Consider the following 57,415-nt stretch of genomic DNA (forward strand, 5'->3'; position numbering starts at 1 on the left):
AGACAAGTTTCTGTCCCCTTCGTCTAGAGGCCTAGGACATCACCCTTTCACGGTGAGTACAGGGGTTCGAATCCCCTAGGGGACGCCAAAACAGCCGGGCGTAATCAGACGTCCAGCATGTCGTCTCAAGCAGTAGCTTGAGTCGGCAGCCGACTAAGGAGTGGTAGTTCAGTCGGTTAGAATACCGGCCTGTCACGCCGGGGGTCGCGGGTTCGAGTCCCGTCCACTCCGCCAAAACTAAACCCGCATGGTGTAATCGCCATGCGGGTTTTTCTTTTGGGTGAGGGATTATGTTTTGAATCGCGGTAAATGCAATAAAATATGTTGCATTCGTTGCCGAAATCGCTATATAATCCTGTCTTCGCTGCAAACGCTGCGCAAGCAGTGGCGGTGGAAGGATCCAGCAGTAACCGTCCAGAGTACCGGATACGGGGCTATAGCTCAGCTGGGAGAGCGCTTGCATGGCATGCAAGAGGTCAGCGGTTCGATCCCGCTTAGCTCCACCAGAATCCGGGAAGCGTCTGAAAAGAAGCTTCCCAAGCGCGAAAAAGGCTGCTATGATGGCGGACTTTCCAGCGCAAGACAGAAAACGCGTTGAATAACAAGTTTCTGTCCCCTTCGTCTAGAGGCCTAGGACATCACCCTTTCACGGTGAGTACAGGGGTTCGAATCCCCTAGGGGACGCCAAAACAGCCGGGCGTAATCAGACGTCCAGCATGTCGTCTCAAGCAGTAGCTTGAGTCGGCAGCCGACTAAGGAGTGGTAGTTCAGTCGGTTAGAATACCGGCCTGTCACGCCGGGGGTCGCGGGTTCGAGTCCCGTCCACTCCGCCAACTTTGAAAAGCCCGCGCAAGCGGGCTTTTTCTTTTTGCGCGATTCAGCTTACCGAGTCCCTGCTGACCCGGCTGAAATACCGCACCAGCAGCACGCCTGCAATGGCCAGGCTGATGCTGTTGGCCAGCCAGAAGCCGCTCGCACCTCGCGTGAAGGCGGGCATGCCGTCGATCAGGCTAAAGCCCAGCACGTAACCGCCGCCGAGCCCGATGCCCCACAGCGAGCCGGCGTAGATCACGGTCGGGATCAGCGCGATCTTGTACGCGCGCAGGATAAAGGCCGTCATCACCTGCACCGCGTCGAAGGCCTGATAGAACGCCACGAACAGCACCAGCGGCAGCGCCGCGGCGACCACCGAGGGATCGCTGGCATAGGCGTCGAGCACGGGCTTGCGCAGCAGCCACAGCAGCGCGCCGGTCAGTACTGCCAGCACCACCGCCATGCGGATGCCGCGCCAGGCGAGGCGGCTGGCGCCGCCCCGGTCGCGCGCGCCGAGATGCTGCGCCACCAGTGTCGAGGTCGCAATGCCCAGCGACAGCGGCAGCATGTACGCCACGGCGCCAAGGTTGGCAATGATCTGGTGGCCGGCCAGCGTCACCGTGCCCAGGCGCGTGATGAAGATCGACATCAGCGTGAACGACGTGATCTCGATCAGGTAGGTCAGCCCCATCGGCACGCCCAGGCGCAGCAGCGCGCGCAGCGGCGCGGCGGCGGGCCAGCTCCAGGTGTCGAAGATGCGCAGCGGGTGATAGGTGCTGCCATGGCGCAGGATCAGCAGTCCGGCGATGCACCAGGCCCAGCTGATCAGCGTCGAGGCCAGGCCGCAGCCGGGACCGCCCATCGCCGGCACCCCCAGGCCGCCGTGGATGAACCAGGCGTTGAGCGGCACCTTCAGCGCCAGCCCCCCGACCTGCAGCACCGTCACCATGATCGGCCGGGACAGGGCATTGTTCAGCGCCGAGTAAATGCGGAAGGCCAGTGCCGCCGGCAAGCCGAAGGCGCCGAAATGCAGGTAGGCGGTGGCTTTCTCGACCAGTTCCGGCGGCGCCTTGGCGAAGGCCAGCAGCGGGCCGGGAAACGCCAGCAGCAGCACGCCGGGCAGCGCCAGCGCCGCGCCCAGCCAGGCGGCCTGCCGCACTTCCGCGCCGATGGCCTCGAGGCGGCCGGCACCATAAAGCTGGCCGGCGATGGGCGACAGTGCCTGCAGCACGCCCATCAGGCTGATATAGATGGTCACGTAGATCGACCCGCCCAGGCCCACGGCAGCGAGGTCGGTGGCGGACGCGCGTCCGGCCATCACGGTATCGATCACGCCGAAGGCGATCACGGCGAGTTGCCCGGCCAGCACGGGGGCGGCCAGGCTGGCAATGCGGCGAAGGTCTTGGAACAGTGTCATTCAGGGCTCGGCAGGGGGCGGGCTGGAAGTCCAGCCCCGCAGCCGCCTGCGGCCGGAATGGTTCGTGGGCGCGTCAGGCGCTGCGGTATGTGTCAGGTGCTGCGGCCAGAGATGGCTACCGGCGAATAGCCGCTCAGGGCTGGCGCGGCAGCCGGCGTCGCGGCAGGTCGGGGCGCGGGTGGACCGCGCGTGCGGTATCGACCAGGCGGTACATGCGGAAGCGCTCGTCGCGGTCGGCCGGGCGCCGGCCTTCCCAGATCAGCCGCCACTCGAAATGCGAGATATTGCCCGGCTCGCCGTAGTCGACCGAATCGTGGCGCAGCAGCACGTCGCAGCCGTCGTTGGGCCCGCCGAAGCGGATATGGCCGAAGTAGGCGAACGACGCCAGCTGCGCGTCGCCCATGCGGATCGGCTGCACGCACTGGTAGGCCGGCGGCAGCGCCATCGACGCCGCCTGGGCCACGTCGCGATAGGTCTTGCCGTAGTTGATCGATGGCAGCCACAGCGTCATCGCCATCACCCACATCAGCGTGGTGCCGGCCGCGGAAATCACCACCGGGCGCCAGATCTGCTTGGGCGCGCGCGACAGGCGCCAGCGCACGATCAGCACCCAGGCCAGCGTCGCCGCCAGTGCAAACACCACCGCGGCGATGGTGAATTCATGCTGGTAGCCAGGCAGCTGGCGGAACACGTTGCGCGCAATGCGCGGCGGCCAGCCGGTGGTCTTGGCGATCCACATGAACCAGACCGTGCCGCCGAAGATGGTGAAGAACAGCAGCGCGAACCAGTCGATGGCGTTGATCACGCCGCGCGCCAGCGTCGGCAGCGCAAAGGCGGCCAGCACGGCCATCGGCGGCAGCAGCAGGATGAACTGCACGTCGCCGGCACTGCGCTGCAAAAACAGCAGCACCAGCACCGGCAACAGCAGCGCCAGCGGCGCCGCGACATGGGGTGCCCTGCGCATGCCAGTCCAGGCGATCCAGGCCCAGCCCGCGATCGGCCACACCGGCCACGTGTACAGGAACAGGTTGCGCATGTTGAAGCCGAACGTCGCCATATTGGGCGAGCCGTAGCTGCGGCGGTCATAGCGCGACCATTCGCGGATAAAGGTCACGGCCTCGTTGCGGTCGGCCGCGCCGAAATAGGCGGCCGCCAGCCACGCCGCCACGATCAGCAGCGCCAGCGGAATCGCGACCGCGGCAAGGCGCCGCCATGGCAGCGGCTTGCACACCAGCGCGCACACCGCCGTGCCGAACAGCAGCGCCAGCGCCAGCAGCGGCCCGCTGGCCAGCGTCAGGCCGCCCAGCGCGGCACCATAGATCAGGCTGCCCTGGGTGGGCTTGTCGAGGCTGCGCACCATGCCGTACAGCGCCAGCGCGATGAACGCGACCTGGCCGACCTGCGGCGTAGTCTCGTGCCCGCGCATGGCCAGGCCCACGCAGGCGAGGAAGATCAGCAGCGCGCCGTCGGCCAGCGTGCGGCCGTAGTCGCGCGCATTGGGCTGGCCGCCGAAGGCATAGGCAAAGGGCTGGACCTCATCGCGCCGGCCCAGCAGGTAGGTGGTGTACCAGATGCAGGCGCAGGTGGCGAAGAAGAACAGCGCCGTCGCCAGCCGCGCCGCGTCGGTCGCGCCCAGCCAGCCGCCAAAGCCGCGGATCATCAGCGCGCCGATCCAGAACACCAGCGGGCCGTCCTCGCTGTACGGGCGGCCGACGATGTTGGGCATCAGCCAGTCGTGCGTGCTGCCGGTGGCGAGTTGCCACATCACGCCGAAGCCGGCGGCGTCCTCGTTCTTCCACGGGTCGCGCCCGAACAGGCCGACCAGGCCGTAGATGATGCAGATGGCCAGCAGCAGCGCGCGCGGCAGGGCGCCGGTGGCGGCTGCGGTCAACTGGACGGGTGAGGTGTTGGCTTGACGCATCGATGCTCAGGTCGGGCCGTGGCGCCATGGCGCGAAGGCCACAGTATCGCGCATGCGGCGGCCGCGTGGCCGTGGCATGGCGTGGAAGCCTCACGGAATGTGGGGGTAAATCCGAATGGCGGGCAGTGCCGGCTGGGCTGCCAGGGCCGACAGGGCTTGCCTGTGCGGCGCTACGGCACAAATGCAAAGAGGCAGCCGATGCTGCCTCTTTGCTGGTTCGCGCCCGCCCGGAACTTGTCCGCGGCTGGCGCGAAGCGGGGTCGCTGAACGCGATTACTTCGCAGCCTTGCCCAGCTTGTTGCCGAACTTCTGGCGGAACTTTTCCACGCGGCCGGCGGTGTCCATGATCTTCTGGGTGCCGGTGTAGAACGGGTGCGATTCCGACGAGACTTCGATCTTGGCCAGCGGGTATTCCTTGCCGTCCTTCACGATCGTGTCCTTGGTCTGGATGGTCGAGCGGGTGATGAAGCTGAAGTCGCTGGACATGTCCTGGAACACGACTTCGCGGTAATTCGGGTGAATGCCTTCTTTCATGATGAGTCCTTTCTGGTTGGGTAGCCAGTCCGTTGCAGTCCGCGGTTCTCCGCCGGGGGAGAAGGCATGGCGCGGCCACGAACGAACCACTTGCCGATTACGGGCAAACCGGGATTATGGCAGAAAAACAAATACTTGGGGAAGGGCGTAGGGCCCCGCTCCAACAAAGTGTTGCGGCCCCAAAGCGACGTGTATCTCACATTGCGGCAGGATCCTGCCGATAGAACGCCGCCAAGGACTGGTAAACCGCCGGCCAATGCCGCGCCAGCCCGACTGGCTCGACAAAAAATGCCTCCGACGTCACCGCAAAGAACTCGCTGGGGGCCTCGCTGCCGTACGGATCGATGATGCGCAGCGCCGCCGGCAAGCGCTCCGGGTGCTCCCAGTCGGCCTCGTCGCGCGCGTCCCAGGCCTCGGCGAAGCGGTCGTACTCGCTCAGGAAGGTTTCGGCCCAGGCCTCGGCGTCGACCTCGGGATGCAGCACGCGCGAGAACGCCGGCACGCCGTCGGGCTCGCCGTCGAGCATGTCGAGCTTGTGGGCGAATTCGTGGATGACCACGTTGTAGGTGTCCGCCGGCAGTTCATGGTCGCTGTCGATGCCCGCGCCGGGGCTGTGCACGTCGGGCCAGGACAGGATCACCGGTCCGTGCTCCCACGCTTCGCCGCTGGCTTCCTCGACCACGCCGTGGACCAGGCCGATCTCGTCCTGCACGGTCCGGCGGATGATGAACTCGCCCGGGTAGAGCACGATGCCATGCCAGCCGCGATACCACGGCAACCCCAGCTTCAGGATCGGCACGCAGGCCTGCACCGCGACGCTGACCACCATGTCGTCGTCCAGCGGCAGGTCGTGCGCGGTGGAGTATTCCTTCTCGGCGATGAACAGCGTCGCCAGCTCGCGCAGCGCCGCCAGGTCGGCGCTGCCGTAGCGCTGCACGAACGGCAGCCTGGCCACGGTGCGCGCCCAGAGCGTGTCGGGGATGGCGTAGTGCTCGAGCTTGCGGGCGCGCGAGCGCGAGCGCAGGAATGTGGTCAGTTTGCCCAGCATGACATCGTCGGAAAAACAAAAAAGGCGTGCCGCGGCACGCCTTCCTGTCTGCGTTGCGGCATGGCCGCAGCGAGGCTCAGCCGCCTCGGCGCATCATATCGAAAAACTCCGCGTTGTTCTTGGTGGCCTTCATCTTGTCCATGATGAATTCCATCGCCTGCACTTCGTCCATGTCGGAGATGAACTTGCGCAGCACCCAGATCTTCTGCAGGATGTCCGGCTTGATCAGCAGCTCTTCGCGGCGCGTGCCGGACTTGTTCAGGTTGATCGACGGATAGACGCGCTTTTCGGCCAGGCGACGTTCCAGGTGCACTTCCATGTTGCCGGTGCCCTTGAACTCTTCGTAGATCACGTCATCCATGCGGCTGCCGGTCTCGATCAGCGCGGTGGCGATGATGGTCAGCGAACCACCTTCCTCCAGGTTGCGCGCGGCGCCGAAGAAGCGCTTGGGGCGCTGCAGCGCGTTGGCGTCGACACCGCCGGTCAGTACCTTGCCCGAGGCCGGCACCACCGTGTTGTAGGCGCGCGCCAGGCGGGTGATGGAGTCCAGCAGGATCACCACGTCGCGCTTCAGTTCGACCAGGCGCTTGGCTTTCTCGATCACCATTTCGGCGACCTGTACGTGGCGGATGGCGGGTTCGTCGAAGGTGGAGGCCACCACTTCGCCGCGCACCGAGCGCTGCATCTCGGTCACTTCTTCCGGACGCTCGTCGATCAGCAGCACGAACAGGTCGGCTTCGGGATGATTGTTGGCGATCGCATGTGCAATGTGTTGCAGCATCACGGTCTTGCCCGACTTGGGCGACGCCACCAGCAGCGCGCGCTGGCCGCGGCCGATCGGCGCGATCATGTCGATGATGCGGCCGGTGATGTTTTCTTCCGCCTTGATGTCGCGTTCAAGCGTGAGCGGCCGGTTCGGATGCAGCGGCGTCAGGTTCTCGAACATGATGCGGTTCTTGACCGCTTCGGGCGCCTGCCCGTTGACCTTGTCCACCTTCACCAGCGCGAAATAGCGTTCGCCGTCCTTGGGCGTGCGCACCTCGCCCTCGATCGAATCGCCGGTGTGCAGGTTGAAGCGGCGGATCTGCGACGGGCTGATGTAGATGTCGTCGGTGCTGGCCAGGTACGAGGTCTCGGGCGAGCGCAGGAAACCGAAGCCGTCAGGCAGAACTTCCAGGGTGCCGTCTCCGTAGATGGTTTCGCCCATCTTGGCGCGCTTCTTCAGGATCGCAAACATCAGTTCTTGTTTGCGCATCCGCTGTGCGTTGTCGATCTCGAGCGTAGCCGCCATTTCGAGAAGCGCAGACACGTGAAGCGATTTGAGTTCTGTCAGGTGCATAGACGAGGGGTACAGATGGGCCCGGACGGGCGAGACGTAAAGGAAGGGGGAGAAAATGAGCGAACGCTCGGGGAGTTGTTGGTGGCATCTTAGCACAATCCGACCGGCGCGCCAGGGTGTGGCGCACGCACGTCGGATCGTGACGAAACCGGGACCGCGGGTCGGGTCCCGGCGCGCAGCTTACAGGTTGCCGTCGAGGAAGGCAGTCAGTTGCGACTTGGACAGCGCGCCGACCTTCTGGGCCGCGACCGCGCCGTTCTTGAACAGGATCAGCGTCGGGATGCCGCGGATGCCGAACTTGGCCGGCACCTGCTGGTTTTCATCGACATTGATCTTGGCGACCTGCAGCTTGTCGCCGTAGTCCTTGGCGACTTCGTCCAGAATCGGCGCGATCATCTTGCAGGGGCCGCACCACTCCGCCCAGAAATCGAGCAGGACGGGCTTGTCGGACTGGAGGACGTCAGCGTCGAACGAGGCGTCGCTCACATACTTGATTTGTTCGCTCATGGCGGAAAACCTCTGGTTTCGCTCTGTTTATGTTGAAGGCGGGACGGCCGAACCGTTACCTTACACGAGATTGCGCGGACCCGTCGGGCCGCCTCCTTACGCCTGAAGCAGGCGGTGGAGGCCGCTACCGCGCCCGGTGCTGCCGATATGTTACCAGTTTGCCGATTTTCAAGACCGGCCCGCCGGCACTTCCGGCAAACTGCGGCAGCGGGGCATAAGGGCCCGCAAACAATGCCGTCATTCTGGTGCAAAGGCTTAATTCATTGAAATGCTTATTTTCAATGGCGGCGAGAGATTTGCCCAATCGGCGTGCCGGCCAGGGGTGGGTGTCATGGAATGCACTTGCGTGCGCCGGGGTGCCGGATGCGTGCGGCGTGCGCGTAGAATAGAAGCGGTCCGCACGACGCCCGCCGGGCGACCCGCGGCGCACCATCCATGCCCCTGCGCCCCCTGACTAGGTCACCGACATGAACACCGATCCCCGCAAGCCTTCGCAGTCCGAGCCCGGCCAGGCGCCGGACGTCGACCACCTGAGCGATGCGCTGGACCATCTCAGCAGCGCCGTGGAGACCAACAGCATCGCCAGCGGCGCAGCGCGCGGGCTGGTCTACAGCATCATCGAAACGCTCGGCACGCTGGTGGGCGACCCCGACCTGCCCGAGCATGCGCGCTCGGGCTACGAAGGCCTGCTCGAAACCGCGCGCGAGATCCGCGCCCGCCTGGAAGGCGGATCTGACTGAAGCGGCGCGGCTGTCCCCGTTCCGCGGTGCCTGCGCCGCCGGACGTGCCGGCCGGCGCCGCCGCGCCATGGTTGCCATTCGTTGCTTCCTGATTCGTTCCAACCCGACGCCGTTCCCGCATCCTTGCGGCCGACGACCCAATGACGGTCCATGACGTCGCTGAGCTTTCACCCCGGTCCTGATTTTCTCGAGCAGGCAGCCACCGCTGCCTGGTATTTCCTCGACCGCTGCGGCGCGCCCGAGGCGGACGCGCACGTGGTGGTGCCGACTGCCGCGCAGATTCCGGGCGTGCGCCAGGCGCTGGACGCCGCGGCGCGTGCGTCCGGACGGCCGCGGCTGTTGCCGCGCGTGCTGACGCTGGGCCACTGGCTGCTCGACCTGCCGCCCGAGGGCGCGCCGGTACGCAGCCCGGCCGCGCGCCTGCTCGCCGTGCAGCAGGCGGTGCGCGGTCAGGACTGGCTGCGCCGGGCCTTCGGCGCGCAGAACGAAACCGCGGCCTGGGGCCTGTCGCAGACGCTGCTGGCGATCTGCGACGAGCTCAGCGCGCGCTGGCTCGAAGACGCCGCCATCCGCGACGACGACGAGGTCGACGGCGACGATCGCGCGGGCCTGCTGCAGGGCGCGCTGGCGCGGACCTATGCGCATCTGTCGGAGCGGTTCCTGGGCGAGGAAGCCCGCATCGTGCTGGCGTTCTGGCAGGCGCTGTCCGGGCCCGACGATCCGCTGCCGGCGAAGCGCCGCGCGCTGCGCGAACTGTCGCAGCAGCTGCGCGGCCCGGTGGTCTGGATTGCGCCGACCCCGCCCACGCCGCTCGAGGCCGCGTTCCTGCGCGATGCCGCCGAACTGGTGCCGGTGCTGCAGGTGGGCTACGACTGGAGCGGGCAGGAGCAAGGCGAGGCCGGCTGGTACCACGCGCTGCTGGCATTGTGGCCGGAAGCCAGGATCGCCGGCGACGATGAGGCCGCGCTCCACGCGGCCCCGCCGGCGATGCCCGCGCTGCCGCCGCAGCGCCCGTCGGTGCGCGTCATCGGCTGTGCCCGCTTCGAGGATGAAGCTGCCGCCGCGGCGGCGCAGCTGGTGCAGTGGCTCAATGCGGGACGACGCCAGGTGGCACTGGTCGCGCACGACCGCGTGGTGGCACGCCGCGCACGCGCGCTGCTGGCCCGCGCCGGCGCGCCGGTGCGCGACGAGACCGGCTGGAAGCTGTCGACCACGCGCGCCGCCGCCGCGCTGATGCGCTGGTTCGACCTGCTGGTGCGCGATGGCGATACCGCCGCGCTGCTGGACCTGCTCAAGAGCCCGTTCTGCCTGCCCGATGTCGCCGCGCGCGGCGCGGCCATCGCGCTGCTCGAGCGCCAGGTGCGGCGCGAGGGCATTACCGGCGGCTGGGCGCGGCTGCGCCAGATGTTCGCGCACGCGCCGGCCAACGCGCAGGAGGCCGCCGGGGACGACGAGGATGCCGGGCAGGCGCCGCGCCGCGCGGCCCATGCGCTGATCGCCGTGCTGGCCGACGAGGCCGCGCGCTGGCCGCGCGGTTTCGCCCAGCATCCGCTGGCGACCTGGCTGGAACGGCTCGACGGCATGCTCGATGGCCTGGGCATGCGCGCCGCGCTGGCCGCGGACGATGCCGGCAGCCAGCTGCTCGATGCGCTGGCGCGGCTGCAGGAGCTGCCGCGCGACGAGACCGGCGGCCATGCCACGCTGTCGCAGGGCGAGTTCCGCGCGATGCTGTCGGCGCTGCTGGAATCGGTCGCCTACAAGGAGCCGTCGGCCAGCGGGGCCGCGCGCATCACCATCCTGCCGCTGAACGGCGCGCGCATGCGACGCTTCGAGGGCGTGGTGATCGTCGGCTGCGACGACGCGCAGCTGCCGTCGAGCGCCGCCGAGCTGATGTTCTTCTCCAACCAGATGCGGCGCGAGCTGGACCTGGAAGACCGCGAGGCACGCTTTGCGCAACAGGCGCGCGACCTGGCCGAGGTGCTGCTGAACAACGACGACGTGGTGCTGACCTGGCAGCGCTATGGCAGCCGCGGCGAGCCGCACCACGTGTCGGGCTGGATCGAGCGGCTGGCGGCGTGCTGCGCGCGCGCCAGGGTCAGCATCGAAGGCACCGCCGCGCCGCAGGCGCACGAGACCTTCGCCGATGTGCGCGGCATGCCGGCCCCCGCCGCCGAGCCCGCGCTGGTGCCGGTGCGCTGGAGCGCGCAGGCGTACAACGCGCTGCGGCGCTGCCCCTACCAATTCTTCGCCGGCCGCATGCTGGGCCTGGCGGGGCTGGAAGTGGTCAGCGACGAGCTGGAAAAGCGCGAGATCGGCGAGACCCTGCACCGCGTGCTGCTGACCTACCACAAGGAGCTGCAGGCGCGGCGCGAGCGCGGCGAGACGCTGTCCGACGACCAGCGCCTGGCGCGCCTGGGCGAGATCTCCGACGACGTCTTCGGCGCGCTGATGGCCGAGGACGGCAACGCCATTGCCTACTACCGGCGTTGGCGCGAGGTGCTGCCGTCGTATGTCGCGTGGCAGTCCACGCGCGAGGCCGAGGGCTGGTTCTGGCGCGGCGGCGAGCTCGATGCCGGCATCGACCTGCCGATGCCCGACGGCCAGCCGCTGCGCCTGACCGGGCGCATCGACCGGCTCGACCAGGGGCCCGGCGGCGCGCACGCCGTGCTCGACTACAAGACCCAGAGCGCCACGCGCCTGAAGCGCAAGCTGGCCGAGGTCGAGGAAGACTGCCAGCTGCCGTTCTACGGCCTGCTGCGCGCCGATGCCGCGGCGGGCAGCTGGGTTTCACTAGAAGGTGCGCGCGACGGCGCGCCGGCGGCGCAGCGCGAGGTCGGCCTGCCCGACTTCGAAGCCGCCGTCACCTGGCTCGAACGCCAGATGCGCGACGACGTGATGCGCCTGCGCCAGGGCGCCAGGCTGCCGGCCTTCGGCGATGCGTCGGCGTGCGTCTATTGCACTGCCCGCGGCCTGTGCCGCAAGGGTTTCTGGGACTCCACCGCCGTGCCGGCGCTGACATCATGACGCCTCACGATCTGCACGAGGTCCAGCCTTACCAGCGCGATGGCGCGCCTGTTTCCGAAGCCGAATTCACGCGCGCGGCCTGCGATCCGGCGCGTTCGGTGGTGGTCGAGGCCTGCGCCGGCAGCGGCAAGACCTGGCTGCTGGTGGCGCGGCTGGTGCGCCTGCTTCTGGCTGGCGCCGCGCCGCACGAGATCCTGGCGATCACCTTCACGCGCAAGGCGGCCGAAGAAATGCGCGACCGCCTGCTCGAGGTGCTGGCGCAACTGTCGCGCGACAGCGACGACGACGTGATCGCTGCGCTGGTGCAGCGCGGCCTTTCCGCCGAAGCCGCGCGCGAGGCGCTGCCGCGCGCGCGCCGGCTGCATGCGCAGGTGCTGGCGGCACCGGGGCGCATGGCGATCGACACCTTCCACGGCTGGTTCGGCACGCTGCTGCGCGGCGCGCCGCTGGCGTCGGGCATCGTGCCGGGCGCGGCGCTGCGCGAGGATGCGCTGCGCATGAAGCGCGAGGCCTGGGCCCCCGTGTGGCGCGCGCTGGCCACGCCGCCCTACGCCGAGCTGCGCGCCGCGTGGGAAACGCTGGTCGATACCGTCGGCGACTTCCAGGCGCGCGCGCTGCTCGACGCGATGTTCCACGCCCGCAGCGAATGGTGGGCGATGCAGGAGGGCGGCGACCCGCTGCAGGCGCTGTCCGACTGCCTGGGCGAGGACGCGCAGGGCGACGTGCTGCTGCAGGCGCTGGCCGACGAAGGCTGGCGCGATGCCTGCGAAGCGCTGGCGGCGCGCCTGGGCGCGGCCGGCAAGAGCGAGCAGGCCCACGCCGGCCGCATCACCGAGGCGCTGATGGCGATCGCCGCCTGGCGCGAGGCCGGCGCCGCGCCCGGCAAGCCCGCCGAACGCGTGTTCGCGCAGCTGCGCGCGGCGTTCTTCACCGCCACGGGCGGGCCGCGCTCGCTGCGGCGCACCGCGGCGCTGGCCAAGGCCGCGGGCGGTGAGGGCATGGTCGATGCGCTGCTGGACGAGCATGCCGCGATCTGCGCGATGCTCGACGACATCAGCGCGCGCTGCTGTGAAGCCGCGGTGCTGGCGATCAACCAGGCCCTGTTCCGCATCGGCGATGCACTGCTGAGGCGCTACCAGCAGCACAAGGACGAGCAGCGCGCGATGGATTTCGCCGACCTCGAATGGCAGGCCGCGCGGCTGATGTCGGACGAGGAGACCGCGACCTACCTGCAGGTGCGGCTCGATGCGCGCTACCGCCACCTGCTGCTCGACGAGTTCCAGGACACCAACCCGCTGCAATGGCGCATCCTGCAGGGCTGGCTGGCCGGGTATGCGGGGTTGGGCGAGCGCCCGACGGTGTTCCTGGTGGGCGATCCCAAGCAATCGATCTACCGTTTCCGCCGCGCCGATGCCAGGCTCTTCGGCGCCGCCGGCGAGATGCTGCGCGACGCGTTCGGCGCCACCGTGCTGCGCACCAACCGGACCCGGCGCAACCGCGCCGAAGTGCTGGACTGGGTCAACGCCGTGTTCGACAGCGCGCGCGCCGAGGGCCGCTATCCGCTGTACTCGACCCAGACCACGGCGCTGGGCGGCTGCGGCGGGCCGGTCTGGCTGTTGCCGCTGGTGGAGCCCGATGAAGCCAGTGAAAGCGCGGCGGAAGATGCGGACGATGGATCGGCCGCATCTGCATCCGCGCATCGCGACACGCTGCTGCAGCCGCGCCGGCAGGCCGGCGATTCGCTGCGGCTGGAAGAAGGGCGACGCGTGGCGGCGTGGCTGCGGCTGGTGCGCGATACCGTGCCGGTGCACGAAGGCAACACGCAGCGGCCCGCGCGCTGGAGCGACATGCACCTGCTGGTGCGCCGCAAGACCCATCTGGCCGACTATGAGCGCGCCCTGCGCGAGGCCGGCATCCCGTGCCTGAGCCCGCGCCGCGGCGGCCTGCTGGCCACGCTCGAGGCGCTCGACCTGTCGGCGCTGCTGGCCTTCCTGATGACGCCCGAGTCGGACCTGGACCTGGCGCACGTCTTGAAAAGCCCGCTGGTGGGCGCCACTGACGACGACTTGCTGGCCCTTGCGCAAATGGAGGGCGAGGGCGGCTGGTGGGCACGCCTCGAGGCCGGAGGATTGCCGGCGCAGGTTTCCGACGCGCTGCGCGAAGGCGTGCCGCGGTTGCGGCAGTGGCTGCGCATCGCGCCGCACCAGCCGGTGCATGACCTGATCGACCAGATCTTCCACGGCGGCGAGGTGCGGCGGCGCTACGCCGAGGCCGCGCCGCCGGATATCCGCGAGCAGGTGCTGGCCAACCTCGACGCCTTCCTGAAACTGTCGCTCGACCTCGATGGCGGGCGCTATCCGAGCCTGCCGAAGTTCATCGACGAGCTGCAGGAAATCCGCCGCGGCGACGAAGGCGAGAGCCCCGACGAAGGCGGCATGGGCGAGCGCGCCGAAGACCTCGAGCCGGCCGACGACGATCCGGCCTACGCCGGCCTCGACGCGGTCCATATCCTGACCGTGCATGCCGCCAAGGGACTGGAAGCGCCGTTCGTGGTGCTGCTCGATGCCAACCACAGCGAGCCGGCCGCGGACCGTGGCGGCATCCTGGTCGACTGGCCGCCGTCGTCGCCGGTGCCGCGTCATTTCTCCGCGTACGGCAAGCGCAGCGAGCGCGGGCTGGCGCGCGCGCCGCTGTTCGAAGCCGAGGCGGCGCTGGGCGAGCGCGAGAACTGGAACCTGCTGTACGTGGCCATGACGCGTGCGCAGCAGGGCCTGCTGGTCAGCGGCGTCAAGGGCCGCGCCAGCCGCGCCGGTGCCGGCGAGGGCAATGCCGAGATCGCCGGCAGCTGGTATGTGCGGCTGCAGGCCGCGGGCGTCGGCGAAATGGTGCCGGCCTATCCTGACGCGCACGGCGATGCGGCCGGTGCGCAAGCACTGCTGCCCGCGCGACCGAGCGAGCCGGTGCGCTTCACCGACTTCAGGCTGCGCTACCGCGATGCCGTCGATGATCTGCGACAGCCCGCCCTTGCCGATGACGAGGAAGCCTCGGACGAGTCGGAGGGCATCGTCTTCAACGCCGCCGCAGCCCGCCATGGCGAACTGGTGCATGCGCTGCTGGAACGCCTGACGCGCTATCCCGAAGCCTTTGCCGGCGTGCCCGCGATCGATACGGTATTGCGCTGGTTCCCGCTGACCGGCGCGCACACCGCGGCGGCACGGTCGGCCTGGCGGCAACAGGTGGAAGAGGCGCTGGCTGCAGTGGCGGCGATGCTGCGCGCGCCGGCGCTGGCGCCGCTGCTGGCCGCGGACAAGGCGCGCAGCGCGCGCAACGAGGTCGAGCTGTACGACGCGCGTGGCCGGCTGCTGCGTATCGACCGGCTGGTGGAATTCGACGACCGCGTCGTCGTCATCGACTACAAGCTGCGTTTGCTGCCGCAGGAGCACGCCGCCTATCGCGCGCAGCTGGGCCGCTACACGGCGGCGATCGCGCCGATGTTCCCCGGCAAGCGCATCGAGGCGGGCGTGGCCACTGCCGAGGGCGAATGGATTCTGGCCGAGCACCTCGCGCCGCAGGTTCCGCAACAAGGCTCGCTGTTCTGAACGCAGGCGCGGCGCGCCGGCAACGGCGCATGGGTCCAAATGGGCGCAAAATGGGCCGCATGGCGCGCGCGATGGTGGCTCGGCTGTACTAAAGTGACAGGGACTGCGCTGCGAGCCGCTGGCGCGCGAGCTGGACAGGCTGGAGGGAAGGGGTACTACGGAAGGTGCTGCGGAAGGGGAGTGTGAGGTGGACGAGCCTGACCCTCGGCACTGGCGGAAAACGGCTGTGGCTGCTTCGTTCCCGACCTGACCAGGTTGACCGCGCCACCATGCGAGGAGGCCCGTCCGAGCGGCATTGTACCCCAGAGCGCGGGCGCGCGCAGAATTTGCATCGAATGCCCTTGGCGGGTGCGGGTCATTGCCCGCGCCATGGCGCCGGATTGATCTGGCGCAGGCAATGCATGCCGCGCTGGCCCGACCATTCACCGACCCGCACATGAGGTGAGCCAATACATGAACGCAAACGACCAGATCATTCGCGGCGCGCTGGCGCCGCAGGAAATCTCCACCGAAGTCCTGCTCGAGAAATACGCCAAGGGCGAAGAGCGCAGCATTGCCGATGTCAGGCAGCGCGTGGCGCGCGCGCTGGCGCAGGCCGAGCCCGAGGACCAGCGCGAAGCCTGGAGCGCGCGCTTCCTGTGGGCGCAGGAAAACGGCTTCGTGCCGGCCGGCCGCATCAATTCGGCGGCGGGCACCGGCATCCAGGCCACGCTGATCAACTGCTTCGTGCAGCCGGTGGGCGATTCGGTGTCGGAGCCGCGCGACGGACGCCCCAGCATCTACACCGCGGTGGCGCAGGCCGCCGAAACCATGCGCCGCGGCGGCGGCGTGGGCTATGACTTCTCGGCGATTCGCCCGGCCGGCGCGCTGGTGCGCGCCACGCATTCGCGCGCCTCGGGGCCGGTGTCGTTCATGAAGGTGTTCGACGCCTCGTGCGCCACGGTGGAATCGGCCGGCGCGCGCCGCGGCGCGCAGATGGGCGTGCTGCGCTGCGACCATCCCGATATCGAGAGCTTCATCCACGCCAAGGACAAGGGCGACCTCAGCAACTTCAATATCTCCATCGGCGTCACCGATGACTTCATGCAGGCGGTGCAGGCCGATGCCGAGGTCGAGCTGGTGCATGAGGCCGAGCCGGGCGCCGACATGATCGCCGCCGGCGCGTACCGCCGCGACGACGGGCAATGGGTGTACCGACGCGTGCCGGCGCGCAACCTGTGGGACCAGGTCATGCAGGCCACCTACGACCATGCCGAGCCGGGCATCCTGTTCCTGTCGCAGATCAACGCCGACAACAACCTCTATTACTGCGAGCGCATCGAGGCCACCAACCCCTGCGCCGAGCAGCCGCTGCCGTCCTATGGCTGCTGCTGCCTGGGCTCGATCAATCTGACCCGCTTCGTGCGCCAGCCGTTCACGCCGCAGGCCGCATTCGACTTCGACGCCTTTGCCGAGGTGGTACGCGTGGCCACGCGCATGCTCGACAACGTGCTCGACGTGACCTTCTGGCCGTTGCCCGAACAGCAGGCCGAGGCCCACGCCAAGCGCCGCGTCGGGCTGGGCTTCCTCGGGCTGGGCAGCGCGCTGGTGATGCTGGGGCTGCGCTACGACACCGAGCCGGCGCGGCAGCTGGCGGCGCGGATCTCGGAACGCATGCGCGACGAGGCCTACCTGGCATCGACCGAACTGGCGGCGCAGAAGGGCGCCTTTCCGCTGTTCGATGCCGGTGCCTACCTGCAGAGCGGCTTTGCCAGCCGGCTGCCTGAGCCGGTGCGCGAGGCCATCGACCGCCACGGGCTGCGCAACTCGCACCTGCTGTCGATCGCACCGACCGGCACCATCACGCTGGCCTTTGCCGACAATGCGTCGAATGGCATTGAACCGGCCTTCTCGTGGACCTACAACCGCAAGAAGCGCATGCCGGACAACAGCTACCGCAGCTTCGAGGTGGCGGACCATGCGTGGCGGCTCTACCGTCACATGGGGGCCGACATGGCGCAGTTGCCCGACGCGTTCGTCACCGCGCTGCAGATGTCGGCGCTGGACCATATGCGGATGCTGGAAGCGGTGCAGCCGTATATCGACACCAGCATCAGCAAGACCGTCAACGTGCCGGAGGACTATCCGTACGAGGCCTTCCGCAACCTCTACCTCGAGGCCTGGAAGGCCGGCCTGAAGGGGTTGGCGACCTATCGGCCGAACCCGGTGCTGGGCGCGGTGCTGTCGGTCGATGCGCCCGCCGCGCCCGCCGTGCCCGCGGCCGACGACAACCCGCTGGTGCGCCCGTTCGGCAGCCGGCCGGTGGGCGACCTGGAAGGCGTGACCTCCAAGGTCGAATACCTGACCTACGAGGGCCACAAGACCGTCTACCTGACCGTCAATTTCATGCGCGTCGCCGGCGTCGCCGACGGCAAGCCGGTGGAGATCGAGCGCCCGGTGGAGTTCTTCATGCCGGCGGGCCAGCGCAGCGAGGGCCAGCAATGGATCACCTCGACCATGCGGCTGCTGTCGATGGTGGCGCGCTCGGGCGGCTCCGTGGCCAAGGCGCTGGCCGACATGCGCAACGTGGTGTGGGACAAGGGCACGGTGCGCTACGGCACGCTGGTGCGCCAGGATGGCACCGAGGTGCCGCGCTTCCATGACTCCGAGGTCGCGGCGCTGGGCTATGCGCTGCAGCGCATCCTGATCAAGCGCGGCTTCCTCGATGCCGACGGCGGCCAGGTGCCGGTGGCTGCGCTGGCGGCGCGGCTGGCGCAGCGCGACGGCGGCGCGCAGGCGGCCGGGGCCGACCTTGCCGGAGCGGCCAGCGCGGCGCCGGGCGCGCCCGGCGTGGGCACCGGCAAGCCCTGCCCGGAGTGTGGCGCGCACGCCCTGCACAAGGTCGACGGTTGCGCCAAATGCGCCAATTGCGGCTACGTCGGCGAGTGCGGCTGAGCCGGGCTGCGGGTGGCCGGCGGCCACCGGCGCGGGCCGCCGGCGCCGGGGCCGGATAAAGACGCCCGCACCGGCGCCCGGGCGGCCGGAGCGGGGCCGCCTTTTGCTACAATCGCCGCCATGAGTTATCAAGTTCTAGCGCGCAAATGGCGCCCCAGGGATTTCACCACGCTGGTCGGCCAGGAGCACGTGGTCCGCGCGCTCACGCACGCGCTGGAACAACAGCGGCTGCACCACGCCTACCTGTTCACCGGCACGCGCGGGGTCGGCAAGACCACGCTGTCGCGGATCCTGGCCAAGGCCCTGAACTGCACCGGCCCTGACGGCAGCGGCGGCATCACCGCCGAGCCGTGCGGGCAGTGCAAGGCCTGCCAGGAAATCGACAGCGGCCGCTTCGTCGACTACATCGAGATGGACGCCGCCTCCAACCGCGGCGTCGACGAGATGGCGCAGTTGCTCGACAAGGCCGTCTACGCTCCCACCGCCGGGCGCTTCAAGGTCTACATGATCGACGAAGTGCACATGCTGACCAACCACGCCTTCAACGCCATGCTGAAGACGCTGGAAGAGCCGCCCGGGCACGTCAAGTTCATCCTCGCCACCACCGACCCGCAGAAGATCCCGGTGACGGTGCTGTCGCGCTGCCTGCAGTTCAACCTGAAGCAGATGCCGCCGGGACATATCGTCTCGCACCTGGACCATATCCTGGCGCAGGAAGGCATCGCCCACGACGGCAACGCGCTGCGGCTGCTGGCCCAGGCCGCGCATGGCTCGATGCGCGATGCGCTGTCGCTGACCGACCAGGCCATCGCCTACAGCGCGGGGCAGGTGTCCGAGGAAGCCGTGCGCGGCATGCTGGGCGCGATCGACCAGGGTTACCTGGTGCAGCTGCTCGACGCGCTGGCCGCCGAGGACGGCGCCGCCATGCTGGCGATCGCCGATGCCATGGCCGACCGCAGCCTGTCGTTCGCCGGCGCGCTGCAGGACCTGGGTTCGCTGCTGCACAAGGTGGCGCTGGCGCAGGCCGTGCCGGCGTCGGTGCAGGACGAATGGCCCGAAGCCGACGAGGTGCGGCGCCTGGCCGGCGTGTTCGACGCGCAGGAAGTGCAGCTGTTCTACCAGATCGCCAACCTGGGCCGCAGCGAACTGGCGCTGGCCCCGGACGAATACGCCGGCTTCACCATGACGCTGCTGCGCATGCTGGCATTCCGGCCATCGTCCGAACCGGCCGCCACGGCGGGGCAGGGCGGCGGCGCAGCGCCTTCACGCCCGCGCAATGCCGGCATGCCGATGGCGGCGCGACCGGCCGAGGCACGCCAGGCGGCGCCTGTAGCCGCTGCGCCGGTTGCCCCGGCCGCGCCAGCTGCAGCCATGACCGATTCCCCGCCGGTGCCAGCCGCGGTGCCGTCCACGGTTGCGCCAGCCGCGCCGGTGGCTGAGCCTGCCGCCGCGCCGGCCCCGGTTGCCGTGGCTGAATCCGCGCCGGCGCGCGCGCCAGGCGGCGCGATGTCGCCTGCAGCCGCGGCGCTGGCCGCCGCACGCCAGGCTTCCGCTGCCCGCGGCGGCGCCCGCAAGGCGCCGGCACCGGCCATGCCAGCCGCGCCGGCCGCCGCGCAGCGGCCGCCGGCGCAGCCGTTGCGCGCCCCCGCGGCCGTAGCCGCGAGCCGTCCCGCTGCGGCACCGGCTCCGGCAGCGGCCCCGGCAGCGGCTCCTGTTTCGCGGCCGGCAGCGCCGCAGCCGCCCGCACCGGCGGCAGTGCCCGCGGCACGCCCCGTGGCCGCCAAACCGCAACCGGAATCGGTGCCGCCGTGGGAGGTCGCCGGTGGCAGCGATGTGCCGCCGTGGGAAGAACTGCCGCCCGACCTGCCCGTGATCGGACCCTATGACAGCGATCCGGGCTACAACGACTACGGTTTCAGCGAACCCCCAGCGCGTGCTGCGGCGCCGCGCAACGTCTCGCGCCCGGCGCCATCCCCGGCGCGCGAGACCGGGCCCGTGCGCGAGCCCACTGCCGTGCCGCAGGCCGCGGCCGCGCCGGAGTCTGCCAAATTCGTCGCGCCGCGCCCGCCCGCCGCGGGCGAGGACGGCACCCCGCCGGTCTTCACCGGCGACTGGCCGGTGCTGGCCGCAGGCCTGCCGCTGAAGGGCCTGGCGCAGCAGCTGGCGTACCAGAGCGAACTGACGCAGGTGGTCGGGCGTACCTTCCACCTGCGCATCCCGGTCGCGGCGCTGGGCGAGAACGGCGTCGCCGAGCGGCTGCAGCAGGCGCTGGGCGACCACTTCGGCGAGCCGGTGCGCGTGGTCTGCGAGGTCGGCGGGGTCACGGTCACCGCCGCCGCCGCCGACGCCGAGGCCCGTGCCGAACGCCAGCGCCAGGCCGAGGCCGCGATCGAGGCCGATCCCTTCGTGCAGGGGCTGCTGCGCGACTTCGGCGGCCAGATCGTGCCAGGCTCGATCCAGCCGCGCGCCGCCTGACCGGCGGCCAGGCTGGCGTTACCGAATTTCCGTCACCGAACTCTTACCGAATCCAGGAGCACTCCATCATGATGAAAGGTCAACTCGCCGGGCTGATGAAGCAGGCCCAGCAGATGCAGGAAAACATGAAGAAGATGCAGGAGCAGCTGGCCCTGATCGAGGTCGAGGGCCAGTCCGGCGCCGGTCTCGTCAAGGTGGTGATGACCTGCAAGAACGACGTCAAGCGCGTCACCATCGACCCCAGCCTGCTGGCCGAGGGCGAGGACAAGGACCTGCTGGAAGACCTGGTCGCGGCGGCCTTCAACGACGCCGTGCGCAAGGCCGAGGCCACCACGCAGGAAAAGATGGGCTCGATGACCTCGGGCCTGCCGCTGCCGCCGGGCTTCAAGCTGCCGTTCTAAGGCGATTGTGAAAGCGTCGTCGCCGACTTCGCTGCAGGCGCTGGTCGAGGCGCTGCGGGTGCTGCCCGGCGTCGGGCCCAAGTCCGCCCAGCGCATGGCCTACCACCTGCTGCAGCACGACCGCGAGGGCGCGCGCAAGCTCGGCGATGCGCTGCGCGGCGCGGCGGACCATATCCGCCACTGCCAGCGCTGCAACACCTTCACCGAGCAGGAAATCTGCGAGACCTGCCTGGACGACCGCCGCGACGCCTCGGTGCTGTGCGTGGTGGAAACGCCGGCCGACCAGGTCATGATCGAGCAGACCCTGACCTACCGCGGCAAGTATTTCGTGCTGATGGGCCGGCTCTCGCCGCTGGACGGCATCGGCCCGCGCGAGATCCACCTGGACCGGCTGCTGGCGCGCGCCACCGAGCCCGAGCTGGGCGGCCCGGTCGGCGAAGTCATCGTCGCCACCAATTTCACCAGCGAAGGCGAGGCCACCGCGCACTACATCGGCGAGATGCTCAAGGCGCGCGGCCTCAAGGTGTCGCGCCTGGCGCGCGGCGTGCCGGTGGGCGGCGAGCTGGAGTATGTCGATGCCGGCACCATCGCCCGCGCGGTGATGGACCGCCGCAACCTCTGAACGCCGCCGCGCCGGCCGGCGTGCCGGTCGCAGGCACTGCCACCGGCGCGCCCGCTTTCATTTCCCGTCCGCTTCCATGAACCTGGCCCGCTTCGATCTCGTCACGCTTGGCTTGTTCGTTGCCGTGGCCCGGCAGGGCAGCATCTCGGCCGGCGCGCGCCAGTCGCACCTGGCGGTGGCGGCGGCGAGCAAGCGCATTTCCGACCTCGAGACCGCGGTCGGTGCGCCGCTGTTCTTTCGCCATGCCGCCGGCGTGCAGCTGACCGAGGCCGGCCAGGCCTGCTTCCACCATGCGCTGACCATCCTGCAGGACGTCGAGCGCATGGCCGGCGTGATGTCGGACTACGCCTCCGGCGTGCGCGGGCAGGTCCGGGTGTGCGCCAACACCTCGGCGATCACGCAGTTCCTGCCCGATGACCTGGCCTCGTTCATGCAGCGCCATCCGACCATCCGCATCGAGCTGGAAGAGCAGAACTCCCGCGACATCGTTGCGGCGCTGGTCGAGAACCGTGCCGACGTCGGCATCTTTGCCGACCGCACGCCCGCCGCCGGGCTGATGACGGTCGAATACCGCCAGGACGAGCTGGTCATCATCACCCCGCCCAACCATCCGCTGGCCGCGCGCGGCCCGGTGCACTACGCCGATACGCTCGAATTCGATTTCGTCAGCCTGCCGCAGGAAACCTCGCTGGCGGCGCGCCTGCTGGAGGAGAGCAGCCGGCTTGACCGGCCGTTCCGGCTGCGAATCCAGGTGCGCAGCTTCGACGCCATGTGCCGCATGGTGATGGCCGGGCTGGGCGTGGGCGTGCTGCCGCGCATCGCGGCCGAGCCGCACGTCAAGTCGATGGGGCTGTCGCTGGTGACGCTGCAGGACGCCTGGGCACGGCGCTCGCTGTTGATCGGGCTGCGCGATCCGGCCGGCCTGACGGTCTCGGCGCGGCTGTTGATCACCCACCTGTGCGGGGATCGCGCGCCGTTCTGACGCGCCTGCGGCCAGGCTCCACGCGGCCTTTCGCGTTCCGAGAAAGCCCGCTTCTCCGATTGCCGATTCCTGGCCGGCCCCGCGCTGGGGCAAACTCCGTCCGAACGCAATGTATGGCAAGCCAGTCAATGGCGCTGCCGCACTGCAACAAGACTGCCGCATCGCACGGAGACACCCATGGCGCAACAGATCCTTGAGGGCATTCGCGTCCTCGAACTCGGACAACTCATCGCCGGCCCCTTTGCCGCCAAGACCCTGGCCGACTTTGGCGCCCACATCATCAAGGTCGAGCCGCCCGGGCAGGGCGACCCGCTGCGCAAATGGCGCATGCTGCATGAGGGCACCTCGGTGTGGTGGGAGGCGCAGTCGCGCAACAAGGAATCGGTCTGCATCGACCTGCGCCAGCCGGAAGGGCAGGCGCTGGTGCGCAAGCTGGCCGCCGAGGCCGATGTGCTGATCGAGAATTTCCGCCCCGGCACCATGGAGAAGTGGGGCCTGGGCTGGGACGTGCTGCATGCCGACAACCCGCGCCTGATCATGCTGCGCGTGTCCGGCTACGGCCAGACCGGCCCGAAGAAGGACGAGCCCGGCTTTGCCGCGGTGGCCGAGGCCATGGCCGGCCTGCGCCACCTGACCGGCGAGCCCGGCCGCGCGCCGGTGCGCGCCGGCCTGTCGCTGGGCGACACCATCGCCGGCCTGCACGGCGCCATGGGCGTGCTGCTGGCGCTGTACCAGCGCGATGCGCGCGGTGGCGAAGGGCAGGTGATCGACGTGGCGCTGTACGAGTCGCTGTTCAACCTGAGCGAAAGCCTGCTGCCCGAATACTCGGCCTTCGGCGCGGTGCGCCAGCCCGCCGGCGGCGCGCTGCCGGGGATCGCGCCTTCCAACGCCTATCCCTGCGCCAGCGGCGAATACGTGCTGGTGGCGGCCAACGGCGACGCCATCTTCAAGCGCATGATGCTCGCCATCGGCCGCGCCGACCTGGCCGACGATCCCGCGCTGGAGCGCAACGACGGCCGCGTCGCGCGCGTCGACGAGATCGATGCCGCGATCGCCGACTGGACCCGCACGCAGACGGTCGAGTCGGCGCTGGCGGTGCTGCGCGACGCGCAGGTGCCGTCGGGCCGCATCTATACCGTCAAGGACATCGCCGAAGACCCGCACTACCGCGCCCGCGGCGTGATCGAGTCGGTGACCTCGGCCGGCGGCCTGACCGTGGAAGTGCCGGGCGTGGTGCCCAAGCTGTCGGCCAGCCCCGGCGCCATCCATGACCGAGCGCCGGCGCTGGGCGAGCATACCGATGCGGTGCTGAAGCAGGCCGGCTTCGACGACGCCGCCATTGCCGATCTGCGCGCGCGCAAGGTGATCGCATGAGCGCCGCCGCCAACCCGTTGCGCGGCCCGGCCCGCGTCGAGATCAATGAAGTCGCGCCGCGCGACGGCCTGCAGATCGAACCGGTGGTGGTGCCGACCGATGCCAAGGTGGCCTTCGTCGATGCGCTGTCGGCCTGCGGCTTCGCGCGCATCGAGGCCACCTCGTTCACCTCGGCCCGCGCCATTCCCGCGCTGGCCGATGCCGAGGCCCTGATGCACCGCATGCGGCGCCAGCCGGGCGTGCGCTACACCGCGCTGGTGCCCAACCTGCGCGGGCTGGAACGCGCGCTGTCGTGCCGCCCCGACGAGGTCAACCTGGTGATGTCGGCCAGCGAAACACACAACCGCGCCAACCTGCGCATGACGCGCGCGCAGTCGCGGCAGCAGCTGCTGGCGATGATTGCCGAGGCGGGCGCGGCCGGCGTGCCGGTCAACGTGTCGCTGTCGACGGTATTCGGCTGCCCGTTCGAAGGCGAGGTCGATGTCGCCGAGGTGATGGCGCTGGCCAGCGCCTTCGCCGACGCCGGCGCGGCCGGCATCACGCTGTGCGATACCACCGGCATGGCCTATCCGAACCAGGTCGCGGCGCTGTGCCAGGCCTTCCAGGACGCGCTGCCCGCCACCGGCCTGACCATCCACCTGCACAACACCCGCGGCATGGGCCTGGCCAATGCCGTGGCGGCCTGGCAGACCGGCGTGACGCGCTTCGACGCGGCCGCCGGCGGCCTGGGCGGGTGCCCCTATGCGCCCGGTGCCAGCGGCAACGTCAGCACCGAAGACCTGGTCCACATGTTCGACTGCATGGGCGTGCAGACCGGCGTCGACCTGGGCGCGCTGCTCGACGTGGTCGCCGGCATGCCGGAACTGGTCGGGCGCGACCTCAAGAGCCAGCTGCTGAGCGCGGGGCCGCGCCTGCGCACGCACCAGGCGCCGGCCTGGCTGGCAGAGCATTTTGCCGGGCAGGCGTAGCCCTGCACGCGCACCACGACAACGTATCCACAAGACCAAACGGAGACCCTCATGAAGCAAGCCCATCAACCCCAGCCCGCCATGCCCGCACGGCGCAAGGCAATCGTCTCGACGCTCGCGGCAATCGGCGCGGCGTGGTTCGCCCCGGCGGCCCTCGCACAGGACGGCAGCTATCCCGCCCGGCCGGTAACGCTGGTGGTATCGGCCGCGGCCGGCGGCACCACCGACCTCGCCGCCCGCATGATTGCCGAGCCGCTGTCCAAGGCGCTCGGCCAGCCGGTGGTGGTCGACAACCGTCCCGGCGGCAACGGCGGCATCGCCGCAAGCCTGGTGGCGCGCGCCAAGCCCGACGGCTACACGCTGATGCTGCAGTACTCGGGCTTCCACGTAATCACGCCGCTGCTGGTGAAGAACCTGTCGTGGGATCCGGTCAAGGATTTTGCCCCGGTGGCCAATATCCTGTCGGCGCCGCAGGTGCTGGTGGTGCGCCCGAGCCTGCCGGTCAAGTCGCTGAAAGAACTGGTGGCCTACGCCAAGGCCAACCCGGACAAGCTCAACTACGCCTCGTCGGGCAACGGCTCGCTGCAGCACGTGTCGACCGAGCTGCTGAACCAGATGGCCGGCACCAAGATCACCCACGTGCCGTACAAGGGCACCGGCCCGGCCATGACCGACCTGCTGGGCGGCTCGGTTGACCTGACCATCACCACGCCGCCGCCGCTGATGGGCCATATCGCCGCCGGCAAGCTGCGTCCGCTGGTAGTGACCAGCAAGACCCGTCTGCCCAGCCTGAAGGACGTGCCGTCGGCGCCCGAGGCCGGCTACCCCGACCTCGACGTGTCGTCGTGGTTTGCGATGTACGCGCCGGCGGGCACGCCCAAGCCGGTGGTCGACAAGCTGACCGGCGAGATCGACAAGATCATGCGCACCGAGGCCTTCCGCAAGAAGGCCGAGGAACTGGGCGCCGAGGCCAAGTACATGAATCCGCAGCAGCTGGCGCAATACCAGAAGGCCGAGCTGGCGCGCTGGGCGAAGGTGATCAAGTCCGCCGACATCCACGCCGAATGACGACCGTGGCCGCGGCAAGGTGATCGAAAGGTAAGGGCGCTAAGCTGGCGGGTTTGCTAGGTATAGATACCGATGCGGCGCACCGCGCCGCCCGGTAGCATGGCAATTTGCCGCACCGCGGCGCCCCCCCTTTCAAGCGCTCGTTGCCGCGGCGCCAGTCCACACGGGTAGGAGATCTCGCATGTATAACAAGAAATTCTGGAAGCAATTCCTGATCGCGCTGGCGCTGTTCCTGGCCGGCTGGTTCACCTTCGGCCATGCCCTGGCACAGGGCAAGCCCGAGAAGACCAAGGTCACCATCGCGGTCGGCGGCAAGAACCTGTTCTATTACCTGCCGCTGACCATCGCCGAGCGCCTCGGCTACTTCAAGGAAGAAGGGCTGGACGTCGAGATCGTCGACTTCGCCGGCGGCGCCAAGGCACTGCAGGCGGTGGTGGGCGGCAGCGCCGACGTGGTCTCGGGCGCCTACGAGCACACCATCAACCTGCAGGCCAAGGGCCAGCGCTACCAGGAATTCGTGCTGCAGGGCCGCGCCCCGCAGATCGTGCTGGTGGTGTCGAACAAGACCATGCCCAACTTCAAGTCGGTCGCCGACCTGAAGGGCAAGAAGATCGGCGTGACCGCGCCGGGTTCGTCGACCAACATGATGGCCAACTTCGTGCTGGCCAAGCATGGCCTGAAGCCGTCGGACGTGTCGTTCATCGGCGTCGGCGCCAGCGCCGGCGCGGTGGCGGCGATGCGTTCGGGCCAGATCGATGCCATGGCCAACCTGGATCCGGTGGTGTCGATGCTGACGCAGAAGAACGAAGTGCGCATCGCCTCGGACACCCGCACGCTGAAGGACACCCAGGCGGTGTTCGGCGGCAACATGCCGTCGGGCTGCCTGTATGCGTCGCAGGCCTTTATCCAGCAGAACCCGAACACCACGCAGGCGCTCACCAACGCCATGGTGCGCGCGCTCAAGTGGCTGCAGAAGGCGGGCCCGTCCGACATCGTCAAGACCGTGCCGGAAAGCTACCTGCTGGGCGACCGCGCGCTGTACCTGGCCGCATGGGACAAGGTCAAGGAAGCGATCTCGCCGGACGGCACCATGCCGGCCGACGGCCCGCGCACCGCGCTCAACGCGCTGGGCCAGTTCGACGCCGAACTGAAGGGCAAGTCGATCAAGCTGGAAGAGACCTATACCAACGCGTTCGTGCAGAAGGCCAACGCCAAGTACAAGTAATTTTCCTGCCGTCGACGCCATCGGCCCGCTGCCCGCAGCGGGCCTTTGCTTTGCGGCAGCGACGGCTTATCCATCATCACTCGCCCGCGCCGCGCTCTGCGCGCCGTGGCGGGTCTGAGACGGTTCATCATGAGCATTCCCGCACTTTCACTCGACCAGGTCACCTGCACCTTTGTCTCGCGCGATGACCGCAGCCAGCGCTATACCGCGGTCAAGGACGTCACGCTGTCGATCCAGCCCGGCGAATTCGTATCGGTGGTCGGTCCCACCGGCTGCGGCAAGTCGACGCTGCTGAATGTCGGCGCCGGCCTGCTGGAGCCTTCCAGCGGCGAGGTGCGCGTGTTCGGCGAGCCGCTGCGCGGCATCAACCGGCGCGCCGGCTATATGTTCCAGACTGAGGCGCTGATGCCGTGGCGCAGCGCGCTCGACAACGTCGTCGCCGGCCTGGAATTCCGCGGTACAGCGCGCGCCGAGGCGGTGCAGCAGGGCGAGGAATGGCTGCGCCGCGTGGGCCTGGGCGGGTTTGGCGACCGCTACCCGCACCAGCTCTCGGGCGGCATGCGCAAGCGCGTGGCGCTGGCGCAGACGCTGGTGCTGGACCCGGACATCATCCTGATGGACGAACCGTTCTCCGCGCTCGACATCCAGACCCGCCAGCTGATGGAGAACGAGGTGCTGGAGCTTTGGGCCGCCAAGCGCAAGGCGGTGCTCTTCATCACCCATGACCTGGACGAGGCCATCGCCATGAGCGACCGCGTGGTGGTGCTGTCGGCCGGCCCCGGCACGCATCCGATCGGCGAGTTCGCGATCGACCTGCCGCGCCCGCGCGACGTGGCCGAGATCCGCAACCATCCGCGCTTTGTCGAGCTGCACGCCGCGATCTGGGACGTGCTGCGCGAGGAAGTGCTCAAGGGCTATGCCCAGCAGCGCAAGGTCGCCTGAACCGTTTCGACCTGCGTCCCCATTCAAAACAAGAACTGAATCCCGATGGCATTCCGTACTGATTCCAAGGGCATGCTGCGCGTATGGCAGCTGCTCGTGCTGGTGGTGATCCTCGGCGTGTGGCACGTGGCCACGCGATCGCAGCAGGTCGCCTTTTTCTTCGGCGAGCCGCTGATGGTGGCGCAACGCATCTGGAACTGGTTTTTCGTCGAGCGCGATATCTACCTGCACCTGGGCGTGACCCTGATCGAGACCGTGCTGGCGTTCGGCATCGGCACCGTGGCGGGGCTGGGCGTCGGCCTGTGGCTGGCGCTGAGCCCGCTGACCTCGGCCATCCTCGACCCCTACGTCAAGGCCATGAACTCGATGCCGCGCGTGATCCTGGCGCCGATCTTCGCGGTCTGGTTCGGGCTGGGCATCTGGTCGAAGGTGGCGCTGGCGGTGACGCTGGTGTTTTTCATCGTCTTCTTCAACGTCTACCAGGGCGTCAAGGAAGTGAGCCCGGTGGTGCTGGCCAATGCGCGCATGCTGGGCGCCAATCAGAAGCAGCTGCTGCGCCATGTCTACTTGCCGAGCGCGACCAGCTGGGTGTTCTCGTCGCTGCATACCTCGGTGGGCCTGGCCTTCGTTGGCGCGGTGGTGGGCGAATACCTGGGCTCGGCGCGTGGCGTGGGCTACCTGATCCTGCAGGCCGAGGGCACCTTCGACATCAATACGGTGTTCGCTGGCATCGTGGTGCTGACCGCGTTTGCGCTGGTGCTGGACTGGATGGTCGGCATCGGCGAGAAGCGGCTGATGAAGTGGCAGCCGAAGAGCGGGGAGACGGAGAAGCTTTGACGTTCCGCTTCGGCGGTGGTTTGCTCCTCTCTCCCGCAAGCTGCGGGAGAGGGAGTACACAGTCGGTCAAGGAAAAGCCCTGGCGCCGAACCTGACCGACACCGTCAGCCCACCTCCCGGCGTTTCTCCAAGCCTCACCGTCGCGCCATGCAGCCGCGCGATCTCGCGCACGATCGACAGGCCCAGGCCGGTGCCTTCCACCGCCTGCCCGCTGGCGCCGCGATAGAAGCGCCGGAACACCGCCTCGCGTTCGCCCGGCGCAATGCCGGGGCCGTTGTCGATGACCTGCAGCTGCGCCATGCCATCTTCACCCGCCACGCGCACCGTCACCATTGCGCCGCGCCCGGCATAGCGGATCGCGTTGTCGATCAGGTTGCCGGTCAGCTCCTGCAGCAGCTCGGGCTGTCCGGCAACCTCCGCCGGCCCATCCTGCTCGAACCCCAGGTCGACCCCGGCCCCGTGCGCCACCGGTGCCCACTCCAGCGCCACCACCTGCGCCAGCGTATCCAGCCGCAGCGGCTTCAGCGCCGGCTCGTAGCCGGCATCGGGCTCCAGCCGCGATAGCGACAGCAACTGCTGCACGCCCCTGGATGCGTGCCGCACGGTGCCGTGCAGCAGGCGCATATGCTCGCGCACGCGCTCGCCGTCGCGTTCGCGCAGCGCCAGTTCGGACTGCGCCTGGATGATCGCGAGCGGGGTCTTGAGCTGGTGCGCGGCATCGGCAAAGAAGCGCTTGCGCGCCTGTACCATGCCATGCAGACGCTCCATGTACTGGTTCAGCGCCCGCACCAGCGGCTTCATCTCGGCCGGCAGGTCTTGCTGCTCGATCGGGTCGAGCTGCGTGCCGCGCCGCGCCACCGTGTCGGAGAGCCGGTGCAGCGGCCGCAGCCCGCGCCGCACGCCGAGCCACACGATGCCGAGCGCCAGCGTCACCAGCACCAGCTCCTGCAGCAGCGAGCCGATCAGGATCTCGCGCGCCAGCAGCTGGCGCGGCTCGATGGTCTCGCCCACCAGCACCCACACCAGCCGCGTGCGCGCCGAGCCGACGTCGCGCACCGGCAGCGGCTGCGCCGCCATGCGCAGGGGCTGGTCGCGGAAGACGGTGTCGTAGAACACGGTGTGGTACAGCTGCAGCGTTGCGTCGGCCGGCATCTGCAGGTCGTCGTAACCGGTGACGGTGGTGCCGTCGTCGGCGCGGATGCGGTAGAAGATGCGCGGGCCGGCCTGGTCGTCGAACAGCTCGAGCGCGAGGTTGGGCAGCTCGACCGCGAGCCGCCCCTCGTGCAGGCGGATGCCTTCGCGCATCGCGCGCAGCGATGCCTCCAGCGTGCGGTCGAAGGCGGTATGCGCGGCCGACATCGCGCGCTGGTAGGTCAGCCAGGCATCGAAGGCAAGCAGGCCCATCAGCGGCAGCAGCAGCCACAGCGACAGCTGCAGCCGCAGGCTGGGGGCCCGGCGCGGCCGCTTCATGCCGCCGGCCGCGTTTCGAGCAGGTAGCCCAGGCCGCGCAGCGTGACGATGGCGACGCCGCTGCCGTCGAGCTTCTTGCGCAGCCGGTGCACGTAGATCTCGATCGCGTCCGGATTGACCGATTCGTCGATGCCGAAGATCTTTTCCGACAGCGCGCCCTTGTTGACGGCGCGGCCATCGCGCAGCAACAGCACCTCGAGCACGGCGCGCTCGCGCCCGGTCAGCGCCAGCAGCTGGCCATGCAGCAGGAAGGCGCGGCTGATGCTGTCGTAGTGCAGCGGGCCGAAGACGAACTGCGTGCTGTCATGGCCATGGGCCCGGCGGATCAGCGCGCGGGCGCGCGCTTCCAGCTCGGACAGGTCGAAGGGCTTGGCCAGGTAGTCGTCGGCGCCCAGGTCGAGCCCGCGCACGCGGTCCTCGACCGAGCCGTGCGCGGTCAGGATCAGCACCGGCAGCGGATTGCGGCGCTGGCGCAGTCGCCGCAGCACTTCCAGTCCGTCCAGGCCGGGCAGGCCCAGGTCCAGGATCAGCAGGGCGTAGTCCTGCGTGCTCAGCAGGTTGTCCGCGCTGCGGCCGTCGTGCATGCAGTCGACCGTGAAGCCGGCCTGGCCCAGGGCCTGGCTCAGGGAACTGGCCAGCATCACATTGTCTTCGGCAAGCAGGATACGCATTCGGGCAGGGCGGGCAGGGGCGGCAGCGCGGCAGAACGACTGCAGCAGCAAAACGGCAAAGGCCAGACTGATACAGCGAACCGCGCCGGCTTAGAAGCTAGGGAAACCACTGATCCTGTGGCGGCGCCATGGCCGCGAAAAGCCTGCCCTCCGAAAGCGAACTGAAAGTGCGCGTCACCTACCATCCGGCCGCTGACGATTACCACAACAAGCACAAGGAAGGAGATGGCAATGAAGCGTACGGCAATGGCGTTGGCCGCGATGGGCCTGGCGGCCGCGGGGTCGGCATCCGCGCAATCGAACGTGACCCTGTATGGGCTGGTGGACGCGGGCATCGAATATGTCAGCCATGCCGGGCCGGACGGTTCGGCGGTCAAGCTGACCTCGGGCGGCAAGAACACCTCGCGCTGGGGCATCCGCGGCAGCGAAGACCTGGGCGGCGGCCTGAAGGCGATCTTCAACCTCGAAAGCGGCATCGCCATCGACACCGGCCGGCTCGATACCGACAACACGCTGTTCGACCGCCGCGCCACGGTGGGCCTGTCCAGCCGCTACGGCCAGGTGGTGCTGGGCCGCACCTTCACCACCACCTACGACTTCATGCTGCCGTTCGACCCGATGGGCTATGCGCCGGCGTATTCATGGGCGACGTCGTCGACCGCCACCGGCGGGCGCAAGGACGGATTGTTCTCGCGCGCCTCCAATGCCGTCCGCTACGACGGCAGCTTCGGCGGCCTGAAGCTCGGCGCGACGGTGGCGCTGGGGGAAGTGGCGGGGGACTTCAAGAGTTCGTCCAAGTATGCGCTCGGCGCCGGCTACAACGCCGGCAAGTTCGCCGCCGCCGCGACCTGGGACCGGCAGAACGGCGCCGGCACCAGCACCACGCCCGCGGACGCCACCGATTACATCCAGGGCATCCATGCCGGGGCCAGCTATGACTTCGGCGACCTGAAGCTGTTTGCCGGCTACCGCAACTACAAGCGCAGCTTCACCACCGGTGCGGCCAGCCAACGCAGCGACATGTACTGGGGCGGCGCCAGCTATGCCTTCACGCCGGCGTTTACGCTGTATGGGGCGGTCTACAAGCAGAACATCAAGGGCGGCAACGATGCCGACCCGATCCTGTTCTCGCTGCGCGGGCAGTATGCGCTGTCCAAGCGCACGCTGGCCTACCTGTCGGTGGGCTACGCCAGGGCGCGCAATGGCCAGGACGTCAGCGTGTCGCGCGACCTGGTCGGCTTTGCCAACAGCCAGACCGGCGTCATGGCCGGCCTGCAGCATCGCTTCTAACAGGGGAAATTCCGGAAAGCGGCTGGCTGTTTTGGGAACTGCCTGTTGACCCGCGCCGGGGTGTGCGCAAACGGGACAACAGGCAGCTTGGGGCGCTTTGCCTCGGATGGCGCAGGGTGTAGCCGCACTACCTGCGCCATGCTTTTTTAGGGTCGGCCCCAGCGCGTCAGCCGACGCGTCGAGGTCAGTCAGCCATCACGGCACGATCACGATCTTGCCGGTGACCTTGCGCGCCTCCATGTCCTTGAGCGCCTGTGCGGCCTGCTCCAGCGGATAGCGTGCCGAGATATGCGGGCGGATCTTGCCTTCCTTCATCCAGCCCAGCATCTGCGCCATATTGGCCTGGTTGGCCTTGGGCTCGCGCCGCACGAAATCGCCCCAGAACACGCCCACCAGCGACGCGCCCTTGAGCAGCGCCAGGTTCAGCGGCAGCCGGGGAATCTCGCCATTGGCGAAACCCACCACCAGGTAGCGGCCGCGCCAGCCGATCGAGCGGAACGCCGGCTCGGCATAGATGCCGCCGACCGGGTCGTAGATGACGTCCGGGCCCTTGCCGTCGGTCAGCGCCTTGATGCGCTCGCGCAGGTCTTCGGTGCTGTAGTTGATCAAGGCGTCGGCGCCGTGCTGCTTGCACACCTCCAGCTTTTCGTCGGTCGACGCCGCCGCGATCACGCGCGCGCCGATGGCCTTGCCGATCTCGATCGCCGCCAGGCCCACGCCGCCGGCCGCGCCCAGCACCAGCATGGTCTGGCCCGCCTTGAGCTCGCCGCGGTCGATCACCGCGTGGTGCGAGGTGCCGTAGGTCAGCGTGAACGCCGCCGCGGTCTCGAAGTCGATGCCGGGCGGCATCGGCACCACCGACGCCGCCGGCGCCCTGGCCTGGCTGGCGAAAGCGCCATTGCCCAGGTAGGCGATGACCTTGTCGCCGGGCTTGACGTGGGTGACGCCTTCGCCCACCGCGTTGACCACGCCGGCGAGTTCCGAACCCGGGGTGAACGGCAGTTCGGGCTTGGCCTGGTACTTGTTCTGGATGATCAGCACATCCGGGAAGTTGACCGCGGCCGCCTTGACGTCGATGACCACTTCGCCCTTGCCGGGCACCAGGTCGGGCAGGGTTTCGAGGGTCAGCGAATCGGGCGGACCCCAGGCTTTGCACAGTACGGCTTTCATCTTGTCTCCGGTGGTGTGGTTGGCATGCCGCGCCAGTCAAGCTTACGCGGGCCGGCGGGGCAAGTGTAGCGCAGGAATAGCACGGTCGTTCTGTTTCATGCCGAAGCCGTGGAGGCGGTCATTTGCGGCCTGCATACAGTGCCGGTGCCGCCGCCGCGGATGGCCGGATCGGGCGGCGCTCGGGCCGCTTGCGCGCCTGCGCTCAGGTACAATCGCGGCATGCATATCCTTCTCGCCAACGACGACGGTTATCTCGCGCCGGGACTGGCCGTTTTGCATGCTGCGCTCGCGCCGCTGGGCCGGATCACGGTCATCGCGCCGGAGCAGAACCATAGCGGCGCTTCCAATTCCCTGACCCTGCAGCGTCCGCTGTCGATCTACGAGGCGCGCGAAGGCGTGCAAAAAGGTTTTCGCTTCGTCAACGGCACGCCCACGGACTGCGTGCATATCGCGCTGACCGGGCTGCTCGACGAAAAGCCCGACCTGGTGGTGTCCGGCATCAACCAGGGCCAGAACATGGGCGAGGACGTGCTCTACTCCGGCACCGTTGCCGCCGCGATCGAGGGCTATCTGCTGGGGATTCCCTCGGTGGCCTTCTCGCAGGTCGACAAGGGCTGGGAACACCTCGATGCCGCCGCGCGCGTCGCGCGCACCGTGGTGGAGCGCATCATCGGCACGCCGCCGGCAGAGCCGTTCCTGCTCAACGTCAATATCCCGAACCTGCCGTTCGAACATATCCAGGGTTATCGCGCCACGCGCCTGGGCAAGCGCCATCCGTCGCAGCCGGTGATCACGCAGGTCAACCCGCGCGGCGACACCAATTACTGGATCGGCCCGGCCGGCGACGCGCGCGATGCCAGCGAGGGCACCGATTTCCACGCGACCGCGCAGGGCTATGTCTCGCTCACGCCGTTGCAGCTGGACCTGACCCATCGCGGGCAACTCGACGCGCTCGACCAGTGGCTGAAGTAGGGCCGCCGGTCCCGAGCCGCCCGAGCCGCAGAATCGCCGCGTCGCGCCCCCGATGAGTTCCACGCCCCCTCGCAACAAATTCCCGCTGCCGCTGGATGCGGTGGTCGAGCGCAAGCCCGCGCCCGCGCGCACCGCCGGCATCCCCGCCGTGGGCGCGCCGCGCCCGGCCGCGCCCGTGCCTGCGCCCGCGACGCCAGCCAAGCCGCGCCTGCCGCGCACCGCAGCGCCGGCACCTGCGCCGGTGCCTGCCAGCGCGGTCGAGCAGCGCGCCTCGGCGGCCACCGCGGGCGGCGGCGGCATGGCTTCGGCGCGTGCGCGCGCGGCACTGGCGGCGCGGCTGCGCGCCGCGGGCATCCGCGACGAGCGCGTGCTGTCGGCCATCGCCACGGTGCCGCGCCACCTGTTCGTCGAGCCGGGACTGGCGTCGCAGGCGTATGAAGACGCGGCGCTGCCGATCGGCCACCAGCAGACCATCTCCAAGCCGTCGGTGGTGGCGCGCATGATCGAACTGCTGCGCGAGGGCCTGGGTGCCGAGGCGTCGCTGGAGCGCGTGCTCGAGATCGGCACCGGCTGCGGCTACCAGGCCGCGGTGCTGGCCCAGGTGGCCCGCGAAGTCTTTTCGATCGAGCGCATCCGGCCGCTGCACGAGCAGGCCAAGGCTAACCTGCGGCCCTTGCGCGTGCCCAACCTGCGCCTGCATTACGGCGACGGCATGCTGGGCCTGCCGCAGGCCGCGCCGTTCTCGGCCATCATCCTGGCCGCGGCCGGCATGGAGGTGCCCGAGGCGCTGCTGGAGCAGTTGGCCATCGGCGGGCGCCTGATCGCCCCGGTGGCGGTGATGCCGCCGGCAGGCGTGCCCGGCCAGACCGTGACGCAGCAGCTGCTGCTGATCGAGCGGCGCAACCGCCATCGCTTTCACCGCACCGCGCTTGAAGCCGTTTTCTTTGTGCCCTTAAAATCGGGCACCATCTGAGTCGAACTATGCACAACATCGTGAAATCGCAAAATTTCGCACGCGCCGGACAGCTTCTTGCGGCGACCTCGCTCGCGGCCCTGCTGGCCGCCTGCGCCAATTCGCCGATGCCGGCGCCGGTCGTCGACCGTACCTCCACCTCCGGTACCACCGCGGCGACGCTGGAACCGGCGCCGCCCGGGTACTATCGGGTCAAGCGAGGCGATACCCTTTACCGTATCGCGCTGGAGAACGGCCAGTCGTATCGCGATGTGGCAACGTGGAACAACCTGACCAATGTGAACCAGATCGAGGTCGGCCAGCTGCTGCGCATCGTGCCGCCGGGTGCCGACGTCAACACTGCGCCGGGCGTGTCCACCATGCCGGTGGCGCCGGGCACGGTGCAGGCCCAGCCGATCGACCAGGCGCGTCCGAACGGCACGCCGGTGCCGCCGCCGGCTGTGCCTGCGGCCGCGGCTTCGGCGCCGGCGGCAGCGCCTGCAACACCTTCGGCGACCGCGCCGGCATCGGCGCCGATGGCCGACGGCTCGATGAAGCTGAGCTGGCCGGCGACCGGCCAGATGGTCGGTAAATTCGACGACAAGGGCAATAAAGGCATCGATATTGCGGGCAAGAAGGGCGATTCGGTGCTGGCCGCGGATGACGGTCGGGTGATTCACGTAGGCCCCTTGCGCGGCTACGGGAATCTTGTCATCATCAAACACAACGAGACATTTCTTACCGCTTACGGGCACAACGACAAGGTGCTCGTCGCTGAGCAATCCACGGTCCGGAAAGGCCAGAAGATTGCAGAGATGGGCAACAGTGATACCGACCGGGTGAAGCTTCACTTCGAAGTTCGCAAGAACGGAAAACCGGTTGATCCGATGCGGTACCTGCCGCCACAGTGAGGGTTCATGCCACGCCAGAAAACTGTCTCCTCCGGAACCGTCAGCAGGGCTCGCCGTCCCAAGCAGCCGGAAGTGAAGGCTGGTGTGGCGCATCCCGACGAACGCGCCGATGCAGAGGGCTTCGAGCCCGATCTCGCCGCCGAGATGCTTCCCGTGACCGACGAGCCGATCGCCACGTCCGCTTCGGTGGGCCTGCGCGAGGCCGACCTGCTCGGCGACGACAATGATCGCAACGAGCGCCATCTGCGCGACGACGACGAGGACGAGTCGGAAGACGAGGACGAAGACAGCGCGGAAAACGGCACCGAAAGCGCCACCGCAGAGCATGACGATTTCCGCACGGTGCTGCATACCGAACTGGCCGCCGACACCGTCCAGCATTACCTGAACCGCATCAGCATCAAGCCGTTGCTGTCGGCGCCGGAAGAACTGCATTTCTCCACGCTGGCCAAGGACGGCGACTTTGCCGCGCGCCAGGTCATGATCGAGCGCAACCTGCGGCTGGTGGTCAGCATCGCCAAGGGCTATCTCAATCGCGGCGTGCCGCTGCTCGACCTGATCGAGGAAGGCAACCTGGGCCTGATGCACGCGATCGAGAAATTCGATCCGTCGCGCGGTTTCCGCTTCTCGACCTACGCAACGTGGTGGATCCGCCAGAGCATCGAGCGCGCCATCATGAACCAGGCCCGCACGGTCCGCCTGCCGGTCCACGTGATCCGCGAACTCAACCAGGTGCTGCGCGCCAAGCGCCATCTGGAAAAGGGCGGCACCGACGGGCGCGACGCCAGCCTGGAAGACATCGCCCACCTGCTGGGCAAGACGCCGGACGAAGTGCAGGACGTCCTGGCACTCAATGAACACACCACCTCGCTCGATACGCCGTTCGATCTCGATCCCGGCTCGAGCCTCCTGGATTTCCTCTCCGACGAGCACAACGCCGCCCCCGACCAGGAGGTGGCGCACCGCGAGCTGGAAGGGCTGATGAAGCTCTGGCTGGCGCGCCTGTCGGAAAAGCATCGCTACGTGGTGGAGCGCCGCTTCGGCCTCAACCACATCGAGCCCGCCACGCTGGAAGAGCTTGCCGAGGAGATGGGCCTGACGCGCGAGCGCGTGCGCCAGATCCAGCAGGAGGCGCTGGTCAAGCTCAAGCGGCATTTCGCTTCGCAAGGTGTCAGGAAGGACGCCGTTCTATGACCCCTGTGCTGGTATTCGACATCGAGACCATTCCCGATGTCGCCGGCCTGCGCCGTTTGCATGACCATCCCGATGCGATGAGCGACGCCGAAGTCGCCGAGCATGCGTTCTCCGCCCGCCGGGAAAAGACCGGCAGCGATTTCCTCCCGCACTACCTGCAGCGTGTCGCCGCGATTTCCTGCGTGCTGCGGCGCACGCACCGCGATGGCTCGGCCGTGTTCCATGTCGGCTCGCTCGGCACGCCGGAGGATGGCGAGGCCACGCTGATCCAGAAGTTCTATGAGCTGATCGCGCGCTACAGCCCGCAGCTGGTGTCGTGGAATGGCGGCGGCTTCGACCTGCCGGTGCTGCACTACCGCGGCCTGGTCAACGGCATCACCGCACCTCGTTATTGGGAGATGGGCGAGGGCCGCGACGAGGACAGCCGCGACTTCAAGTGGAACAACTACATCAGCCGCTACCACATGCGGCACCTGGACCTGATGGACCTGCTGGCGATGTACCAGCCGCGCGCCAGCGCCCCGCTCGATGACCTGGCCAAGCTGTGCGGCTTTCCCGGCAAGATGGGGATGGACGGCAGCAAGGTGTGGCAGGCTTTCCAGGCCGGGCAGCTCGACGAGATCCGCGCTTACTGCGAGACCGACGTCGTCAACACCTACCTGATGTACTGCCGCTTCCAGCTGATGCGCGGCGGGCTGTCGCCGCGCGAGTTCGACGTCGAGATGGAATTCGTCCAGGAATCGCTGGCCGAGCTGCCGGGCGAACAGTGGATGGAATATCTGCAGGCCTTCCGCCTGCAGCGCCTGACGCCCGAAGCCGAAGACCTCGAAGACTGACGACGGCAGCGGCTGGCCCGGCCTGGAACGGCCTAGACTGGTCTAGAGGTCCAGCGACAGCAGGATCGGCTGGTGGTCCGAGGCATCGGTATCGGCGTTGACCTCGCAGCGCCGGATGCGGGCAACGAGCGGCTCGGTCACCAGCATGAAGTCGCAGGCAAAGGGCGGCTCGGGCCATTGTTCCTTGTCGTGCAGCGCGCAGGTCGGGGCATGCGGCTGGCCGGGATGCGCGTGCAGCCAGGCGTCGCGCCAGGCCAGAGTGCCGTCGTCGAACGGTTCCAGCATGCGTCGATAGGCGACGTCATCGGGTTTGCTGTTGAAGTCGCCGCACAGGATGGCCTCGGCGGGCCGCGGCTCCGGCGTGAACGGGCCCGGCCACTGCTCGCTGCGGCCGGGGCGGCGCGCGTGGCCGCAAGCTTCGGCATGCCAGTCGCGCAGGGCTTCCGCCTGCGCCGTGCGCTGGGTCGCCGAATAATATTCCAGGTGGGTGCAGATCACGCGCAGCCGCGCGCTGCCGGCCTCGACCGTGGCTTCCAGCGCCACCCGCGGCATCGATGCCACCTCCGGATCCGCAGGCCAGGGCAGCGCGTGCCGGAACACCTCGCGCACCGGCAGCCGGGTGGCGATCAGGTTGCCGAACTGCTTGAGCTCGCCGGTGCGCCCACGCCGCTCGACCGCCGGCGCATAGAGCAGGTGATAGCCGGGCAGCAGCGCGGTCAGTTCCGACACCTGGTCGGCGCCGGGCTCGCCACGCAGTTCGCCAAAGCCGCGCGTCACCTCCTGCAGGCACAGCACGTCGACATCGGCCATGGCGCGCAGGGTCTCGACCTGCCGCGCCAGGTCGACGCGGCCGTCGGCGCCGCGGCCCCACTGGATGTTCCACGAAATCAGTTCCATGCCTGCTCTCCGTCGTTGGCCCGGACGTACGCCAACGGAGCCGGCCCGGTCTGGCATACAATCGCGCTTTCGTAAAACAATACGTCAGGTTTTATCTGGTGTCCCAAGCCGTGTCCTCCCCACAAGAAACGCCGGCCATGCCGGCTGCTGCGGCCGTCGAAGGTGCTGCCCCCGTCGCAAAGAATTCCCGTGGCCGTGGTGCCGCCCAGGGCGGTGCGCCCGCGGACGACCCCGTGGTGACGATCGACAGCCTCGACATGGAGGCGCGCGGCGTCGGCCGGCTGGTCAACGAGGACGGCACGCCGGGCAAGGTGATCTTCGTCGAGGGCGCGCTGCCCGGCGAGACCGTCAGCTACCGCAGCTATCGCCGCAAGCCCAGCTACGAGCAGGCACATCTGGGCGAAGTGCGGCAGGCCTCCGTGATGCGCGTCGAGCCGGGCTGCCAGCACTTTGGCGTCTGCGGCGGGTGCTCGATGCAGCATCTGGATTCCCGTGCGCAGCTGGCCATCAAGCAGCGCGTGCTCGAGGACAACCTGTGGCACTTGTCCAAGGTGAAGCCCGACGTGGTGTTCCGCCCGATCGCCGGACCGGACTGGGGTTATCGCTACCGGGCGCGCCTGACGGTGCGCCATGTGGCCAAGAAGGGCGGGGTGCTGGTCGGCTTCCATGAGCGCAAGAGCAGCTATGTCGCCGACATGACGTGCTGCGAGATCCTGCCGCCACATGTGTCCGCGATGCTGGTGCCGCTGCGCGAGCTGGTGATGGGACTGTCGATCCGCGACCGCATGCCGCAGATCGAGCTGGCCGTGGGCCAGGAGGTGACGGCGCTGGTCCTGCGCATCCTCGAACCGCTGACCGATGCCGACAAGGACTTGCTGCGCGCCTTTGCCGATGCGCACAAAGTGCAGTTCTGGCTGCAGCCGAAGGGCCCGGATACGGTCTATCCGTTCTACCCGGCCGAGGCCGAACTGGCCTACACGCTGCCGGAGTTCGGCATCCGCATGCCGTTCAAGCCGACCGACTTCACCCAGGTGAACCACCAGATCAACCGCGTGCTGATCGGCCGCGCGCTGCGCCTGCTCGATGCGCAGCCGCAGGACCGCCTGCTCGACCTGTTCTGCGGCATCGGCAACTTCACGCTGCCGCTGGCGACGCAGGGCAAGTCGGTGATGGGCATCGAGGGGAGCGAGGCGCTGACCACGCGCGCGCTCGCCAACGCCGAATACAACGGGCTGGCCGCCAGGACCGAGTTCGCGTGCCGCAACCTGTTCGAGGTCACCGCGGAAGACATCGCCGCGCTGGGCCGCTTCGACCGCTGGCTGGTCGATCCGCCGCGCGAAGGCGCGCTCGCGGTGAGCAAGGCGCTGGGCGAGCTGGCGCAGCAGGGCAGCGACGTGCTGCCGCGGCGCATCGTCTATGTGTCGTGCAGCCCCGCCACGCTGGCGCGCGACGCCGGCCTGCTGGTGCACGAGGCGGGCTACCGCCTGAGCGGCGCCGGCGTGGTCAACATGTTCCCGCACACCTCGCACGTCGAGTCGATCGCGGTGTTTGATCGTGGCTGATCGCGACTGACCGCGGCGAGCGCCCAAAAGAAAAGCCGGCCAACAGGCCGGCTTTTTTCATGCCGCGGCGTTTGCCGTCATTCGCGGTTGCCGCCGAAGATGCCCAGCAGCGCCAGCAGGTTGGCGAACACGTTGTACACGTCGAGGTAGATCGCCAGCGTGGCGGTGATGTAGTTGGTCTCGCCGCCGTTCACCACGCGCTGCACGTCGAACAGGATGTACGCCGAGAAGATACCGATCGCGATCACCGACACCGTGATCATCAGCGCCGGCAGCTGCAGCCAGATATTGGCGACGCTGGCCAGGATCAGCAGGATCACGCCGACGAACAGGAACTTGCCCAGGCCGGAGAAATCACGCTTGCTGACGGTGGCGATCGATGCCATCGCGCCGAACACGGCCGCGGTGCCGCCGAAGGCGTACATGATCAGTGCCGGGCCGTTCGAGAACGACAAGGTGACGCTGATCAGCCGCGACAGCATCAGGCCCATGAAGAAGGTAAAGGCCAGCAGCAGGACCACGCCCATGCTGCTGTTCTTGGTCTTCTCGATGGCAAAGAAGAAGCCGAACGCGATCGCGAGGAACAGGATCAGCGACAGGCCGGGGCTGCCCGCCATGAAGCTGAAGCCGGTGGCCACGCCGATCCACGCACCGAGCACGGTGGGGATCATCGAAAGGGCCAGCAGCCAGTAAGTGTTGCGCAAGACCCGGTTGCGAACGACGACGTCAGTGACGGTCGACGCACTGTTGCCGAAACCGTAGGTGTTCAGCTTGTTATCCATGGTGACTCCTGTCTCAAAAACGGTGAGGCGCCGGCGTTGCGAGACTTCAATTGCGAAGACTCGCATGGAAGCCGGACGGAACCATCGTCAATGTGGCATCGTGCAGGCCGGATTGCAAGGGCGCGGTAATTCAATCGTCACCTGGCGCTGGCTCGCGTCCGTTCGACGCCGCTCACATTGGATGTTAGCGGCGGCGCTGCGTTCCAGGGATGACAAGGTTGTAATGTGCGGCTTTTGCAACTTGCCAGCGGCATGTGCGCGAGGGGCGGGCGGGCCTGTCCGGAGGTCTGCAAGGCCCTCGAAACGGTCATAGTCTTCGTGCTAGAATTGCACGTTTAATCCATTTGTAACCCCTTCATTTTTCGGAGTTTTTCATGGCGATCGAACGCACCCTGTCGATTATCAAGCCGGATGCCGTGGCCAAGAACGTGATTGGCCAGATCTACGCCCGTTTCGAGGCCGCCGGCCTGAAGATCGTTGCTGCCAAGATGGTGCACCTGTCGCGCGGCGAAGCCGAGCAGTTCTACGCCGTCCACAAGGAGCGTCCGTTCTTCAAGGACCTGGTCGACTTCATGGTTTCGGGCCCGGTCATGATCCAGGCGCTGGAAGGCGAGAACGCCATCGCCAAGAACCGCGACCTGATGGGCGCCACCGACCCGAAGAAGGCCGAGAAGGGCACCATCCGCGCCGACTTCGCCGACAGCATCGACGCCAACGCCGTGCACGGCTCGGACGCTGCCGAAACCGCCGCCGTGGAAGTGGCTTTCTTCTTCCCGGGCATGAACGTCTACAGCCGCTGATCGGCTGCTGACTGACACCAAGCCGAGTTTGCCGTCATGAACACTCTCGTCAACCTGCTCGACCTCGACGCGGACGCGCTCACCGCTTATTGCGGCGAGCTCGGCGAGAAGCCGTTCCGTGCGCGGCAGCTGCAACGCTGGATCCACCACTACGGTGCCAGCCGCTTCGACGCCATGTCGGATCTCGCCAAGTCGCTGCGCGAAAAGCTCGCGACCCGCGCCGAGATCCGCGCGCCTGCCGTCATCACCGACAACCTGTCGGCCGACGGCACGCGCAAGTGGCTGCTCGACGTGGGCGAGGGCAACGCGGTGGAGACGGTGTACATCCCCGAGGAAACGCGTGGCACGCTGTGCGTTTCCTCGCAGGCGGGATGCGCCGTCAACTGCCGGTTCTGTTCCACCGGCAAGCAGGGCTTTTCGCGCAACCTCAGCACCGGCGAGATCATCGGCCAGCTGTGGATGGCCGAGTTCGCCATGCGCGAGCAACTGGGCCGCGGCCCCAAGGATGACCGCGTCATCTCCAACGTGGTGATGATGGGCATGGGCGAGCCGCTGCTGAACTACGACGCGGTCGTGCCGGCCATGCGGCTGATGCTCGACGACAACGCCTACGGCCTGTCGCGCCGCCGCGTGACGCTGTCCACCTCCGGCGTGGTGCCGATGATGGATCGCTTGTCCAAGGATTTGCCGGTCGCCCTGGCCGTGTCGCTGCATGCGTCCAACGACGCCCTGCGCGACGTGCTGGTGCCGCTAAACAAGAAGTACCCGCTGGCCGAACTGATGGCGGCATGCCGCCGCTACCTGGAATTCGCGCCGCGCGATTTCATTACTTTCGAATACTGCATGCTGGATGGCGTCAACGACGGCGTCGAGCATGCGCGGGAACTGCTGAAGCTTGTCGCCGACGTGCCGTGCAAGTTCAACCTGATCCCGTTCAACCCCTTCCCCGAATCGGGCCTGAAGCGCTCCAACAACGAGCAGATCCGCCGTTTCGCCCAGGTGCTGATGGACGCGGGCATCGTCACCACCATCCGCAAGACCCGCGGCGACGATATCGACGCCGCCTGCGGCCAGCTCGCCGGGGAAGTGAAGGACCGCACCCGCCTGGCCGAACGCGGCAGGTTCGGCAAGATCACGCCGCTGGTGCCGGTCACTGCCAGCGGCCAGCCGCGGGAGGCGCGCCCTGCATGATCCGTCTGATCGCTGCGGCCCTGCTGGGGCTGCTGATGTTGTCCGGGTGCCAGCTGCCGCATGCGCCGGCGCAGGATCTCCAGACCGCTTCCGACCAGACCGAGGCCAGGCGCCGGGCCGGCATCCGGCTGCAACTGGCCACCAATTACCTCGAGGCCGGCCAGACTGCGGTCGCGCTTGACGAGATCAAGCAGGCCATCGCCATCGACCCCTCGCTGGCCGACGCCTACCATGTGCGGGCGCTGATCTACATGAGCATGAACGAGCGGACGCTGGCCGAGGACAGCTTCCGCACCGCGGCGTCGATGCGCGCCAATGACGGCGACCTGCTCAACAACTACGGCTGGTTCCTGTGCCAGCAGGGGCGCTATGGCGAGGCCGTGCCCATGCTGCAGCGCGCCGTGTCGACGCCATCGGCCGGTGGTCCGGTCAAGCCACTGATCAGCCTGGGCGCGTGCGAACTGCGCCAGGGCCACAGCACCGAGGCGGAGAAGAACCTGAAGTCCGCGCTCGGCTACGACCGCAACAACCCGGTGGCGAACACCAACCTGGCGCTGGTGTTCTACCGGCGCGGCGATTACGTCCAGGCGCGGCAGTACGTCCAGCGCGTCAACAACAGCCAATTTGTCACGGCGCAATCCCTCTGGCTGGGAGCGCGCATTGCCCACCGGCAGGGCGACGGCCGCACGCAGGATGCGCTGGGGGCGCAGCTGCGCAGCCGCTTCCCCGACTCGCGCGAGGTGGCCGCCTACGAACAAGGAGCATGGGATGAGTGAGCACGACCGCGCCGCAGGCCAGGCCGTACCGACGCAAGCAGTCGGCGGAGGCGCGCATGAAGGAGAACGTGAAGCCGCGGCGCGCGAGATCGGCGCGGCGCTGGCGCGCGAGCGCGAGGCGCAGCGGATGTCCGTCGAGGACGTCAGCGCACGGCTCAAGGTGGCGGCCAGCAAGCTGCGCGCAATCGAGGCGGCCGACCTGAAGGCGCTGCCCGACGTGACCTTCGCCAAGGGCGTGATGCGCGCCTATGCCCGCATGCTCCATGTCGATATCGACCCGCTGCTGGCGCGCTTCCAGCCGCGCGCGGTGGCGCAGGTGGCGGAAATCGCCCGCCAGCGCGAAGGCGGCATCAACGCCGCCTTCGACGACCGCAACCGCTTCCGCTCCGGCGGCAATGGCGGCCGCTGGGTCTGGCTGGCGCTGGTGGCGGTGGTGGTGGCCGCGGGCATCTGGTTCGGGCTCGACCATATCCGCGCGTGGATCGACGCGCGCAGCAGCGCGGCCGAAACCGTGGCGACCGAGTCGCCGGCCGCGGATAACGCAAGCACCGAAGCCGGTATCGTGACCGCGGCGCTGCCGCCGGTGATGGCCGCCAGCGACTCGCCGGCGCCGTCCGCCGAAACCGTTCCGGCCAGCGCCGTGGCAGCTTCGGCAACGGTGGCAGCCCCGGCAGCGGCGGCAGCCACCGCGGCGCCGGCCGCCTCGGCACCAACGGCAGCGGCAGCCCCGACGGCATCCGCCGCGGCGGTCGGCGCGGGTGAACTGCAGATCCGCTTTGCCTCCGATACCTGGTTTGAAATCCGCGACAATAGCGGCAAGGTCGTCATGGGCGGCACCGCCAGGGCCGGCCAGACCATGGCTGGCGGCGGCACGGCCCCGTACAAGGTGGTGATCGGCAACGTCAAGGGCGTCGAATCGTTCACGCGCGGCGGCACGCCGGTCGACCTGAAGGCAGCCAACCGCAACAACGTGGCGCGCCTGACGCTGCCCTGACGCGGGTGCGAGGTGCGGCAAGGTGCGTCTTTGCAAGGTGGTAACGCTATGAACCAACAGCTCTGTCTCCCGGTCCTGCCGGGTCCGCTGCCGCGCCGCCAGACCCGCCAGGCGCGGGTCGCGTGGGGCGACAACGTGGTGACCATCGGCGGCGATGCGCCGGTGCGGGTGCAGTCGATGACCAATACCGACACGGTCGACGCGATCGGCACCGCGATCCAGGTCAAGGAGCTGGCGCGCGCGGGTTCCGAGATCGTGCGCATCACGGTGAATACGCCCGAGGCCGCGGCCGCGGTGCCGTCGATCCGCGAGCAGCTCGACCGGATGGGGGTCGACGTGCCGCTGGTGGGAGATTTCCACTACAACGGCCACAAGCTGCTGCAGGACTATCCGGCCTGCGCCGAGGCGCTGTCCAAGTACCGCATCAACCCGGGCAATGTCGGCCAGGGCGCCAAGCGCGATACCCAGTTCGCGCAGATGATCGAGATGGCGTGCCGCTACAACAAGCCGGTGCGCATCGGCGTGAACTGGGGCAGCCTGGACCAGGACCTGCTGGCGCGCATCATGGACGAGAACGCCGGACGCGCCGAGCCGTGGCCGGCGCAGAGCGTGATGATCGAGGCGCTGATCACCTCGGCCATCGACTCGGCGCGCAAGGCCGAGGAGATCGGCCTGCCGGGCAGCCAGATCATTCTGTCTTGCAAGGTGTCGCAGGTGCAGGAGCTGGTCGCGGTGTACCGCGAACTGGCGCGCCGCTGCGACTACGCGCTGCACCTCGGCCTGACCGAGGCCGGCATGGGCAGCAAGGGCATCGTGGCTTCCACCGCGGCGCTGTCGGTGCTGCTGCAGGAAGGCATCGGCGACACCATCCGCATCTCGCTGACGCCGGAACCGGGCGCGCCGCGCGAGAAAGAGGTGTACGTCGGACAGGAAATCCTGCAGACCATGGGCCTGCGCAATTTCACCCCGATGGTGATCGCCTGCCCGGGCTGCGGCCGCACCACCAGCACGGTGTTCCAGGAGCTGGCCGCCAGCATCCAGGCCTACCTGCGCGAGCAGATGCCGCAATGGAAGACCGCCTACCCGGGCGTCGAGGAAATGGACGTGGCCGTGATGGGCTGCATCGTCAACGGCCCGGGCGAAAGCAAGCACGCCAACATCGGCATTTCGCTGCCGGGCTCGGGCGAATCCCCGGCCGCGCCGGTGTTCGTCGACGGCGTCAAGGTGAAGACGCTGCGCGGCGAGCGCATCGCGGAAGAATTCCAGGCGATCGTAGACGAATACGTTCGCACGCATTACGGCCCGGGCGCTGCGCGGGCCGGCAAAGAAGTGGCAGCCTGAGCCGGACCGGCCAGGGCCAGCAGCCTGACTAGAACAGAATGACGCAAACCGAGACCATGGCCGCCGACGGCGCCGCCAAGACCGAACCGAAGGCACGCCCCGCCAAGGCCCTGCAGGGCGTGAAGGGCATGAACGACATGCTGCCGGCCGACGCGCCGCTGTGGGAGCATTTCGAGAATGCCGCGCGCGCGATGCTGCGTGCCTACGGCTACCAGCAGATCCGCACGCCCATCGTCGAGCACACGCAGCTGTTCGTACGCGGCATCGGCGAGGTCACCGACATCGTCGAGAAGGAGATGTACTCCTTCACCGATTCGCTCAACGGCGAGCAGCTGACGCTGCGCCCGGAAGGCACCGCCGCCGCCGTGCGCGCCACCATCGAGCACAACCTGCTGTACGACGGCCCCAAGCGCCTGTGGTACACCGGCCCGATGTTCCGCCACGAGCGTCCGCAGCGCGGCCGCTATCGCCAGTTCCACCAGCTCGGCGCCGAGGCGCTGGGCTTTGCCGGCCCGGACGTGGATGCCGAGATCATCCTGATGTGCCAGCGCCTGTGGGACGACCTGGGGCTGACCGGCGTGCGCCTCGAAATCAATTCGCTGGGCCAGGCCGACGAGCGCGCGGCGCACCGCGAGCAGCTGATCAAGTACCTGGAAGGCTTCCAGGACATCCTCGACGACGACAGCAAGCGCCGCCTGTATACCAACCCGCTGCGCGTGCTCGACACCAAGAACCCGGCGCTGCAGGACATGGCGGCCAACGCGCCCAAGCTGATCGACTTCCTGGGCGAGGCGTCGCTGGCGCACTTCGAGGGCGTGCAGCGCCTGCTGAAGGCCAACAACATCCCGTTCAAGATCAACCCGCGCCTGGTGCGCGGCCTCGATTACTACAACCTGACGGTGTTCGAGTGGATCACCGACAAGCTGGGCGCGCAGGGCACCATCGCCGGCGGCGGCCGCTATGACCCGCTGATCGCGCAGATGGGCGGCAAGCCGGCCCCGGCTTGCGGCTGGGCCATGGGCATCGAGCGCATCATCGAATTGATCCGCGAAGAGGGCGTGGTACCCGAGGCGGTCGGTTGCGACGTCTACCTGGTGCACCAGGGCGAGGCCGCCGCGCAGCAGGCAATGGTGGCCGCCGAGCGCCTGCGCGACGCCGGCCTCGACGTGGTGCTGCACGCCAGCCCCGACGGCAAGGGCGGCAGCTTCAAGTCGCAGATGAAGCGCGCCGACGCAAGCGGCGCGGCCTATGCCGTTATCATTGGCGACGACGAAGTGGCCGCCGGCGTGGTCCAGGTCAAGGAACTTCGCCAGCGCGAGCAGGCCGAAGGCGGTGGGCAACAGGCCACCGTGCCGGCCGAAGGCCTGGTCGATTACCTGATCGACGCCATGGTCGGCGCCAGCGAATAACCTCGCGCCGCAGCCTCACACCACGAGTATCCAACCAACGCAGGTGATTGCCTCGACATGGCTTACGATCTAGAAGAACAGGAACAGCTTGAGAATCTGAAGGCCTGGTGGCGCCAGTATGGCAATGCGCTGACCTGGGCGCTGATCATCGCGCTGCTCGCCTTTGCCGGCTGGAACGGCTGGAAGTACTGGGAGCGCAAGCAGGCCGGCGAAGCCGCGGTGCTGTACGAGCAGGTGCTCAAGGCGGCCGAGGCACGCGATGTCGAGCGCATCAAGCGCGCCGCGACCGACCTGGAAGGCAAGTTCGGCCGTACCGCCTACGGCCAGATGAGCGCACTGGTCGCCGGCCGCGTGCTTTACGATGCGGGCGACCTGGCTGCCGCCAAGAGCCAGCTGCAATGGGCCATCGACCATGGCGACGAAGAATATTCGCACCTGGCGCGCGTGCGCCTGGCCGGCGTGCTGCTCGACGAGAAGGCCTACGACCAGGGCCTGGCGCTGCTCAAGGACGAGCCGCCGGCCGCGTTTGTCGCGCTGTACGCCGACCGCCGTGGCGACCTGCTCGCCGCGCAGGACAAGCGCGACGATGCCCGCACCGCCTATCGCAAGGCGCTGGACAAGCTGGGCCAGGCGGAGCCCGCGATGCGCCAGATCATCCAGTTCAAGCTCGATGCGCTGGGCACGGCCTGATCCGGCTGCCGCTGAAACCATTGCCATACCGTTGATCCCGCGGATCGAACAACAGGACCGTAAAGTTATGACGTCAGTGCTTTCCCGTGCCGTACATCGCCAGCCTGCCCGCACGATTTCCCGTGCGCTGGTGGCGGCTGCCTGCCTGGCCACGCTGGGCGGCTGCGCGCTGTTCAGCAAGGAAAACAAGCACCCGCCCGCCGAACTCAAGCCGGTATCGGGCACGCTCGCGGTGCGCCAGGCGTGGAAGGCCGACGTCGGCAAGAGCGGCCCTTATTCGATGCAGCCGGCCGCGGCGGGCAACAATGTCTATGTGTCGTCCAACAACGGCAACGTGATGGCGCTCGAAGGCGCCAGCGGCCGCGTGCTGTGGAAGGCCAAGACCGACGTGGACCTGACCTCCGGGCCGGGCAGCGACGGCTCGGTCACCGCGGTGGCGGGCGAGAAGGGTGCGGTCTATGCCTTCGACGCCAGCGGCAAGCAGATCTGGAAGAAGCAGGTCAACGGCGAGGTCCTGTCGGCACCGCTGGTCGGCAACGGCCTGGTGGTGGTGCGCACCACCGATACCCGGGTGTTCGGCCTGGATGCCGAGACCGGCGAGCGCCGCTGGATCTACCAGCGTTCGCAGACCCCGCTGAACCTGCGCGCGGCGATGGGCATGGTGTTCGCCGGCGACGGCATCGTGATGGGCTTCCCCGGCGGCAAGCTCGGCGTGCTGACGCCGGGCAACGGTGTGCTGCGCTGGGAAAGCGCGATTTCGTATCCGAAGGGCGTGTCGGAGATCGAGCGCCTGAACGACGTCACCGGCCTGCCCATGGTCAGCGGCCGCCAGGTCTGCGCCACCACCTTCCAGGGCCGGGTCGCCTGCCTGGAACTGGCCAGCGGCCAGCCGCAGTGGGGCAAGGATTTCTCGTCGCCGGCAGGCCTCGCGCAGGATGACAATGCGCTTTACGCCAGCGACGAGCAATCGGTGGTGCATGCCTTCGACCGCCAGAACGGCAGCGAGCGCTGGAAGAACGCCGACCTGCGCAACCGCCGCCTGGGCGCGCCGCTGGCGCTGGGCCGCTCGGTGGTGATGGGCGACTTCGAAGGCTATGTCCACTTCCTGTCGCGCGAAGACGGCCAGGTGGTGGCACGCATGAAGACCGATGGCAGCGCCATCACTGCCGCGCCCGTGGTGGCGGGGCAGACCCTGGTGATCCAGACGCGCGACGGCGACGTCTACGGTTTCCAGCCTGGCTGACAGGACCCTATGCGCGCTGCCGTACACCTGTCGGTACGGCCGGCGCCGAATCCGGTAGCATGATCCTTGGCGCGGCAATTGCAGCGGGTCGGTGACCCGCGCCGCGCCCGACAGGACAAGCGGTAGCCCGCGCCCAGGTGGCGCGGGCTGCCGTTGGAACCCTTGACTCCGGAGTTACCGGGGGGCGGCAGTTGCCGGCCCCCGTTTCCGTTTATGGCATGAAACCAGTTATCGCACTTGTCGGCCGCCCCAATGTGGGCAAGTCGACGCTATTCAACCGCATGACCCGCTCGCGCGACGCGCTCGTCGCCGACCTGCCGGGCCTGACGCGCGACCGCCATTACGGCGAAGGCCGCATCGGCGAACGTCCGTTCATCGCCATCGATACCGGCGGCTTCGAGCCCGTGGTCAAGGAAGGCATCGTCGCCGAGATGGCCAAGCAGACCAAGCAGGCGGTGGTCGAGGCCGACGTGGTGATCTTTATCGTCGATGGCCGCCTGGGCCTGGCGCCGCAGGACCGGGCCATTGCCGATTACCTGCGCAAGACCGGCCGGCGCATCATGCTGGCGGTCAACAAGGCCGAGGGCATGAAGTACACCTCGGTGGCAGCGGATTTCTACGAGCTCGGCATGGGCGATCCGTATGCGATCTCCGCCGCCCACGGCGACGGCGTGCGCGAGCTGGTCGATGAGGCCATCGAGCTGGCGGTGCAGGAGCGCCCCGAGCTGGCCGAGGAAGCCTCGGACGAGGGCAAGGGCGTCAAGATCGCCATCGTCGGGCGTCCCAATGTGGGCAAGTCCACGCTGGTCAATACGCTGATCGGCGAAGAGCGCGTGATCGCCTTCGACATGCCCGGCACCACCCGCGATGCCATCTATGTGGAATTCGAGCGCGGCGGCAAGCCCTATACGCTGATCGATACCGCCGGCCTGCGCCGGCGCGGCAAGGTGTTCGAGGCGATCGAGAAATTCTCGGTGGTCAAGACGCTGCAGTCGATCGCGGACGCCAACGTGGTGATCCTGCTGCTCGACGCGCAGCAGGATATTTCCGACCAGGACGCGCATATTGCCGGCTTTATCGTCGAGTCCGGCCGCGCGCTGGTGGTGGGCGTCAACAAATGGGACGGGCTTGACGGCCACACGCGCGACCGCATCAAGCATGACCTCGAGCGCAAGCTGCAATTCCTCAGCTTTGCCAACTTTCACTTTGTGTCGGCGCGCGAGCGCACCGGCATCGGCGCGCTGATGCGCTCGGTCGACGACGCGTATGCCGCCGCCATGGTCAAGCTGCCGACGCCGCAACTGACGCGCGTGCTGCAGGAAGCCGTGGAATTCCAGCAGCCCAAGCGCGTCGGCGCATCGCGGCCCAAGCTGCGCTATGCGCACCAGGGCGGCTCCAATCCGCCCATCATCGTGATCCACGGCAATGCGCTGTCAGGCGTGGCCGAGACCTACCGGCGCTACCTGGAAAACCGTTTCCGTGCGGCCTTCAAGCTCAAGGGCACGCCCCTGCGCATCGAATTTCGCACGAACAAAAATCCGTACGCGGACTCGAAGGAGTGAGTCCGGAATCGGATCCGTGGCGGGCCAGTTTTCGTTTGCGTTCGTTTGGAACTGCGGCTAAATTCACGGTAGCAGGGGGTTCCCTGCGCATTGACGCCAACTTGGTACCGTTTTGATCTTTTTTCTGGCGCGTTTTTGCGCCGCCTGACTTGAACCGGGGATTTCCATCCCCATCATTCACCACTAAACCTATAAATTTGGAGTGTGCCATGAGCAACAAAGGGCAACTGCTACAAGACCCGTTCCTGAACGCGCTGCGCAAAGAGCACGTGCCGGTTTCCATCTATCTCGTCAATGGCATCAAGCTGCAAGGCAATATCGAATCGTTCGACCAGTATGTCGTCCTGCTGCGCAACACCGTGACCCAGATGGTCTACAAGCATGCGATTTCCACCGTCGTGCCGGCACGTGCGGTCAATTTCCGCGTGGATGATTCCGCCGAGGCCTGATCTCACCGATCTGCCCCAGGGCATCGTACCGGCGCCAGGCGGCGTCGCCACGATGCCCGGCGCCGGCGTGCCGACGCACCCGGTGCCGCGTGGCCCGGCGCTTGCCGATGCGCTCGCCAATGCGCCCGCCGCCACGTTCCGCATCATGCGGCGGCCTGTCCCGGCAGGGGCCAGGACAGTGTCCGAGATCCGCCATCCCTTCCCCTGAACCCGAATTTCCCTGCGCGTTCGCGCCCGCCCTTGGACCCCAGAGCCACCTCCAACACCGCCCCTTCGCGCGCCATTCTCGTCGGCGTCGACTTCGGCAAGCATGATTTCCAGGAAAGCCTCAGCGAACTGGCGCTGCTGACCACCACCGCCGGCTCGCTGCCGGTGCATACGCTGACGGGCCGCCGCGCGCGGCCGGACCCGGCCTTGTTCATCGGCTCGGGCAAGGCCGAGGAGCTGAAGGAGGCCGCCGATGCGCTGGACGCCGACGTGGTGGTGTTCAACCACGCGCTGAGCCCGGCGCAGCAGCGCAACCTGGAGCGCTTCCTGCAGCGCCACGTGATCGACCGCACCGGCCTGATCCTCGATATCTTCGGGCAGCGCGCCCAGAGCCACGTCGGCAAGGTGCAGGTGGAGCTGGCGCAGGTGCAGTACCGCGCGTCGCGGCTGGTCCGCGCGTGGAGCCACCTGGAGCGGCAGAAGGGCGGTATCGGCATGCGCGGTGGTCCCGGCGAGCGCCAGCTCGAACTGGACCGCCGCATGCTGGACGAGCGCGCCAAGCGGCTCAAGTCCGATCTGTCGCGGCTGCAGCGCCAGCACAGCACCCAGCGGCGCGCGCGCGCGCGCAACGACACCCTCAGCATCTCGCTGGTGGGCTATACCAACGCCGGCAAGTCGACGCTGTTCAACGCGCTGACCAAGGCCGGCGCGTATGCGGCCAACCAGCTCTTCGCCACGCTCGACACCACTTCGCGCCGGCTGTTCCTGGACGGACTCGGCAACGTGGTGCTGTCCGACACGGTCGGCTTTATCCGTGACCTGCCGACGCAGCTGGTCGCGGCGTTCCGTGCCACGCTGGACGAGACCGTGCATGCCGACCTGCTGCTGCATGTGGTCGACGCCTCGAGCCCGGTGCGCCACGAGCAGATCGAGCAGGTCAACCGGGTGCTGGCAGAAATCAACGCGCTCGACATCCCGCAGATCGTGGTGATGAACAAGATCGACGCCGCGCCCGAACTGCTGGGCGACGGTCCGCGTATCGAGCGCGATGCGGAGGGCATCCCCACGCGCGTGTTCCTGAGCGCGCGCGAGGGCCTGGGCCTGGACGCGCTGCGCGAGGCCGTGGTCGAGGTGGCGCAATGGCTGGCCAGCCGCCCGCCCGAGCCGCAACCGTATGATCCGCGCCTGGACGAGGTGGCGCAGTCCGATGACGCCGGCGATGGCGACCACGATGGTTTCGATGACGGCGTGGCGGACGAGGGCGACGATGCCGATGCGGCGGATCCGCGCCGGCTGTAGCGCCGGTGGCCGGCCAGGAGGCAGGCCACCATATCGACGCCGCTTCGGTGCCGCTTCGGTGCCAGTTCTGCCCAATTCCGGTGCGGTTGCCGCGGGGATTGCGCGAATTGGCCAAAAGTGGCGCCGATGACTGCTAGAATCCCCCTGTTACAAACTTCCCCGGACCCGTGCACTTCATGCCCCAGTTTCCCCGGAATGCTGATTCGAGCCTGACACCAGGCGGCCGCCTCGCGCTGCGCGCGGGCTGGCAGCGCCTGCGCGCCATCTTCTCGCTGAACGATCCGCGCTGGGGTCGGGACGGGCAGGACGATGACAAGAAGGATGGCCGCGAAGACAACCGCCAGCAAAACCAGCGTCCCCAGCAGGATGGCGGCCCGCCGGACCTGGACGAACTGTGGCGCGACTTCAACCGCCGCCTGAACGGCCTGCTCGGCCGCAAGGACAACGGCGGCAACGGCAACCAGGGCTTCGGCGGCCCGCGCACCTCGGGCAAGGGCTCGGGCGTCGGCGCCGGCGTGATCGTGGCCGCGGTGGTGGGCATCTGGCTGGCCAGCGGCTTCTTCATGGTGCAGGAAGGCCAGACCGCGGTGATCCTGCAGTTCGGCAAGTTCAAGTACTCCGCCGGCCCCGGCATCAACTGGCGCATGCCCTGGCCGATCCAGTCGGCCGAGGTGGTCAACCTGTCGGCGGTGCGCTCGGTCGAGGTGGGCCGCTCCACCTCGATCAAGGACAGCAACCTGAAAGACTCGTCGATGCTGACGCAGGACGAGAACATCATCGACGTGCGCTTCACCGTGCAGTACGTGATCCAGGACGCCAGCGAATTCCTGTTCTTCAACAAGACCGACCGGGGTGGCGATGAAGAGCTGGTGACGCAGGCGGCCGAGACCTCGGTGCGCGAGATCGTCGGCCGCAACAAGATGGACGCGGTGCTGTACGAAAACCGCGAACAGATCGCGCAGCAGCTGGCCAAGTCGATCCAGGCCATCCTGTCGGCGTACAAGACCGGCATCCGCGTGCTGTCCGTGAACGTGCAGAGCGTGCAGCCGCCCGAGCAGGTGCAGGCCGCCTTCGACGACGTCAACAAGGCCAGCCAGGACCGCGAGCGCGCCATCAGCGAAGGCCAGGCCTACGCCAACGACATCATCCCGCGCGCCAAGGGTACCGCGGCGCGCCTGAAGGAAGAATCCGAAGCCTATCGCGCCCGCGTGGTGGCGCAGGCCGAGGGCGATGCGTCGCGTTTCCGTTCGGTGCAGACGGAATATGCCAAGGCGCCGCAGGTGACGCGCGACCGTATCTATCTGGAAACCATGCAGCAGATCTACTCCAATTCGACCAAGGTGCTGGTCGACGCGCGCCAGGGCAACAACCTGCTCTACCTGCCGCTGGACAAGCTGATGGCGCAGGCCGAGGGCCGCGCCACGCCGCAGCCGGGCCAGCCCGGCGCGGCGGGTACGCCGGCGCCCGCGCCGGATGCCTCGACGGACAACCGGTCGCGCGAATCGCTGCGCAACCGCGACCGCGACTCGCGCTGAGGAGACCGTCATGAATCGACTGATTTCCTTCGCGATCGGCTTTTTCATCCTGCTGGCCGTGGTCTCGTCCATGCTGTTCGTGGTCGACCAGCGCCAGTACGCCGTGGTGTTCGCCTTCGGCCAGATCAAGGAAGTGGTGCGCGAGCCCGGCCTGCACTTCAAGCTGCCGCCGCCGTTCCAGAACGTGGTGTTCATGGACCGCCGCCTGCAGACCATCGACGTCGCCGCTAACGAGCGCTTCCTGACCGCCGAGAAGAAGAGCATGGTGGTGGACTGGTTCGTCAAATGGCGCATCACCGATCCGCGCAAGTTCTTCGTCGCCTTCGGCGGCAACCTGCGCGGCGCGCAGGACCGCATGACGCAGCGCATCGACTCGGTGGCGCGCGAAGAGTTCGGCAAGCGCACCGTTGCCGACGTGGTCGCCGGCGAGCGCGAGCAGGTGATGCAGGCCATCCGCAACGGCATGAGCGAGTACGCCAAGTCGGTCGGCGTCGAGATCCTCGACGTGCGCCTGAAGCGCGTCGACCTGCTGCCCGCCATCAGCGAATCGGTGTATCGCCGCATGGAGGCCGAGCGCAAGCGCGTGGCCAACGAGCTGCGCTCCACCGGCGCCGCCGAGGGCGAGAAGATCCGCGCCGACGCCGACCGCCAGCGCGAAGTGGTGCTGGCCCAGGCCTATCGCGATGCGCAGATGATCAAGGGCGAGGGCGATGCCAAGGCGTCGCAGATCTATGGCGAGGCGTTTGGCCGCGATCCCCAGTTCGCGCAGTTCTGGCGCAGCATGGAGGCCTACCGCAACACCTTCCGCGACAAGCGCGACGTGCTGGTGCTGGAGCCCAATTCCGAGTTCTTCCGCTACATGCGTTCCAGCGGCGGCGCCGCCGGCGCGGCCGCGGGCAACGGCGGAGGCAAGCGCTAGCACCGTCGCTTGTCCGTGTGGCGAATTGACGAAACCCCGGCTTGCCGGGGTTTTGTCCGGCTGGAGCCGTCGCCGCGGAGTGATGGCGCGGGCGCGCGATGCCCGCACCGTGGTTATGCCGGGCCCGGCCCGGTCCCTGCAGGCGCTGCGCCGGCAGGCAACTGAATGACTGAGAAGAGATTCACCATGTCCAACCATTGGCTGCTGCCAGAAAACATTGCCGACGTGCTGCCGTCGGAAGCGCGCAAGATCGAAGAGCTGCGCCGCCGCATGCTGGACCTGTTCCGCACCTACGGCTACGAGCTGGTGATGCCGCCGATGCTGGAGTACCTCGAGTCGCTGCTGACCGGCACCGGCCACGACCTCGACCTGCGCACGCTCAAGCTGGTCGACCAGCTGTCGGGCCGCACCATGGGGCTGCGCGCCGATATCACGCCGCAGGTGGCGCGCATCGATGCCCACCTGCTGAACCGTCCCGGCGTGACCCGGCTGTGCTACGCCGGGAACGTGCTGCACGCGCGCCCGGCAGGTTTTCACGCCACCCGCGAGCCGATCCAGATCGGCGCCGAGATCTATGGCCACGCCGGCCTCGAAGCCGACGTCGAGATCCAGGAACTGATGCTGGCCGCGCTGACCGCGGCGGGCTTGTCGGAGATCCGTATCGACCTGTGCCACGCCGGCATCCTCGAAGCGTTGCTGGCGGGCCTGCCGTCGATCCGCAAGATCGAGGACGCGTTGTTTGCCGCGCTGGAAACCAAGGACGTGCCGGCCTTGCGCGAACTGACCGCGGGCATGCCGCAGACCGAGCGCGACGCGCTGCTGGCGCTGCCGACGTTGTACGGCGGCGTCGAGGTGATCGAGCGGGCCCGCGCCACGCTGCCGGCGAGCCCGGCCATCGGCCGTGCGCTCGATGAACTGGCGGCGCTGGCGGTGCAGGTGCGCGGCGCCAGCGTCAATATCGACCTGTCGGACCTGCGTGGCTACCACTACCACAGCGGCGTGATGTTCGCTGCCTATGTCGCGGGCCTGCCCAATTACGTGGCCCGGGGCGGCCGCTACGACAAGGTGGGCGAGGCCTTTGGCCGCGCGCGTCCGGCGACAGGTTTTTCGCTGGACCTGCGTGAAGTGGCGGCGCTGTCACCCGTCGAGGTCCGTGCGCTGGCGATTTTCGCGCCCTGGGATGCGGACCCGGCACTTCGTGCCGCGATCGCCGCGCTGCGCGCCGCGGGCGAGATCGTGATCCAGTCGCTGCCCGGCCACACCCATGAGCTCGATGAATTCAATTGCGACCGGCAGCTGGTGCGCAAGGATGCCGGCTGGGCCGTGGTGCCGCGCTGACGCATCGACGCCGCGGGGGCCCAAAAACCCGGAATCGCCCGGCAACAAGAGTAGAATACGTTTTTAACCTATTGACCAAAGCAATATGTCCGCATCCGCAGTAGGCCAGGGACGCAATGTCGTCGTGATCGGCACCCAGTGGGGTGACGAAGGCAAAGGAAAAATCGTCGATTGGCTTACCGACC

Annotated in this window: 47 protein-coding genes, 5 tRNA genes and 1 other RNA gene (1 of these 53 cut by a window edge); 41 read left to right on the forward strand and 12 right to left on the reverse strand. The window is 68.2% G+C overall.

The features are described from left to right. Positions 1-12: 12 nt before the first annotated feature. The 5 genes from C7416_RS06560 to C7416_RS06580 all read left to right on the forward strand — a co-directional run bounded on the left by C7416_RS06560 (position 13) and on the right by C7416_RS06580 (position 833). A tRNA-Glu gene (locus C7416_RS06560) sits at positions 13-88 on the forward strand. A gap of 69 nt (positions 89-157) precedes the next feature. Next, a tRNA-Asp gene (locus C7416_RS06565) sits at positions 158-234 on the forward strand. Positions 235-430: 196 nt separating this feature from the next. Continuing rightward, positions 431-506: transfer RNA gene (locus C7416_RS06570), tRNA-Ala, on the forward strand. A gap of 105 nt (positions 507-611) precedes the next feature. Beyond that, positions 612-687: transfer RNA gene (locus tag C7416_RS06575), tRNA-Glu, on the forward strand. A gap of 69 nt (positions 688-756) precedes the next feature. Next, positions 757-833: transfer RNA gene (locus C7416_RS06580), tRNA-Asp, on the forward strand. 44 nt (positions 834-877) lie between these two features. Here C7416_RS06580 and C7416_RS06585 read toward each other — a convergent pair. The 6 genes from C7416_RS06585 to trxA all read right to left on the reverse strand — a co-directional run bounded on the left by C7416_RS06585 (position 878) and on the right by trxA (position 7,579). After that, entirely contained in the window at positions 878-2,230 is a 1,353-nt protein-coding gene (locus C7416_RS06585) for an MATE family efflux transporter (protein WP_111517690.1), read from the reverse strand. A 133-nt stretch (positions 2,231-2,363) separates the two neighbouring features. Next, on the reverse strand, positions 2,364-4,151 hold the full coding sequence (locus C7416_RS06590; RefSeq protein ID WP_062800660.1) for an ArnT family glycosyltransferase: 1,788 nt from the start codon (positions 4,149-4,151) through the stop codon (positions 2,364-2,366). A gap of 273 nt (positions 4,152-4,424) precedes the next feature. Continuing rightward, entirely contained in the window at positions 4,425-4,685 is a 261-nt protein-coding gene (locus C7416_RS06595; RefSeq protein ID WP_012353195.1) for a type B 50S ribosomal protein L31, read from the reverse strand. Between the two features lie 196 nt (positions 4,686-4,881). After that, positions 4,882-5,733, reverse strand: coding sequence for a M90 family metallopeptidase (locus C7416_RS06600; protein ID WP_111517691.1), 852 nt, complete (start codon positions 5,731-5,733; stop codon positions 4,882-4,884). 76 nt (positions 5,734-5,809) lie between these two features. After that, positions 5,810-7,072, reverse strand: a complete 1,263-nt coding sequence (gene rho / locus C7416_RS06605) for a transcription termination factor Rho (RefSeq protein ID WP_012353193.1) — start codon at positions 7,070-7,072, stop codon at positions 5,810-5,812. A gap of 180 nt (positions 7,073-7,252) precedes the next feature. Further along, positions 7,253-7,579, reverse strand: a complete 327-nt coding sequence (gene trxA, locus C7416_RS06610; RefSeq protein WP_029046118.1) for a thioredoxin TrxA — start codon at positions 7,577-7,579, stop codon at positions 7,253-7,255. 467 nt (positions 7,580-8,046) lie between these two features. On the opposite strand from trxA, the gene C7416_RS06615 reads away from it, so the two are divergent. From C7416_RS06615 to C7416_RS06625, 3 genes are all read left to right on the forward strand, one after another. Further along, a complete protein-coding gene (locus tag C7416_RS06615) occupies positions 8,047-8,319 on the forward strand; it encodes a hypothetical protein (protein WP_111517692.1) in 273 nt (90 codons plus the stop codon). 150 nt (positions 8,320-8,469) lie between these two features. Further along, positions 8,470-11,343, forward strand: a complete 2,874-nt coding sequence (locus C7416_RS06620) for a PD-(D/E)XK nuclease family protein (RefSeq protein WP_111517693.1) — start codon at positions 8,470-8,472, stop codon at positions 11,341-11,343. Beyond that, positions 11,340-14,942, forward strand: coding sequence for a UvrD-helicase domain-containing protein (locus C7416_RS06625; RefSeq protein ID WP_111517694.1), 3,603 nt, complete (start codon positions 11,340-11,342; stop codon positions 14,940-14,942). Before C7416_RS06620 ends, C7416_RS06625 begins: the two co-directional genes overlap by 4 nt. A 187-nt stretch (positions 14,943-15,129) precedes the next feature. Here C7416_RS06625 and ffs read toward each other — a convergent pair. Beyond that, positions 15,130-15,228, reverse strand: an RNA gene (ffs, locus tag C7416_RS06630) — signal recognition particle sRNA small type. Between the two features lie 167 nt (positions 15,229-15,395). On the opposite strand from ffs, the gene C7416_RS06635 reads away from it, so the two are divergent. The 11 genes from C7416_RS06635 (at position 15,396) to C7416_RS06685 (ending at position 28,770) form a co-directional block, all read left to right on the forward strand. Then, complete coding sequence (locus tag C7416_RS06635; protein ID WP_111517695.1) at positions 15,396-17,876, forward strand: adenosylcobalamin-dependent ribonucleoside-diphosphate reductase; 2,481 nt, start codon at positions 15,396-15,398, stop codon at positions 17,874-17,876. A gap of 120 nt (positions 17,877-17,996) precedes the next feature. Further along, positions 17,997-20,351, forward strand: coding sequence for a DNA polymerase III subunit gamma/tau (locus C7416_RS06640; RefSeq protein WP_111517696.1), 2,355 nt, complete (start codon positions 17,997-17,999; stop codon positions 20,349-20,351). A gap of 68 nt (positions 20,352-20,419) precedes the next feature. Next, positions 20,420-20,752, forward strand: coding sequence for a YbaB/EbfC family nucleoid-associated protein (locus C7416_RS06645; protein ID WP_062800650.1), 333 nt, complete (start codon positions 20,420-20,422; stop codon positions 20,750-20,752). Positions 20,753-20,759: 7 nt separating this feature from the next. After that, a complete protein-coding gene (recR, locus tag C7416_RS06650) occupies positions 20,760-21,374 on the forward strand; it encodes a recombination mediator RecR (RefSeq protein ID WP_010814257.1) in 615 nt (204 codons plus the stop codon). Positions 21,375-21,450: 76 nt separating this feature from the next. Next, positions 21,451-22,356 (forward strand): LysR family transcriptional regulator, encoded by a 906-nt coding sequence (locus C7416_RS06655; RefSeq protein WP_012353186.1) that lies wholly within the window; start codon positions 21,451-21,453, stop codon positions 22,354-22,356. Between the two features lie 177 nt (positions 22,357-22,533). After that, entirely contained in the window at positions 22,534-23,730 is a 1,197-nt protein-coding gene (locus C7416_RS06660; protein WP_012353185.1) for a CaiB/BaiF CoA transferase family protein, read from the forward strand. Continuing rightward, positions 23,727-24,698: a hydroxymethylglutaryl-CoA lyase gene (locus tag C7416_RS06665; protein WP_111517697.1), complete on the forward strand. Its 972-nt coding sequence runs from the start codon at positions 23,727-23,729 to the stop codon at positions 24,696-24,698. The genes C7416_RS06660 and C7416_RS06665 overlap by 4 nt, the downstream gene beginning before the upstream one ends. A gap of 51 nt (positions 24,699-24,749) precedes the next feature. After that, positions 24,750-25,766: a Bug family tripartite tricarboxylate transporter substrate binding protein gene (locus C7416_RS06670; RefSeq protein WP_111517698.1), complete on the forward strand. Its 1,017-nt coding sequence runs from the start codon at positions 24,750-24,752 to the stop codon at positions 25,764-25,766. Positions 25,767-25,947: 181 nt separating this feature from the next. Beyond that, a complete protein-coding gene (locus C7416_RS06675; protein WP_111517699.1) occupies positions 25,948-26,991 on the forward strand; it encodes an ABC transporter substrate-binding protein in 1,044 nt (347 codons plus the stop codon). Between the two features lie 129 nt (positions 26,992-27,120). Further along, on the forward strand, positions 27,121-27,933 hold the full coding sequence (locus tag C7416_RS06680) for an ABC transporter ATP-binding protein (protein WP_018007788.1): 813 nt from the start codon (positions 27,121-27,123) through the stop codon (positions 27,931-27,933). 45 nt (positions 27,934-27,978) lie between these two features. After that, positions 27,979-28,770 (forward strand): ABC transporter permease, encoded by a 792-nt coding sequence (locus tag C7416_RS06685; RefSeq protein WP_111517700.1) that lies wholly within the window; start codon positions 27,979-27,981, stop codon positions 28,768-28,770. Between the two features lie 66 nt (positions 28,771-28,836). Here C7416_RS06685 and C7416_RS06690 read toward each other — a convergent pair whose 3' ends face one another. Further along, entirely contained in the window at positions 28,837-30,240 is a 1,404-nt protein-coding gene (locus C7416_RS06690) for a sensor histidine kinase (protein ID WP_111517701.1), read from the reverse strand. Next, the gene (locus tag C7416_RS06695) at positions 30,237-30,911 is read right to left on the reverse strand and encodes a response regulator (RefSeq protein ID WP_111517702.1); all 675 of its coding nucleotides are present in this window, start codon (positions 30,909-30,911) and stop codon (positions 30,237-30,239) included. The genes C7416_RS06690 and C7416_RS06695 overlap by 4 nt, the downstream gene beginning before the upstream one ends. Before the next feature lie 231 nt (positions 30,912-31,142). Here C7416_RS06695 and C7416_RS06700 point away from each other — a divergent pair, with 231 nt between their 5' ends. Next, positions 31,143-32,201 carry a porin gene (locus C7416_RS06700; protein ID WP_111517703.1) on the forward strand — a complete coding sequence of 353 codons (1,059 nt, stop codon included), beginning with the start codon at positions 31,143-31,145 and terminating at the stop codon, positions 32,199-32,201. A 195-nt stretch (positions 32,202-32,396) separates the two neighbouring features. Here C7416_RS06700 and C7416_RS06705 read toward each other — a convergent pair whose 3' ends face one another. Further along, the gene (locus C7416_RS06705) at positions 32,397-33,371 is read right to left on the reverse strand and encodes an NADPH:quinone oxidoreductase family protein (protein WP_111517704.1); all 975 of its coding nucleotides are present in this window, start codon (positions 33,369-33,371) and stop codon (positions 32,397-32,399) included. Positions 33,372-33,590: 219 nt separating this feature from the next. Here C7416_RS06705 and surE point away from each other — a divergent pair, with 219 nt between their 5' ends. Genes surE through C7416_RS06730 form a run of 5 tightly spaced genes read left to right on the forward strand, consistent with a single transcriptional unit; the run spans position 33,591 to position 38,236 of the window. Continuing rightward, positions 33,591-34,343: a 5'/3'-nucleotidase SurE gene (surE, locus tag C7416_RS06710; protein ID WP_018007785.1), complete on the forward strand. Its 753-nt coding sequence runs from the start codon at positions 33,591-33,593 to the stop codon at positions 34,341-34,343. Positions 34,344-34,395: 52 nt separating this feature from the next. Then, on the forward strand, positions 34,396-35,316 hold the full coding sequence (locus C7416_RS06715) for a protein-L-isoaspartate(D-aspartate) O-methyltransferase (RefSeq protein ID WP_111517705.1): 921 nt from the start codon (positions 34,396-34,398) through the stop codon (positions 35,314-35,316). A gap of 8 nt (positions 35,317-35,324) precedes the next feature. Continuing rightward, a complete protein-coding gene (locus C7416_RS06720; RefSeq protein ID WP_111517706.1) occupies positions 35,325-36,206 on the forward strand; it encodes a peptidoglycan DD-metalloendopeptidase family protein in 882 nt (293 codons plus the stop codon). Between the two features lie 6 nt (positions 36,207-36,212). Next, positions 36,213-37,400, forward strand: coding sequence for an RNA polymerase sigma factor RpoS (gene rpoS, locus C7416_RS06725; RefSeq protein ID WP_111517707.1), 1,188 nt, complete (start codon positions 36,213-36,215; stop codon positions 37,398-37,400). Further along, entirely contained in the window at positions 37,397-38,236 is an 840-nt protein-coding gene (locus C7416_RS06730; RefSeq protein ID WP_092309269.1) for a 3'-5' exonuclease, read from the forward strand. The genes rpoS and C7416_RS06730 overlap by 4 nt, the downstream gene beginning before the upstream one ends. A 42-nt stretch (positions 38,237-38,278) precedes the next feature. Here the strand turns inward: C7416_RS06730 and C7416_RS06735 are convergent, their stop codons facing one another. Further along, entirely contained in the window at positions 38,279-39,133 is an 855-nt protein-coding gene (locus tag C7416_RS06735) for an endonuclease/exonuclease/phosphatase family protein (protein ID WP_111517708.1), read from the reverse strand. Positions 39,134-39,390: 257 nt separating this feature from the next. Here C7416_RS06735 and rlmD point away from each other — a divergent pair, with 257 nt between their 5' ends. Next, positions 39,391-40,695: a 23S rRNA (uracil(1939)-C(5))-methyltransferase RlmD gene (rlmD, locus tag C7416_RS06740; protein WP_240988210.1), complete on the forward strand. Its 1,305-nt coding sequence runs from the start codon at positions 39,391-39,393 to the stop codon at positions 40,693-40,695. A gap of 77 nt (positions 40,696-40,772) precedes the next feature. Here rlmD and C7416_RS06745 read toward each other — a convergent pair whose 3' ends face one another. After that, positions 40,773-41,477: a Bax inhibitor-1/YccA family protein gene (locus tag C7416_RS06745; RefSeq protein ID WP_012353168.1), complete on the reverse strand. Its 705-nt coding sequence runs from the start codon at positions 41,475-41,477 to the stop codon at positions 40,773-40,775. A gap of 374 nt (positions 41,478-41,851) precedes the next feature. Between C7416_RS06745 and ndk the strand changes: the two genes are divergently transcribed. From ndk to C7416_RS06820, 15 genes are all read left to right on the forward strand, one after another. Continuing rightward, the gene (gene ndk, locus C7416_RS06750) at positions 41,852-42,277 is read left to right on the forward strand and encodes a nucleoside-diphosphate kinase (protein WP_012353167.1); all 426 of its coding nucleotides are present in this window, start codon (positions 41,852-41,854) and stop codon (positions 42,275-42,277) included. Positions 42,278-42,313: 36 nt separating this feature from the next. Beyond that, positions 42,314-43,468 (forward strand): dual-specificity RNA methyltransferase RlmN, encoded by a 1,155-nt coding sequence (rlmN, locus tag C7416_RS06755; protein WP_111517710.1) that lies wholly within the window; start codon positions 42,314-42,316, stop codon positions 43,466-43,468. Next, entirely contained in the window at positions 43,465-44,244 is a 780-nt protein-coding gene (pilW, locus tag C7416_RS06760) for a type IV pilus biogenesis/stability protein PilW (protein WP_111517711.1), read from the forward strand. The genes rlmN and pilW overlap by 4 nt, the downstream gene beginning before the upstream one ends. Further along, positions 44,237-45,238 (forward strand): RodZ domain-containing protein, encoded by a 1,002-nt coding sequence (locus C7416_RS06765; protein WP_111517712.1) that lies wholly within the window; start codon positions 44,237-44,239, stop codon positions 45,236-45,238. Before pilW ends, C7416_RS06765 begins: the two co-directional genes overlap by 8 nt. Before the next feature lie 48 nt (positions 45,239-45,286). Next, positions 45,287-46,579, forward strand: coding sequence for a flavodoxin-dependent (E)-4-hydroxy-3-methylbut-2-enyl-diphosphate synthase (gene ispG / locus C7416_RS06770; protein ID WP_018007774.1), 1,293 nt, complete (start codon positions 45,287-45,289; stop codon positions 46,577-46,579). 38 nt (positions 46,580-46,617) lie between these two features. Next, positions 46,618-47,988 carry a histidine--tRNA ligase gene (hisS, locus tag C7416_RS06775; protein ID WP_111517713.1) on the forward strand — a complete coding sequence of 457 codons (1,371 nt, stop codon included), beginning with the start codon at positions 46,618-46,620 and terminating at the stop codon, positions 47,986-47,988. A 57-nt stretch (positions 47,989-48,045) separates the two neighbouring features. Continuing rightward, a complete protein-coding gene (locus tag C7416_RS06780) occupies positions 48,046-48,678 on the forward strand; it encodes a YfgM family protein (protein WP_111517714.1) in 633 nt (210 codons plus the stop codon). Between the two features lie 67 nt (positions 48,679-48,745). Next, entirely contained in the window at positions 48,746-49,921 is a 1,176-nt protein-coding gene (bamB, locus tag C7416_RS06785) for an outer membrane protein assembly factor BamB (RefSeq protein WP_111517715.1), read from the forward strand. A 218-nt stretch (positions 49,922-50,139) separates the two neighbouring features. Beyond that, on the forward strand, positions 50,140-51,483 hold the full coding sequence (der, locus tag C7416_RS06790) for a ribosome biogenesis GTPase Der (protein WP_026164427.1): 1,344 nt from the start codon (positions 50,140-50,142) through the stop codon (positions 51,481-51,483). A gap of 209 nt (positions 51,484-51,692) precedes the next feature. Then, the gene (gene hfq / locus C7416_RS06795; RefSeq protein ID WP_012353158.1) at positions 51,693-51,932 is read left to right on the forward strand and encodes an RNA chaperone Hfq; all 240 of its coding nucleotides are present in this window, start codon (positions 51,693-51,695) and stop codon (positions 51,930-51,932) included. A gap of 240 nt (positions 51,933-52,172) precedes the next feature. Then, positions 52,173-53,438 carry a GTPase HflX gene (gene hflX, locus C7416_RS06800; protein ID WP_111517716.1) on the forward strand — a complete coding sequence of 422 codons (1,266 nt, stop codon included), beginning with the start codon at positions 52,173-52,175 and terminating at the stop codon, positions 53,436-53,438. A gap of 176 nt (positions 53,439-53,614) precedes the next feature. Continuing rightward, positions 53,615-54,973, forward strand: coding sequence for an FtsH protease activity modulator HflK (gene hflK, locus C7416_RS06805; protein WP_111518092.1), 1,359 nt, complete (start codon positions 53,615-53,617; stop codon positions 54,971-54,973). A gap of 10 nt (positions 54,974-54,983) precedes the next feature. Then, positions 54,984-55,892 carry a protease modulator HflC gene (gene hflC, locus C7416_RS06810; protein WP_062800598.1) on the forward strand — a complete coding sequence of 303 codons (909 nt, stop codon included), beginning with the start codon at positions 54,984-54,986 and terminating at the stop codon, positions 55,890-55,892. 186 nt (positions 55,893-56,078) lie between these two features. Beyond that, positions 56,079-57,230, forward strand: coding sequence for an ATP phosphoribosyltransferase regulatory subunit (locus C7416_RS06815; RefSeq protein WP_111517717.1), 1,152 nt, complete (start codon positions 56,079-56,081; stop codon positions 57,228-57,230). An 85-nt stretch (positions 57,231-57,315) separates the two neighbouring features. Continuing rightward, positions 57,316-57,415, forward strand: partial view of an adenylosuccinate synthase gene (locus C7416_RS06820; RefSeq protein WP_111517718.1) — the 5' end (the start) only. Its footprint extends 1,241 nt past the window's final position; the window shows 100 of its 1,341 coding nt (coding positions 1-100); the start codon lies at positions 57,316-57,318; its stop codon lies off the right edge, out of view.

Origin of the sequence: Cupriavidus phytorum (assembly GCF_003254285.1) — a bacterium.
Classification (GTDB): domain Bacteria; phylum Pseudomonadota; class Gammaproteobacteria; order Burkholderiales; family Burkholderiaceae; genus Cupriavidus; species Cupriavidus phytorum.

Excerpts from the sequence above, each read along its gene's own strand:
- C7416_RS06690 (WP_111517701.1), bottom strand. The coding sequence starts at position 30,240 with ATGAAGCGGCCGCGCCGGGCCCCCAGCCTGCGGCTGCAGCTGTCGCTG.
- C7416_RS06815 (WP_111517717.1), top strand. The coding sequence starts at position 56,079 with ATGTCCAACCATTGGCTGCTGCCAGAAAACATTGCCGACGTGCTGCCG.
- C7416_RS06620 (WP_111517693.1), top strand. The coding sequence starts at position 8,470 with ATGACGTCGCTGAGCTTTCACCCCGGTCCTGATTTTCTCGAGCAGGCA.
- C7416_RS06655 (WP_012353186.1), top strand. The coding sequence starts at position 21,451 with ATGAACCTGGCCCGCTTCGATCTCGTCACGCTTGGCTTGTTCGTTGCC.
- C7416_RS06735 (WP_111517708.1), bottom strand. The coding sequence starts at position 39,133 with ATGGAACTGATTTCGTGGAACATCCAGTGGGGCCGCGGCGCCGACGGC.
- C7416_RS06645 (WP_062800650.1), top strand. The coding sequence starts at position 20,420 with ATGATGAAAGGTCAACTCGCCGGGCTGATGAAGCAGGCCCAGCAGATG.
- surE (WP_018007785.1), top strand. The coding sequence starts at position 33,591 with ATGCATATCCTTCTCGCCAACGACGACGGTTATCTCGCGCCGGGACTG.
- C7416_RS06590 (WP_062800660.1), bottom strand. The coding sequence starts at position 4,151 with ATGCGTCAAGCCAACACCTCACCCGTCCAGTTGACCGCAGCCGCCACC.
- rlmN (WP_111517710.1), top strand. The coding sequence starts at position 42,314 with ATGAACACTCTCGTCAACCTGCTCGACCTCGACGCGGACGCGCTCACC.
- ispG (WP_018007774.1), top strand. The coding sequence starts at position 45,287 with ATGAACCAACAGCTCTGTCTCCCGGTCCTGCCGGGTCCGCTGCCGCGC.
- C7416_RS06680 (WP_018007788.1), top strand. The coding sequence starts at position 27,121 with ATGAGCATTCCCGCACTTTCACTCGACCAGGTCACCTGCACCTTTGTC.
- C7416_RS06700 (WP_111517703.1), top strand. The coding sequence starts at position 31,143 with ATGAAGCGTACGGCAATGGCGTTGGCCGCGATGGGCCTGGCGGCCGCG.
- rho (WP_012353193.1), bottom strand. The coding sequence starts at position 7,072 with ATGCACCTGACAGAACTCAAATCGCTTCACGTGTCTGCGCTTCTCGAA.
- der (WP_026164427.1), top strand. The coding sequence starts at position 50,140 with ATGAAACCAGTTATCGCACTTGTCGGCCGCCCCAATGTGGGCAAGTCG.
- hfq (WP_012353158.1), top strand. The coding sequence starts at position 51,693 with ATGAGCAACAAAGGGCAACTGCTACAAGACCCGTTCCTGAACGCGCTG.
- C7416_RS06665 (WP_111517697.1), top strand. The coding sequence starts at position 23,727 with ATGAGCGCCGCCGCCAACCCGTTGCGCGGCCCGGCCCGCGTCGAGATC.
- C7416_RS06745 (WP_012353168.1), bottom strand. The coding sequence starts at position 41,477 with ATGGATAACAAGCTGAACACCTACGGTTTCGGCAACAGTGCGTCGACC.
- C7416_RS06780 (WP_111517714.1), top strand. The coding sequence starts at position 48,046 with ATGGCTTACGATCTAGAAGAACAGGAACAGCTTGAGAATCTGAAGGCC.
- C7416_RS06660 (WP_012353185.1), top strand. The coding sequence starts at position 22,534 with ATGGCGCAACAGATCCTTGAGGGCATTCGCGTCCTCGAACTCGGACAA.
- C7416_RS06585 (WP_111517690.1), bottom strand. The coding sequence starts at position 2,230 with ATGACACTGTTCCAAGACCTTCGCCGCATTGCCAGCCTGGCCGCCCCC.
- C7416_RS06695 (WP_111517702.1), bottom strand. The coding sequence starts at position 30,911 with ATGCGTATCCTGCTTGCCGAAGACAATGTGATGCTGGCCAGTTCCCTG.
- C7416_RS06595 (WP_012353195.1), bottom strand. The coding sequence starts at position 4,685 with ATGAAAGAAGGCATTCACCCGAATTACCGCGAAGTCGTGTTCCAGGAC.
- C7416_RS06670 (WP_111517698.1), top strand. The coding sequence starts at position 24,750 with ATGAAGCAAGCCCATCAACCCCAGCCCGCCATGCCCGCACGGCGCAAG.
- C7416_RS06730 (WP_092309269.1), top strand. The coding sequence starts at position 37,397 with ATGACCCCTGTGCTGGTATTCGACATCGAGACCATTCCCGATGTCGCC.
- hflK (WP_111518092.1), top strand. The coding sequence starts at position 53,615 with ATGCCCCAGTTTCCCCGGAATGCTGATTCGAGCCTGACACCAGGCGGC.
- C7416_RS06715 (WP_111517705.1), top strand. The coding sequence starts at position 34,396 with ATGAGTTCCACGCCCCCTCGCAACAAATTCCCGCTGCCGCTGGATGCG.
- C7416_RS06635 (WP_111517695.1), top strand. The coding sequence starts at position 15,396 with ATGAACGCAAACGACCAGATCATTCGCGGCGCGCTGGCGCCGCAGGAA.
- C7416_RS06600 (WP_111517691.1), bottom strand. The coding sequence starts at position 5,733 with ATGCTGGGCAAACTGACCACATTCCTGCGCTCGCGCTCGCGCGCCCGC.
- hflC (WP_062800598.1), top strand. The coding sequence starts at position 54,984 with ATGAATCGACTGATTTCCTTCGCGATCGGCTTTTTCATCCTGCTGGCC.
- C7416_RS06765 (WP_111517712.1), top strand. The coding sequence starts at position 44,237 with ATGAGTGAGCACGACCGCGCCGCAGGCCAGGCCGTACCGACGCAAGCA.
- C7416_RS06640 (WP_111517696.1), top strand. The coding sequence starts at position 17,997 with ATGAGTTATCAAGTTCTAGCGCGCAAATGGCGCCCCAGGGATTTCACC.
- rlmD (WP_240988210.1), top strand. The coding sequence starts at position 39,391 with ATGGAGGCGCGCGGCGTCGGCCGGCTGGTCAACGAGGACGGCACGCCG.
- C7416_RS06625 (WP_111517694.1), top strand. The coding sequence starts at position 11,340 with ATGACGCCTCACGATCTGCACGAGGTCCAGCCTTACCAGCGCGATGGC.
- rpoS (WP_111517707.1), top strand. The coding sequence starts at position 36,213 with ATGCCACGCCAGAAAACTGTCTCCTCCGGAACCGTCAGCAGGGCTCGC.
- hisS (WP_111517713.1), top strand. The coding sequence starts at position 46,618 with ATGACGCAAACCGAGACCATGGCCGCCGACGGCGCCGCCAAGACCGAA.
- C7416_RS06720 (WP_111517706.1), top strand. The coding sequence starts at position 35,325 with ATGCACAACATCGTGAAATCGCAAAATTTCGCACGCGCCGGACAGCTT.
- ndk (WP_012353167.1), top strand. The coding sequence starts at position 41,852 with ATGGCGATCGAACGCACCCTGTCGATTATCAAGCCGGATGCCGTGGCC.
- C7416_RS06615 (WP_111517692.1), top strand. The coding sequence starts at position 8,047 with ATGAACACCGATCCCCGCAAGCCTTCGCAGTCCGAGCCCGGCCAGGCG.
- pilW (WP_111517711.1), top strand. The coding sequence starts at position 43,465 with ATGATCCGTCTGATCGCTGCGGCCCTGCTGGGGCTGCTGATGTTGTCC.
- trxA (WP_029046118.1), bottom strand. The coding sequence starts at position 7,579 with ATGAGCGAACAAATCAAGTATGTGAGCGACGCCTCGTTCGACGCTGAC.
- bamB (WP_111517715.1), top strand. The coding sequence starts at position 48,746 with ATGACGTCAGTGCTTTCCCGTGCCGTACATCGCCAGCCTGCCCGCACG.
- C7416_RS06705 (WP_111517704.1), bottom strand. The coding sequence starts at position 33,371 with ATGAAAGCCGTACTGTGCAAAGCCTGGGGTCCGCCCGATTCGCTGACC.
- C7416_RS06685 (WP_111517700.1), top strand. The coding sequence starts at position 27,979 with ATGGCATTCCGTACTGATTCCAAGGGCATGCTGCGCGTATGGCAGCTG.
- C7416_RS06675 (WP_111517699.1), top strand. The coding sequence starts at position 25,948 with ATGTATAACAAGAAATTCTGGAAGCAATTCCTGATCGCGCTGGCGCTG.